56 protein-coding genes and 1 pseudogene (1 of these 57 only partly in view) are annotated in these 57,525 nt (G+C 64.4%); 28 read left to right on the forward strand and 29 right to left on the reverse strand.

Annotated features, from left to right (window positions below; translation table 11 throughout):
- Positions 1-63 precede the first annotated feature (63 nt).
- The gene (locus tag JZ792_RS14745) at positions 64-660 is read left to right on the forward strand and encodes a TetR/AcrR family transcriptional regulator (RefSeq protein WP_216911029.1); all 597 of its coding nucleotides are present in this window, start codon (positions 64-66) and stop codon (positions 658-660) included.
- 29 nt (positions 661-689) lie between these two features.
- On the opposite strand, the gene JZ792_RS14750 is transcribed toward JZ792_RS14745, so the two are convergent.
- The 17 genes and pseudogenes from JZ792_RS14750 to JZ792_RS14825 form a co-directional block, all read right to left on the reverse strand.
- Positions 690-1,583, reverse strand: a complete 894-nt coding sequence (locus JZ792_RS14750) for a LysR family transcriptional regulator (RefSeq protein ID WP_216911030.1) — start codon at positions 1,581-1,583, stop codon at positions 690-692.
- A gap of 144 nt (positions 1,584-1,727) precedes the next feature.
- Positions 1,728-2,147 (reverse strand): nuclear transport factor 2 family protein, encoded by a 420-nt coding sequence (locus tag JZ792_RS14755; RefSeq protein WP_216911031.1) that lies wholly within the window; start codon positions 2,145-2,147, stop codon positions 1,728-1,730.
- Positions 2,148-2,328: 181 nt separating this feature from the next.
- On the reverse strand, positions 2,329-3,681 hold the full coding sequence (locus JZ792_RS14760) for a cytochrome P450 (RefSeq protein ID WP_216911032.1): 1,353 nt from the start codon (positions 3,679-3,681) through the stop codon (positions 2,329-2,331).
- Between the two features lie 19 nt (positions 3,682-3,700).
- On the reverse strand, positions 3,701-3,970 hold the full coding sequence (locus JZ792_RS14765; protein WP_308165301.1) for a ferredoxin: 270 nt from the start codon (positions 3,968-3,970) through the stop codon (positions 3,701-3,703).
- The gene (locus tag JZ792_RS14770) at positions 3,930-4,799 is read right to left on the reverse strand and encodes a mycofactocin-coupled SDR family oxidoreductase (RefSeq protein WP_216911034.1); all 870 of its coding nucleotides are present in this window, start codon (positions 4,797-4,799) and stop codon (positions 3,930-3,932) included. The genes JZ792_RS14765 and JZ792_RS14770 overlap by 41 nt, the downstream gene beginning before the upstream one ends.
- Before the next feature lie 25 nt (positions 4,800-4,824).
- A complete protein-coding gene (locus JZ792_RS14775; protein WP_216911035.1) occupies positions 4,825-6,291 on the reverse strand; it encodes an aldehyde dehydrogenase family protein in 1,467 nt (488 codons plus the stop codon).
- A gap of 84 nt (positions 6,292-6,375) precedes the next feature.
- Positions 6,376-7,200, reverse strand: a complete 825-nt coding sequence (locus JZ792_RS14780) for an NAD(P)-dependent oxidoreductase (protein WP_216911036.1) — start codon at positions 7,198-7,200, stop codon at positions 6,376-6,378.
- A gap of 56 nt (positions 7,201-7,256) precedes the next feature.
- On the reverse strand, positions 7,257-8,390 hold the full coding sequence (locus JZ792_RS14785; RefSeq protein ID WP_308165302.1) for an amidohydrolase family protein: 1,134 nt from the start codon (positions 8,388-8,390) through the stop codon (positions 7,257-7,259).
- Between the two features lie 70 nt (positions 8,391-8,460).
- Entirely contained in the window at positions 8,461-9,675 is a 1,215-nt protein-coding gene (locus tag JZ792_RS14790; RefSeq protein ID WP_216911037.1) for a CaiB/BaiF CoA transferase family protein, read from the reverse strand.
- Between the two features lie 122 nt (positions 9,676-9,797).
- Positions 9,798-10,709: an NAD(P)-dependent oxidoreductase gene (locus tag JZ792_RS14795; RefSeq protein ID WP_216911038.1), complete on the reverse strand. Its 912-nt coding sequence runs from the start codon at positions 10,707-10,709 to the stop codon at positions 9,798-9,800.
- 276 nt (positions 10,710-10,985) lie between these two features.
- Positions 10,986-11,279: a hypothetical protein gene (locus JZ792_RS42020; protein ID WP_254189860.1), complete on the reverse strand. Its 294-nt coding sequence runs from the start codon at positions 11,277-11,279 to the stop codon at positions 10,986-10,988.
- Positions 11,280-11,492: 213 nt separating this feature from the next.
- Positions 11,493-11,756 (reverse strand): annotated as a pseudogene (locus JZ792_RS42950) (helix-turn-helix domain-containing protein); the annotation flags it as partial.
- Positions 11,757-11,942: 186 nt separating this feature from the next.
- The gene (locus JZ792_RS14805) at positions 11,943-13,613 is read right to left on the reverse strand and encodes a thiolase C-terminal domain-containing protein (RefSeq protein ID WP_216911040.1); all 1,671 of its coding nucleotides are present in this window, start codon (positions 13,611-13,613) and stop codon (positions 11,943-11,945) included.
- A gap of 31 nt (positions 13,614-13,644) precedes the next feature.
- Complete coding sequence (locus tag JZ792_RS14810; protein ID WP_308165303.1) at positions 13,645-15,114, reverse strand: class I adenylate-forming enzyme family protein; 1,470 nt, start codon at positions 15,112-15,114, stop codon at positions 13,645-13,647.
- A 47-nt stretch (positions 15,115-15,161) separates the two neighbouring features.
- Entirely contained in the window at positions 15,162-15,467 is a 306-nt protein-coding gene (locus tag JZ792_RS14815; RefSeq protein WP_216911041.1) for a hypothetical protein, read from the reverse strand.
- A gap of 342 nt (positions 15,468-15,809) precedes the next feature.
- Entirely contained in the window at positions 15,810-16,982 is a 1,173-nt protein-coding gene (locus JZ792_RS14820; RefSeq protein ID WP_216911042.1) for an acyl-CoA dehydrogenase family protein, read from the reverse strand.
- A 29-nt stretch (positions 16,983-17,011) separates the two neighbouring features.
- Positions 17,012-18,070: an acyl-CoA dehydrogenase family protein gene (locus JZ792_RS14825; RefSeq protein ID WP_216911043.1), complete on the reverse strand. Its 1,059-nt coding sequence runs from the start codon at positions 18,068-18,070 to the stop codon at positions 17,012-17,014.
- Between the two features lie 209 nt (positions 18,071-18,279).
- Here JZ792_RS14825 and JZ792_RS14830 point away from each other — a divergent pair, with 209 nt between their 5' ends.
- From JZ792_RS14830 to JZ792_RS14865, 8 genes are all read left to right on the forward strand, one after another.
- Positions 18,280-19,446 carry a thiolase family protein gene (locus JZ792_RS14830; RefSeq protein ID WP_216911044.1) on the forward strand — a complete coding sequence of 389 codons (1,167 nt, stop codon included), beginning with the start codon at positions 18,280-18,282 and terminating at the stop codon, positions 19,444-19,446.
- Between the two features lie 41 nt (positions 19,447-19,487).
- The gene (locus JZ792_RS14835) at positions 19,488-20,255 is read left to right on the forward strand and encodes an SDR family NAD(P)-dependent oxidoreductase (protein ID WP_216911045.1); all 768 of its coding nucleotides are present in this window, start codon (positions 19,488-19,490) and stop codon (positions 20,253-20,255) included.
- A gap of 31 nt (positions 20,256-20,286) precedes the next feature.
- Complete coding sequence (locus JZ792_RS14840) at positions 20,287-20,853, forward strand: DoxX family protein (protein WP_216911046.1); 567 nt, start codon at positions 20,287-20,289, stop codon at positions 20,851-20,853.
- On the forward strand, positions 20,846-21,136 hold the full coding sequence (locus JZ792_RS14845; RefSeq protein WP_216911047.1) for a hypothetical protein: 291 nt from the start codon (positions 20,846-20,848) through the stop codon (positions 21,134-21,136). The genes JZ792_RS14840 and JZ792_RS14845 overlap by 8 nt, the downstream gene beginning before the upstream one ends.
- Before the next feature lie 207 nt (positions 21,137-21,343).
- Positions 21,344-22,879, forward strand: coding sequence for an aldehyde dehydrogenase family protein (locus JZ792_RS14850; protein WP_216911048.1), 1,536 nt, complete (start codon positions 21,344-21,346; stop codon positions 22,877-22,879).
- Positions 22,880-22,962: 83 nt separating this feature from the next.
- Positions 22,963-23,961 (forward strand): MaoC family dehydratase, encoded by a 999-nt coding sequence (locus JZ792_RS14855; RefSeq protein ID WP_216911049.1) that lies wholly within the window; start codon positions 22,963-22,965, stop codon positions 23,959-23,961.
- Positions 23,958-25,217, forward strand: a complete 1,260-nt coding sequence (locus JZ792_RS14860) for a CoA transferase (protein ID WP_216911050.1) — start codon at positions 23,958-23,960, stop codon at positions 25,215-25,217. The genes JZ792_RS14855 and JZ792_RS14860 overlap by 4 nt, the downstream gene beginning before the upstream one ends.
- 105 nt (positions 25,218-25,322) lie before the next feature.
- Entirely contained in the window at positions 25,323-25,778 is a 456-nt protein-coding gene (locus JZ792_RS14865; protein WP_216911051.1) for a MaoC family dehydratase, read from the forward strand.
- A 95-nt stretch (positions 25,779-25,873) separates the two neighbouring features.
- Here the strand turns inward: JZ792_RS14865 and JZ792_RS14870 are convergent, their stop codons facing one another.
- The 5 genes from JZ792_RS14870 to JZ792_RS14890 all read right to left on the reverse strand — a co-directional run bounded on the left by JZ792_RS14870 (position 25,874) and on the right by JZ792_RS14890 (position 30,205).
- On the reverse strand, positions 25,874-26,683 hold the full coding sequence (locus JZ792_RS14870; protein WP_216911052.1) for a phytanoyl-CoA dioxygenase family protein: 810 nt from the start codon (positions 26,681-26,683) through the stop codon (positions 25,874-25,876).
- A gap of 403 nt (positions 26,684-27,086) precedes the next feature.
- Positions 27,087-27,506 (reverse strand): nuclear transport factor 2 family protein, encoded by a 420-nt coding sequence (locus tag JZ792_RS14875; protein ID WP_216911053.1) that lies wholly within the window; start codon positions 27,504-27,506, stop codon positions 27,087-27,089.
- Positions 27,507-27,555: 49 nt separating this feature from the next.
- The gene (locus tag JZ792_RS14880; protein ID WP_216911054.1) at positions 27,556-28,452 is read right to left on the reverse strand and encodes an SDR family NAD(P)-dependent oxidoreductase; all 897 of its coding nucleotides are present in this window, start codon (positions 28,450-28,452) and stop codon (positions 27,556-27,558) included.
- Positions 28,449-29,360: an LLM class F420-dependent oxidoreductase gene (locus JZ792_RS14885; RefSeq protein ID WP_216911055.1), complete on the reverse strand. Its 912-nt coding sequence runs from the start codon at positions 29,358-29,360 to the stop codon at positions 28,449-28,451. Before JZ792_RS14885 ends, JZ792_RS14880 begins: the two co-directional genes overlap by 4 nt.
- A gap of 41 nt (positions 29,361-29,401) precedes the next feature.
- A complete protein-coding gene (locus JZ792_RS14890) occupies positions 29,402-30,205 on the reverse strand; it encodes an enoyl-CoA hydratase (protein WP_216911056.1) in 804 nt (267 codons plus the stop codon).
- A gap of 336 nt (positions 30,206-30,541) precedes the next feature.
- Between JZ792_RS14890 and JZ792_RS14895 the strand changes: the two genes are divergently transcribed.
- The 7 genes from JZ792_RS14895 (at position 30,542) to JZ792_RS14925 (ending at position 39,618) form a co-directional block, all read left to right on the forward strand.
- The gene (locus JZ792_RS14895; RefSeq protein ID WP_216911057.1) at positions 30,542-30,718 is read left to right on the forward strand and encodes a hypothetical protein; all 177 of its coding nucleotides are present in this window, start codon (positions 30,542-30,544) and stop codon (positions 30,716-30,718) included.
- Between the two features lie 168 nt (positions 30,719-30,886).
- Positions 30,887-32,854 carry an MFS transporter gene (locus JZ792_RS14900; RefSeq protein WP_216911058.1) on the forward strand — a complete coding sequence of 656 codons (1,968 nt, stop codon included), beginning with the start codon at positions 30,887-30,889 and terminating at the stop codon, positions 32,852-32,854.
- Between the two features lie 332 nt (positions 32,855-33,186).
- A complete protein-coding gene (locus tag JZ792_RS14905; RefSeq protein WP_216911059.1) occupies positions 33,187-33,945 on the forward strand; it encodes a TetR/AcrR family transcriptional regulator in 759 nt (252 codons plus the stop codon).
- A gap of 619 nt (positions 33,946-34,564) precedes the next feature.
- Entirely contained in the window at positions 34,565-35,650 is a 1,086-nt protein-coding gene (locus tag JZ792_RS14910) for a phosphotransferase family protein (protein ID WP_216911060.1), read from the forward strand.
- A 356-nt stretch (positions 35,651-36,006) separates the two neighbouring features.
- A complete protein-coding gene (locus tag JZ792_RS14915; RefSeq protein ID WP_216911061.1) occupies positions 36,007-36,765 on the forward strand; it encodes an SDR family NAD(P)-dependent oxidoreductase in 759 nt (252 codons plus the stop codon).
- A gap of 489 nt (positions 36,766-37,254) precedes the next feature.
- Positions 37,255-37,872, forward strand: a complete 618-nt coding sequence (locus JZ792_RS14920) for a TetR/AcrR family transcriptional regulator (protein ID WP_216911062.1) — start codon at positions 37,255-37,257, stop codon at positions 37,870-37,872.
- A 438-nt stretch (positions 37,873-38,310) separates the two neighbouring features.
- On the forward strand, positions 38,311-39,618 hold the full coding sequence (locus JZ792_RS14925) for an amidohydrolase family protein (RefSeq protein WP_438804334.1): 1,308 nt from the start codon (positions 38,311-38,313) through the stop codon (positions 39,616-39,618).
- Between the two features lie 314 nt (positions 39,619-39,932).
- On the opposite strand, the gene JZ792_RS14930 is transcribed toward JZ792_RS14925, so the two are convergent.
- Entirely contained in the window at positions 39,933-40,334 is a 402-nt protein-coding gene (locus JZ792_RS14930; RefSeq protein WP_216911064.1) for a hypothetical protein, read from the reverse strand.
- Between the two features lie 260 nt (positions 40,335-40,594).
- On the opposite strand from JZ792_RS14930, the gene JZ792_RS14935 reads away from it, so the two are divergent.
- The 9 genes from JZ792_RS14935 to JZ792_RS14975 all read left to right on the forward strand — a co-directional run bounded on the left by JZ792_RS14935 (position 40,595) and on the right by JZ792_RS14975 (position 50,506).
- Positions 40,595-41,476 carry an acyl-CoA thioesterase gene (locus JZ792_RS14935; RefSeq protein WP_216911065.1) on the forward strand — a complete coding sequence of 294 codons (882 nt, stop codon included), beginning with the start codon at positions 40,595-40,597 and terminating at the stop codon, positions 41,474-41,476.
- An 82-nt stretch (positions 41,477-41,558) separates the two neighbouring features.
- Positions 41,559-42,281, forward strand: coding sequence for a DUF427 domain-containing protein (locus JZ792_RS14940; protein ID WP_216911066.1), 723 nt, complete (start codon positions 41,559-41,561; stop codon positions 42,279-42,281).
- 435 nt (positions 42,282-42,716) lie between these two features.
- A complete protein-coding gene (locus tag JZ792_RS14945; RefSeq protein ID WP_216911067.1) occupies positions 42,717-44,495 on the forward strand; it encodes an N-acyl-D-amino-acid deacylase family protein in 1,779 nt (592 codons plus the stop codon).
- A 257-nt stretch (positions 44,496-44,752) separates the two neighbouring features.
- Positions 44,753-46,000, forward strand: a complete 1,248-nt coding sequence (locus JZ792_RS14950) for a cytochrome P450 (RefSeq protein ID WP_216911068.1) — start codon at positions 44,753-44,755, stop codon at positions 45,998-46,000.
- Positions 45,997-46,791 carry a coniferyl-alcohol dehydrogenase gene (locus JZ792_RS14955; RefSeq protein WP_216911069.1) on the forward strand — a complete coding sequence of 265 codons (795 nt, stop codon included), beginning with the start codon at positions 45,997-45,999 and terminating at the stop codon, positions 46,789-46,791. The genes JZ792_RS14950 and JZ792_RS14955 overlap by 4 nt, the downstream gene beginning before the upstream one ends.
- Before the next feature lie 94 nt (positions 46,792-46,885).
- Positions 46,886-48,613 carry a thiamine pyrophosphate-binding protein gene (locus tag JZ792_RS14960; RefSeq protein ID WP_216911070.1) on the forward strand — a complete coding sequence of 576 codons (1,728 nt, stop codon included), beginning with the start codon at positions 46,886-46,888 and terminating at the stop codon, positions 48,611-48,613.
- Between the two features lie 211 nt (positions 48,614-48,824).
- Complete coding sequence (locus JZ792_RS14965) at positions 48,825-49,085, forward strand: hypothetical protein (protein WP_216911071.1); 261 nt, start codon at positions 48,825-48,827, stop codon at positions 49,083-49,085.
- Positions 49,086-49,222: 137 nt separating this feature from the next.
- A complete protein-coding gene (locus JZ792_RS14970; RefSeq protein WP_216911072.1) occupies positions 49,223-49,660 on the forward strand; it encodes a nuclear transport factor 2 family protein in 438 nt (145 codons plus the stop codon).
- 27 nt (positions 49,661-49,687) lie between these two features.
- The gene (locus JZ792_RS14975; RefSeq protein WP_216911073.1) at positions 49,688-50,506 is read left to right on the forward strand and encodes a phytanoyl-CoA dioxygenase family protein; all 819 of its coding nucleotides are present in this window, start codon (positions 49,688-49,690) and stop codon (positions 50,504-50,506) included.
- 247 nt (positions 50,507-50,753) lie between these two features.
- Here the strand turns inward: JZ792_RS14975 and JZ792_RS14980 are convergent, their stop codons facing one another.
- The 6 genes from JZ792_RS14980 to JZ792_RS15005 form a co-directional block, all read right to left on the reverse strand.
- Positions 50,754-51,485, reverse strand: a complete 732-nt coding sequence (locus JZ792_RS14980; RefSeq protein ID WP_216911074.1) for an SDR family NAD(P)-dependent oxidoreductase — start codon at positions 51,483-51,485, stop codon at positions 50,754-50,756.
- 689 nt (positions 51,486-52,174) lie between these two features.
- Entirely contained in the window at positions 52,175-52,339 is a 165-nt protein-coding gene (locus JZ792_RS14985) for a hypothetical protein (protein ID WP_216911075.1), read from the reverse strand.
- A 93-nt stretch (positions 52,340-52,432) separates the two neighbouring features.
- Entirely contained in the window at positions 52,433-53,326 is an 894-nt protein-coding gene (locus tag JZ792_RS14990) for an LLM class flavin-dependent oxidoreductase (protein WP_216911076.1), read from the reverse strand.
- Between the two features lie 164 nt (positions 53,327-53,490).
- Positions 53,491-54,291 carry an enoyl-CoA hydratase gene (locus tag JZ792_RS14995; RefSeq protein ID WP_216911106.1) on the reverse strand — a complete coding sequence of 267 codons (801 nt, stop codon included), beginning with the start codon at positions 54,289-54,291 and terminating at the stop codon, positions 53,491-53,493.
- A gap of 419 nt (positions 54,292-54,710) precedes the next feature.
- Positions 54,711-55,412, reverse strand: a complete 702-nt coding sequence (locus tag JZ792_RS15000) for an MFS transporter (protein WP_216911077.1) — start codon at positions 55,410-55,412, stop codon at positions 54,711-54,713.
- Between the two features lie 75 nt (positions 55,413-55,487).
- Positions 55,488-55,643 carry a hypothetical protein gene (locus tag JZ792_RS15005; RefSeq protein ID WP_216911113.1) on the reverse strand — a complete coding sequence of 52 codons (156 nt, stop codon included), beginning with the start codon at positions 55,641-55,643 and terminating at the stop codon, positions 55,488-55,490.
- A gap of 28 nt (positions 55,644-55,671) precedes the next feature.
- Between JZ792_RS15005 and JZ792_RS15010 the strand changes: the two genes are divergently transcribed.
- From JZ792_RS15010 to JZ792_RS15020, 3 genes are all read left to right on the forward strand, one after another.
- Positions 55,672-56,073: an Lrp/AsnC ligand binding domain-containing protein gene (locus JZ792_RS15010; RefSeq protein ID WP_254189852.1), complete on the forward strand. Its 402-nt coding sequence runs from the start codon at positions 55,672-55,674 to the stop codon at positions 56,071-56,073.
- A gap of 852 nt (positions 56,074-56,925) precedes the next feature.
- A complete protein-coding gene (locus tag JZ792_RS15015; protein WP_216911078.1) occupies positions 56,926-57,483 on the forward strand; it encodes a nuclear transport factor 2 family protein in 558 nt (185 codons plus the stop codon).
- Positions 57,480-57,525, forward strand: the start of a protein-coding gene (locus JZ792_RS15020; RefSeq protein WP_308165304.1) for an SDR family NAD(P)-dependent oxidoreductase. It continues 740 nt past the right edge of the window; the window shows 46 of its 786 coding nt (coding positions 1-46); its start codon is at positions 57,480-57,482; the stop codon falls past the right edge of the window. Before JZ792_RS15015 ends, JZ792_RS15020 begins: the two co-directional genes overlap by 4 nt.

The following is a 57,525-nucleotide window of genomic DNA, read 5'->3' on the forward strand; positions in this document are numbered from 1 at the left end:
GTGCGCGTCCCCCCCTCGACCGCGACACCGGTCAGGAGCCGAACGGTGAGGAACGAAGGCGAGATGTCTGTAGCCTCGACCACAACTCCCCCACAGCAACGTCGCCGTATCGTACGGCTGCATCCGGACGCGCGAAGGAAGCAGATCGTCCGCGAAGCCACGCGGCTGATCAGCGAAGCGGGGTTCAACGGGGTCTCGCTCGCGCATGTCGCACAGGCCTGCGGTATCCGCAAACCATCGGTTTTGTACTACTTTCCATCGATGCTCCACCTGCTGGAGGCAGTGCTCCAGCAACCCGAGGTCACCGACTTCATCGACGTGCGCGACACGACCTGTACTCCCGCCGACCCGACTACCGCTCGGGAGTACTTCACCCGACTACTCGACCATCACATGAGCCGACGCGAGATCACCGGGCTGTATGTGATGGTGGGTGCCGAGGCGATCTCGGCGCGCCATCCAGCACACGGCTATTTCACCGAACGCACCCGCAGGGTCAGAGATGAGCTGCGCCGCCTCCTTCTGTGGAAGCAGGACCCCGACGCTGCCGCGGTCGAGCTTCTCGCGTTCTGGCAAGGGCTCGAGATCGAGTCGCTCCGCACGCCCGAACTCGACGTCCTAGCCGTGCGGAACCAGTTCTGTGACCGGTTCTTCGCATGATCGCGAATGTTCGTTCAGCGCGAGCGGGCTCACGTCGCCGCGTTCGTCACCGCGAGCGAACTCCATGCGTTGACCGTCGCACGGACGAGATCCCGGATCTCGGGACGCGACTCGTCCTCCGCGCGCCAGACAACGCAGTACTCGGCGGGCGCGTCGCCTTCGAACGGGACGAAGGTGACTCCCGGATGGGGATACCAGCGGGCCACCGACTCGGTGAACGGACACACCCCGAGGCCACTGGCGACACCGACCAGTGTCTCATCGATAGTGGTGACGATCCGAGCCGGAGCGCGTGGCTTTTCCGGACCGGCGATGCTGAAGGTCGTGCCGGCGTTGGGAACCGTGAACGAGATCTCGCCGACCAGGTCCTGCGGATACAGGATTTCCCGCGACGCGAGCCGATGGCCTGTGGGCAAGGCGATCACGGTGGATTCCAGGCCGAGCCTGTGGAATTTCAGCCGCCGGAGCCGCTTTCCCAGCGGCAGCCAGATGAGACCGATATCGGACTCACCGCTCTCGACGCCGGCCCCCTTCTTCGACCAATCGGCACGACGCAATTCGAGATGGATCTCCGGATACAGCGTCGAGAACGATTCGATGATCTTTCTCAGCATCTCCTGCCCGGGGGCGAGCCAGAACCCCAATGTCAGGGTGCGCGCGGAGCTGGTCGCGCGCCGTACCGCGTGACGGGCTTCCTGATCGAGCTCGATGATCTGCTGGGCGAAGTCCACCAGTGCCTCACCCGCCGCGGTCAAGGCGACGCCGTCGCGGCGGCGGACGAAAAGCTGGGCGTCCAATTCGCGTTCCAGACTCGCTATCTGTTTACTGAGCGCGGGCTGGGTGATGAACAAGCTCTCCGCCGCACGGGTGAAGTGCAACTCGCGGGCCGCGACGACGAAATAGCGCAAATCCCTGGAGTTCACCGGGGGACCTCCTGGATCTGTTATGCGAGCAGAGCTCGACGTGGCACCGCCTGGAAAGTGGCTATCGAATGCCTCGAAGACTTCGGGCCCCAGGCGGATGCCTGCGGCCCGGAGCTACACACGATCGCTGGAATACGATTCTACTCAACCGTGGGGTGACGCTGCCTCTGGATCACCGGTCAGAAGCCTGGTCAGCGTCGATCCGCTGATCCGCCATTCGCCCGCTTCCTTCCGGTACCGCTCGTGATAGTGGCCGTACCCGTGGATATCGGATCCGCCGGACAGACGCAGGATGTCCGCCATGGCCCACACCCCCGTCGCGGTGGTCGCCGTTGTCAGGGTGATCTCCGGCGTATGACACTGGTGCACCGTCTGGATATCACCGACTTGGGCGAGGAGGAACTCCATGAACGCGTCCGCCCCCGTCACCACCGGCCCACCCGATCCGGTGGTGTCCACCACGACATCGTCGGTGAAGACCTGACGCATACCCGCCCAGTCTTTGGTATCCATGGTCCGGCAATACCGGGCTTTGAGCTGCTTGATCGCTTCGACGTCGTCCATCAGATGCCCATGCCGACGAGTTCGGTGTCGTGATCCATGCCTGCCTCCGTCACGGTGATTCCTGTCCGGCCGACAGAGCGGCCGCACAGTGCGATGATTTCGCCGGAGTCGGTCGTCGGACCGGAACGGGTACACCGGATACCCTGTCCCGGTCCGAGGACCGACATCGGACTCCGACGCTTCAGATCTGCGCTGCGGCCTTGTGCTTGGTGACCGGCTCGGCCAATCGCTGCTCGTCGACGATCTGCTGCATACGGGCGATGGTCGCGTCCAGACCTTCACCCGACCGCTGGCCCGGCGTGAAGGTCGCCGGCAGCTTCTGCATGCCGTTGATGATGCCCACCGACGGGTAGTGGATGGCGCCCTCTTCTCGGCAGACGAAGTCGGGCATGCGATCGAGCACTTGGATCAGCATCCGCTTGAACAGATTTCGTGCCACATTCGAACCGATGCACCGGTGCACACCGAGTCCGAAACTCGCGTGACGGTTGCCGCTCCGATTCAGATCGATCTCGTTCGGGTTGGGGAAGATGTCCGGATTCCGGTTCGCCATGGCCCAGGACAGCCAGAGCCGCTCACCTTCCTTCAACTCGACCCCGTCGATCTCGGCATCCTTCGCGACAGTCCGCCCGTTCCCCTGTGCGGGGGTATAGAAACGCAAGAACTCCTCGGTGGCCGAGTCCAGCATGGTGTCCAGATTCTCGTGCAGCCGCTTTCGTTCGTCGGGATGCTGTGACAGCCACTCCCAGGCATGCGCCGACAGGGCCGTCGTCGTATCGAATCCGCCGCCGATGAGCAACTGGCACGACCCGTAGACGTCGATATGCGGAACCGGCTCACCGTCTATCGACAGGGTATTGAGCGCGTGGATGAGTCCCGGTCGCGGTTCTTCGCGGATCTTCACGATCCATTCGGCCAGATGAGCGTCGGCCTCCTGCATCCGCCTGACCACATCCATCATCTCGGGGGAGGTCGGATCGGTATAGACAGACGCGTGCACCGGCTCGCAGAAGATCTTCCAGTCCGCCAACGGCATGCCGAGCAGGCCCATCGTCACCACCGCGGGCACGATGTTCGCCAGATCATCGACGAAGTCGATTCGACCCGTCTCGATCACCTCGTCGAGGCAGGCGCGGGTGAGCTCATCGATCACCGGCACCCATCGAGCGACTGCCGCCGGCGACAGGTAGGCGTTGATCTGTTTGCGGAAATCCTGTTGCTCAGGCGGATCCATCTCGATGAATCCGCTGCGGTTCCGCTGCATGCTGTAGTTGGGGATCAGGATGCCTTGATAACCCTTCCGCTCCGCCTTTCCGTCGAAATCACTCGACAGGAGTTCCGGATTGCGGGCGACGGCGAAGACCTGCGGCATATCGCTGGCCACCCAGTAACCCCCGTAGGAGTCCGACCACGCGATCGGGCACTTACCGTGCAACTCCTCTGTGCGTTCGACGAAAGAGTCACGAAAATCTGTGGTGTGACGCTCGAAATCGATAGGGCAGCCCTTGGTGCCCGGTGCGCTGTCTGTGGTCATACTTTGGTTCCTCAGCCGATCACAGTTCGGATATCGCGCGCTCGGGGCACGACCTGATCGCGTCGCGGACACGGTCGACCTCATCCGAGGGGATTTCCCCTTCGATCGCGGTGGCGTGGCCGTCGACCTCATCGAGGATGAAAACGTCGGGCGCGGTCATCCAGCACAGCGTGTGTCCCTGACACAGGTCGGGATCCACTCGAACCTTCATATTGTCCGTCTTTCTTGACTCGAACTGTGGGACTGGCTTACGGGTGGTAGGCGTGTGACTTGAGATACGAGCCACCATCGACACGTAACTGCAAACCGGTCACATAACGAGACTCGTCCGACGCCAGATACACCACGGCATTACTGATATCGACCGCATCCACCCACGGAATCGGCATCGCCTGCTGCACCGGGAAAGCCACCACCGCATCCTCCCGGGTCGGATTCTTCAGATCCGGACGGAACGAACGATACATCGCATCCGACTGCAACATCGCGGTATCCACATTGGTCGGATGCACCACATTGGCCCGAATCGACTTCGGCGACAACGCCCGCGCCAACTCGTGCATATACGCCGAAAGCCCCTGCTTGGCAACGATATAACCCGAACCACCCGGATCCGAACCAGGATTGGCGACCTGCTCGTTGGGCATGAACGCCGCCGCCGAACCCGTCGCGATCACCGACCCACCCTCCTTCAGATAAGGCAGAGCCGCATGCACCGCGTTCAGCACACCGATCAAATTCACATCCACCACATCGATCCACGCCTGAACATGCTCCGGCGAAAGCATCGGCGCGATACCCGCCTGCGCCACCACCACATCCAAACGACCCCCCAACTCGGCCACCCCCGACTTCAACGCCTCCTTCAACTCCGAACCCTGACGCACATCCGCCTGAAAAGTCACGATCCGCCGACCGGTCTTCTCCACCAAACGCGCCGTCTCCTCCAGATCCTCCGGACGCGACAACGCATACGTATTCGACTCGATATCACGACACAGATCGACCGCGATAATATCGGCGCCCTCCTCCGCCAACCGCACCGCATGACTACGACCCTGCCCACGAGCCGCACCCGTAATGAAGGCAACCTTGCCCTCAACTCTTCCCTGACCCATTCCGAAATCCTTCCGATCGATACTGTCAACCCACGACATGCGGGTAAGCGATGGTCTTCAACTCCAAGAACTCCTCGAGCCCTTCGGTCCCCCACTCACGGCCCAGCCCACTCTGCTTGTAGCCGCCGAACGGCGCGGAGACGTGGAACGACCGACCACCGTTCACATCGACGGTGCCGCTACGCAAACGCCGCGCGATCCTCATCGCACGCTCATGATCAGGACTGAATACCCCCGCGGCCAGCCCGTAGATCGTGGAGTCGGCGATTCGGACGGCGTCGTCCTCGTCCTTGTAGGACAAAATCGTGAGCAGTGGCCCGAATACTTCTTCCTGTGCCACCGGAGACATCGGGTCCACGTCGGTGACCAGGGTGGGCTCCACCCAGTAGCCCTTCTCGTACTTGTCCCCGGCCTTGCCGCCCAGCACCACGCGCCCGGTCTGCTTCGCGATGTCGTAATAGCGCAGGACCGATTCGTGCTGGCGCTTGTTGATCAGCGGCCCCATGATGTTGCCCGGATCGGTCGGATCGCCCCAGGGGATGTGCTTCATCGCCTCGGTCATGATGTCGACCAGTTCGGTGTGACGCGTCTCCGGCACGAGAAGCCGGGTGTAGGTAGTGCAGCCCTGCCCTGCATGGAATCCGATCATCATCGCGAAAAGCTGTGCGAGAGAACCGAAGTCCGCGTCATCGAGCAGGATCGCGGGAGCCTTGCCGCCCAGTTCCAGCGTCACGCGTTTCACCGTCGAGGCCGCTGCGGCCATCACCTTCTGGCCGGTGGCGGTGGAACCCGTCAGAGTGATCGCGTCCACCGCGGGATGGGAGGTGAGCAATCCGGCCACCTCGTTGTCGGAGGTCGACACGACATTCAAGACACCGGCCGGGATATCGGTGTGATTTGCCACGATCTCGCCCAGGACCAGCGCGCTGTACGGCGTGTCCGGCGCGGGCTTCAGCACGACCGTGCATCCGGCGGCCAGTGCCGCGGCGACTTTACAGATATTCAGGTAGAGCGGCACGTTCCACGGGGTGATGACACCGACGACACCCGCCGCCTCGCGGCGGACGATGCGCTGGGAGGGCGGCTGCTCGCCCGGGAAAAGCGGCACCTCGCGTTCCCACTCGAAGGTCTCGAGCAGGTCGATGTAATGACTGATGAATTCGACGCATTCGTTGAGCTGAATGCTGTAGGTCGTCAGAACGGGCGCGCCGACCTCCGCCACGATCATCGGCCGCAGTGATTCGGCCGACTTGCGCAGACCCTCCTGGAACTGGATCAGGCACTGACGACGGAAAGCGTGGTCTTGCGACCAGGATGTCGTGTCGAACGCGCGACGCGCGGCCAGGATGGCCTGCTCCATCTGGTCCGCGCCCGCGTCCGGCACGGTGCCGATGATCTCTTCGTTCGCGGGGTTGATGTTCTCGAATACCCGGTTGCCCGTGGCGGTCGTGAAATTCCCGTCGATGAACAAGAGATGTTTCGGTTCTGTCATTGATGTCCCTGATCTGTGAAGGTGCCGAGTGGGTCTGCCGACGCGGGTGTCGAAGGCGAAATACCGAGTGCCGCTACAGGTCTCTCATCGAACCCGAACGGCGTCCGCCGGTGGACGCGATCCGGAGGTGAGCAGCGGTCGAATCGCACCGAGGTCGGCGCCGACGGAGTCCGCGACCTCGCGGACCACCGCGGCGTCCTTGTCCAAGAACTCGCGGACGCTGTGCAGGAAACCTTCCGGCGATCCCGCGCGCGCGATCCCCTCGAGCGCGGCGCTGTGGGCGCTCCCCTGTCGCAGACAGGTCAGCATGGTCTCGATATCGAGACCGCCGACCGCGCCGAAACGTGTCGCCGAGACGATGACCTCGATGTTGGAGAGGAATATCGAGTTGTTGACGAGTTTCATCAGCTGACCACTGCCCAGCGGCCCCACGTGGATCAGTGGTTCGCCGTAGGCGCCGAGGAATCGACGAGCCGCGGACACCGCGGCGTCGTCCCCGCCGACGAAGATCGTGACCGCACCGCGGGCGATGTCATCGGGTCCGCCGCTGACCGGCGCGTCGACGACCCGGACCCCCCGGGGCTCGGCGACTCGCGCCAAATCCTTTGCCGTGTCGGGACTTCCGGTGGTGTGCACGATGAGCACGGAGCCATCGGGCATGCCGTCGACGAGCCCGGCGTCGAGGCATATCTCCCGCACTTCCGAATCCTTGTGCACGCAGACGATCACCGCCTCGACGCCGTCGACGGCCTCGGTCACCGTCGACACCGCGACCGCGCGGGCGATACCGCCCACCGCCTCTCGGGTCGAGTCGGACCTGGCGAGGACGCGCACCGACTCGCCCGCGGCACTGAGTCGGCGGACCATGGGCAAGCCCATCCGGCCTGCCCCGACGAATGCGACGGACACGGCGTGCTCCTCTCTGAGTGGGTGTCGGAACCGGGGTCTATCCGGGCGGTATCAGCTCAGCTGACGCGCGGGAAGTTGAAGATCCGGCGGGCGTTGCCCTCCACGATCAGCCGCGCCTCGTCGTCGGGGACCTCCGCGAGGGACTCCTCGAGCATCTTGCGGGTGTGCGGCCAGTTGCAGTCCGAATGCGGGTAATCGCTCTCGAAGAGGATCTGCTCGACACCGATGCGATCACGCGCTTCGAGACCGGTGTCGTCGGAGACGAAGCAGCCGAAGATGTGATCCTTGAAGAGCTCGGAGGGCACCTGTTCCTTGTCGACGTCGCACCAGAACTTGTGGCGTGACCACGAGTAGTCGGTGCGTTCGAGCAGGTACGGGATCCACCCGATGCCGCCCTCGGAGAGCACGAACTTCGCGTTCGGGAACTTGTAGAACACCTTGGACATGAGCAGATCGACGGTTGCCATCATCGAATTCAGGCCGAACAGCGCGATCTGGATGAACATGTCGCCGTCCGGCGCCAGGCCCAGCGGACTGCCACCGGATCCGAAATGCACCGAGAGCGGCATGTCCGCTTCCGACGCTGCCGCGATCACCGGATCCCAGTGATCGGTGTGGTACGAAGGCAGCCCGAGCTTGTGCGGCGCCTCGAGGAAGGTCACCGACCGCGCGCCCTTGGCTGCCGTGCGTTCGATCTCCTTGACCGATGCCGCGACATCCCAGAACGGGACCATCACCAACGGGATCTGGCGCTCGGGGTTGTAGGCGCACCATTCGTCCAGGATGAAGTCGTTGTAGGCGGTGATGGAGGCCGCGGCGAGGTCCTTGTCCTTGCCCTGCCAAAAGGTGCTGCCCGCGAAGCCGCCCATGTTCGGGAAGCACATCTGCGCCCAGACGCCTTCTTCGTCCATGTCCTTGATGCGTTCGGCGATGTCGTGGCAGCCGGGCCGCATGTCGTTGTAGCTGCGCGGATCCAGACCGAACTCACGCGGATGCTTGCCCGCCACGGCGTTGAGCGCGAAATTTCCCGCGGGTTCGCCCTCGTATATCCAGGTGTCGTTGCCATCGGGCATAGTTTCGATCCGCGGCGCGACATCCTTGTACTTGGCGGGCATCCGATCGAGCCACACTCGAGGATGCTCGATGACATGGTCGTCTACGGAGATGATTTGGGCGTCTTTCGGTAACACGGTGTTCGTCCTTCCCAGCGATCGGATCAGTCGGAGTTGGTTGTCGGCGGACGGTGGCGGTGTGAACGCGTCAGGTGACCGCGCCGGCGACTTTGAGGTCGATGATCTTCTCCTCGCCGAGACCGAGCTGCTTCAAGATCTCGTCGGTGTGCTCGGCGAACTGCGGGGCGCGTCCCGGTGTGGCGGGGGTCTCGTCGAACTGCACCGGCGAGGTCACCAGTTCACGGCTCTGCCCGTCTACGTCCAGAACCGTCGCCACGTACCCGTTGGCACGCAACATGACATCGTTACCGACCTCGAGCGCGTTCTGAACCGCCCCCCACTGGCCTTCCAGGGTCTCGAATCGCTTGGTCCAGAACGCGAGAGTCTGCTGCCCCAGTGCCTGCGCCACCGCCTTCGACGCGCTCTCCCAGTTGGTCATCAGCGCCTCCGCGTCCGCGAAACGCGGATCGGCGACCAGATCCTCACGATCGATATGCCTGCAGAAATCCGGCCAATACCGTCCGGGCTGCAACATGCACAGATTGACATGACGACCGTCGGAGGTCTCGTAGAGCCCGACCAGCGGATTACCCGGAATCGCGGGGCCGTTCACCGGATCCGCGCCCTCGGCGATGGGGCCGCCGTTGAGGGCGATGTCGACCGACAACGCGTTCGCCCACGCGCCACTGGCCAACAGCGAGACATCGACAATGGAGGGCTCACCGGTCTGGGCCCGCGCGAACAGCGCCGCGGCGATACCACCGGCGATATTCATGCCCCCCAGAGTGTCGCCCCACGCGGGCCCCGGCTGCGCGACGACGCCACCCAGACTCGCCGGGGTCGCGCCCACGGCACTACCGCCACGGGACCAGAAGGTCGGCGAGTCGTAACCGCCCTTGTCGGCCTCGGGACCACGCACACCCAGAGCAGTACCCCTGACGTAGATGATGTCGGGGTTGATCGCCCGAATGTCATCGACATCGATACCGAGTTTCTTACGCGCGTCAGCCAGGAAGTTGGTCACGAACACATCGCTCCTGCGAACGATCTCGTAGAGAACCTCACGCGCCTCGGGCTTCTCCAACGCCAAACCGATACCACGCTTGCTCCGGTTGGGGTGCTCCATGAGCGGTGCGAACCCACCGATCGCGTCCGTACCGCCGAGATTGCGCAGACCGCGCTGGGCGTCACCGTGTACGGCGTGCTCCACCTTGATCACATCGGCACCCCAGTCGGCCAGTACCGCCCCCGCCACGGGCACATAGGTGAACTGGGCGACCTCGACCACCCGTACCCCACTCATCGGCCTCGATGGCATCTTCGAACTCCCTCACTCACACGACTCTGTTCAGACACTGAGACCTGAATCACTTGTACGGTACCTATATTCGATTGATTACACAAGGAAATCAAGAAAATGAACTATCATTCACCTCTTGAGATGTCGGCTTTCGCCGCCGACCCGCCGCGCGGTGAGCCCATGCGGCGCAGCGCCTCGTCGGCCGCGTCCCATACGGCTCCACGGGAGACCGCAAGGCCGTCCACCAGTTCCGCCAAGATCCCGACGTCTTTGCGAAGCAGGGGCCCGGCCGCGGCCGCCATCTCGCCCCATTCCCCCCCGCGCGGCCCGAGCAGGGACATCGCGAAACTCGCCCCGGTGCCACGCGCGATGACTTCACCGAGCCGCCGCGGATCCACACCCATCGACACCGCGATATCGAGAATCCCCGCCGAGGCTTCCAATTGCGCGGCGAGCAACACGTTGTTGAGGAGTTTGGCGACCTCACCCGAGCCCACCTCACCCATATGCACGACGGGGTCACCATAGGCCCGGAACACCGGTTCACAGCGCTCGACGGCCAGCCGGTCGCCGCCGACCATCACCAGGAGAGTCCCGGCCTCGGCCGCCGGCGCGCCGCCGCTGACCGGAGCGTCGATCACGGCGATCCCGTTCTCGGCAGCGATTCGACTCATCTTCGTACAGGTATCCGGATGTACCGTGCTGTGGATGGCGACAACACCTCCCGGCGCCATTCCGGCGAACACTCCGTCCGTCCCGGTCAGCACCGACTCGACGCCCGCATCGTCCACGACACATACGCACACGAGGTCGCTCGCTCGCGCCAATTCCGCGGGGGTGGCCGCGAGGACGGCGGTCGTGTCCACGTAGGGCTCCAGACTCTGCTGCCGCCGGGCCCAGAGGGTGGTCGGATATCCGGCGTCGATGATTCGCCGGGCCATCGGGGCACCCTGACTGCCCAGGCCGATGAAGCCGACCCGAAGCGCCCGGACCTTTGCTGCGCCAGGCGCAAATTCGCCCGCTGAAGCCGCGGCCATGAATCTCCTCTCGCGGGCCGACCAGTCATCGTCGACCTGTGTCCCTGTTCACAATACATATGACTGAATCAGCAGACAAATAGATCTGACATACCTATATCAGATTGAATGACAGTTCAGCATCATGAATTTGCGTAGGCTGAGGAGTGAACTCTCGTGGCCGAGGACTTACCTCATTCGGACACGACAGGAACGGAAGAGGCGGAACCACAGCGTGGTTCCGCCTCTTCCGTTCGGTTCTACGAGGGCGACGCTGCGGCCTCGCCGAATCGAATATCAGCCTCCGTTGACGTGCCGCGGGCGCGCGCTGAAGGTGTCGAACACGAATTCGAGGAATTCCTCGGTATCCGTCGGCCAACCGTCCTCGTCGGTGGTGGTCTTGGCGACGGTGGTCACGAGAATGAAAGAGGTCACCACGGCGAAATACAAGCGACCCAACGCGATCGGCGATCCCGGCCGCAGCGTGCCGTCCGCCTGGCCCGTCTCGATCACTTCCGAGATGTATTCCAGAACTCGCTGCTGGTAGTGATTCCACGCCGCCGGAATGTCGGTGCCACGCGATCGGGCCATCCGTGAGATCTCCGCTGACAACGCTCCCCACGCAGGATGGTTCAGCGCGTGCTCAATCTGGATCTGAGCGAGGCCGACAAGTCGCTCATCGGCGGGAGCATCCTCGGGAACCAGCTTCTGGATCGACTCGATCGCAATACTTCTGCGCATCAGAACCTGCTCGTACAGGTCGTCTTTGCTGTCGAAGAACGTGTAGATCGACCCCACCGAGAATTCGCACTGGGAGGCGACGTCTTTCAGACCGGTGTTGTGGTAACCATGCTCGGCGAAGAGTTCCTCCGCCGTGTCGAGGATCTGCTCGCGCGACATCTCGATGCGCTGTTGCCGACGTATCTCGCGCGGGCTCGCGGCGGTCGACGGCGACCGGCCATTGCTGTTTCGCTCACCTTCGATCCGATTGTCCGCTCTGGACGCGACCTCATCGTGTTCGGTGATCGTCTGGTGCTCGCCGGTGTCGGCTTTCGCCTTCGCCATCATCGTTCCAGCCTCCTCTCTACCGCCAAAGCATCTGCTCGCTCAATCGGGCGAATCACTGCAAACTGATCTGAACGGCCGCTGAACATGATGAACACAGCATACGTTCTACCAACCTTCTCATAGCCATACCAGCTGACGCCTCGTATCGCACGCCGACACCGGCGCTCCCGCGGCGGACGTCGCCGGTCATCGGTCGGCCCTCAGGAGCATCACACCGCTCGGGGTGAGTCCACCGCTGCTGACAACGCCAACCCGGGCGTCGCTGACCTGACGGTCTCCCGCCTCGCCCCGCAACTGGGCGACCGCCTCGTGGATCAGGCCCATGCCGTGTGTGCGCCCGTGTGAGAGCTGTCCACCATGGGTGTTGAGTGGGAGAAGGCCGTCACGGGCGATATTGTGGCCGCCGTCGAGGAAATCCTTTGCCTCGCCGATTCCGCAGAACCCTAGCGCTTCGATCCAGGACACACAGTTGAAGGTGAACCCGTCGTACAACTGCGCGATGTCGACGTCGGAAGGGCGCAGGTCCGTGCGGGTCCACAGATGCGCGGCGGGCCCGAGCACCTGTGGTTCGTGAGTGGATGTGCTCTGGTCCCAGTCGATCTTCTCCAGCAGCTGCGTACCCACCGCCTCGACTCGAACCGGAGGCTTCGCCAGGTCCCCCGCGGTGTCCGCCGCCGAAACCACCACCGCGATCGAGGCGTCGCACGGAACGTCACAGTCGTAGAGGCCGAACGGCGTCGTAATGGTGCGAGCCGAGAGGTAGTCCTCCATCGTCATCGGCTTGCGGTACACGGCGGTGGGATTGAGTGCCGCGTTGGCGCGCTGATTGAGCGCGATCCAGCCGAGCGTCTCACGAGTGGTGCCGTATTTGTGGAAGTGACGATGCGCGGTCTGGGCCAGCGTATGCGCCGCTGACACCGCGCCGAACGGCAGCGACCATCCCATGAGTCCAGCGACCCGGCCGCCGCTCGGGACCGGCAACCGTCCCTGGCGCTGAAGTTCCTCGTGTGTCGACTGCCATACCGTGCGGAAGCAGAGGACGTGCCGGGCCAATCCGGTCGCGACCGCCATCATCGCCGCGATCACCGAACCACCGGGGCCGAAGGTCTCGCCTCCGCCGTTGTACCAGGTGGGGCGGATTCGCAATGCCGACTCGAGTGCGGTGACACCGCCCTCGCTGTGACCGGTCTCCACACCGCCGGCGGGGTAGGTCGACAGCCCGTCGATGTCGTCGAAGGTCAGACCGGCGTCCGCGACCGCGCGCTCACAGGCCTCGATGGTGAGCGCGAGCGGATCGCGCATCAACCGGCGACCGATCTCCGAGGCACCGATACCGCTGATGACCGCCTTGTCCTCGAATTTGTCCGTGGTGACCATCGGACGGACATGCCTGGCGTATTCGGCGGGAGCGATCTCGTCGTCGGGCAGATCACGCCGTTCGGTATCGGACTCACTCGGCCGGAACAGCGGCAGCCAGACGTCCTCGTGTCGCTCGAAGAGCACTTCGACCGGCATTCCGAGTTCGATAGCCCCACGGTCACAGTCGACCAGCAGCGTGGTGAGCCGCACCCGCGGATCCTCGTCCAGCGCGACCTCGGCGACGACGTAGGGAGGACGCAGCCCGGGAAGTTCGAACCGCTCGTTCACGGTGTACCCGAACAGGATTCCCTTGCCCGAGACGACGCGCCGATCGGTCCGCACAGAACGACATGCCGGACAAATGGGTTTCGGCGGGTGGATCAGCGAGTCGCAGGACAAGCACGACTGGACACGCAGATGACCGTCTTCGCCCGATGTCCAATAGAACTCGGTCTCGGGTAGCACCAAGGGCAGCACCCGGCCAGGAGTCTCTGTCATCGCCCGCTCCTCCCCCCGTCGTTTCCGGCGGTCACAGTAGCCTCCGTACCAGTTTTCCGGTATCGGTCCGTGGCAGTTCGGCGCTGAAGACGACTTCGTCGGGCGTCTTCGATGACCGCAGCCGTGACCGCACCCAGTCGGTGACCTCGTGATCGTTCAGCTGTTCCCCCGGACGCAGCACGACATGAGCGACGATGCGCTGCCCCCACTCGTCGTCCGGCGCGCCGACGACACCCGCGTCCAGCACCGCGGGATGCGCGACGATGGCTTCCTCGATCTCCGCGGGCGCGATGTTCTCACCACCCCGGATGATCGTGTCGTCCATGCGGCCTTCGATGAAGACATACCCACCGTCATCGATGTACGCCTGGTCCCGCGTGTGGAACCACCCGTCACCGGAGGAGATGTCGGCCTTGCCGTAGTACTCACCCGAGACCTGCGGCCCCTTGACGCACAGTTCCCCACGCACATTGGGTGGGCACTCGTTTCCCGCCTCGTCGAGGACCGCGATGCTCACGCCGGGAAGCGGCCTGCCCACCGATCCGAGCCGGGCACGGATCTCGGGGAGATCGGATTCGATGGCTGCCCGGTGGTCGTCCGGTCCGAGCAGCGCGATGGTCGACGCTGTTTCGGTAAGACCGTAGGCGTTGACGAATCCGGTGTCGGGGAATGCTTCCAGCGCCCGGGTCATCACGCTCATCGGCATGCGGGCACCGCCGTAGGAGATGGACAGCAGCGGCGGCGCTTTCTGGTCGCGCTCGCGTAAGTAGTCGCAGATGCGCGCCAGCATGGTCGGCACGACCATCGCGTGGGTGACTTCTTCCGCATCGGCCATATCCAGCCACGCCTCGGCGTCGAACCGGTCGATATAGACCAGTCGACGCCCGGCGTACAGATTCGACAGCAGATTCGCGACGGCGGCGATGTGGTAGGGGGGAACGCTGACGAGGCCGGCCTGTTCCACGCCACCCGAACCGAATTCGACCGTCTCGAGGATGTAGGAAACCAGGTGGCGATGGCGCAGCACCGCGGCCTTGGGTTCGGAGGTGGTGCCGCTGGTGTACAGCAGGACGGCGATCCGCTCGGGATCGACCGGGTTCTCCTCGAGCGGAGTGACGTCGGCCGCGATGTCCAGCCATTCGCCCGCGCTGAGCACTCGCCCCCGCGTGTGGATACGCTCGGGAGTGTCGGTGACCACCAGGGGGTTGTCGAAGCGAGCGATCAACGCGCCCAGTTTGTCGTCGGACAATCGGTAGTTCAGCGGGACGAAGGGAATGCCCGCCCGCGCCGCGGCGAAGAGCGCGACCGGAAACGCGACACCGTTCACTCCGACGAAGAGGATCGCGTCACTGCCCGCGTCGACGGCCACCTGCGCGCCGCCCGCCGACATCGTCGCGATTTCCTGATAGGTGGCACGACGGATCCGAGTGGAGCTTTCCACGATCGCGGTCTCGTCAGGCCACGTCGACGCGGCCATGGCCAACAGCATTTCGAGATTCACTTCGACGACCTTCGTGATTTCGGTAGGGGGCGAGCCGGTAGCGGCGGTCAGTCCGACGCCGGTAGCGGCTTGGGGTTCTTGAGCTGCAGCGACGCGCCGTTCACCGCGAGCGGGCCGTCACCGGCGCTGACGCACAGGACCTCCACCGACGCCGCCTCGTCCTCGTAGCGCTTGCCCATCACCACCGGCGATCCGCTCACAGGGGAGTCGATCTCCGGGAGAGTCTCGCCTTCCCGCGCCATCGGCTCCCCGCCGCAGGTGATCTCGACATCGACGTCGCTCACCCGGATGACGAGAACATGCACACCGGATACGCGACTGCGTAGCCGTTCTCCGACCTTGTATTCGGCCATTCGACTTACACCACTCTTTCGTCCTGCGCGGCACGTCCTCGTGTCGGCATGCGTTCTTCGATGAACCACGTGTCGGGTAGGCGCGGTACCCCGAGAGCGCTACCGCACGGCGTCGCGGACCTCCGCGTCCGCTTACCGCACGGTTCCGACCGACGAGGAGAGGCATTTCGCGTTCACTCCCCGGACAGACGGTTCAACCTGGCATTACAATGATATGAGCGCCTGTTCAATTTTTTAAACTCTAACACGACACCGCTTGAGCTCGGCGACGAACCGGAGATCGGATCGGTGACACCCACCGCTGAAGCGCCCACGAGGAGCTGGTCCGATACCGGGCGGGGCTCAGCCGACTTTGGGTGGACGCGGCAACTTCAGGTTCTGTTGCGCGACGATGTTGCGGGCGATGTCGGTGGTTCCGCCGTAGATCGCGGTGCCCTGCGCGTAGCGGTGCCCCCACTCGAAGATCCCGTCTTCGACGCAGCCCCGCGCGCCGCGGGGCAGAACGGCTTCGAGGCCGATCACATCGAGCAACTCGGCGCTACGCTGGATGAGCCGCTCGGAGGCGATGATCCGGCCCATCGATCCGGGTGCGCCGCGCATGAGTTCGAGATCGATCGCTATCTCCGAGAGCAGGGCGCGGACGAGAGGATCGTCGAACGGCCGGTTTCCGTCCGGCCCGGATGTCTCGGCCCACTTCGTGGCATGCCAGAGCAGGGTCCGCAACGTCTTTGCGTACACCATCCCATTGCTCAATTCGCCGAGCCCGTCGACCTCGTCGTCCCCGTGCTCGGTCTGCAATGCCGATGCGATGACCTGCCAGCCCTTGTTCTCCGGACCGAGTCGGTAGTCGTCGTCGACGAACACATCGTCGTAGAAGACCGCATTGGTTCGTTCACCGCCCACGGTATGGATCGCCCGAATCTCCACGCCGGGCCGGTCGAGGGGCACGAGGAAGACGGTGATGCCGCGGTGCTTGGGGGCGTCGGGATCGGTCCTGGTCACCAGGATGGTGTACTGACAGTTGTGGGCGCCGGTCGTGAACATCTTGGCGCCGTTGATGATCCAACCGGATTCCGAGCGCGTGGCGCGGGTGCGGACACCGGCCAGGTCCGAGCCGCCGTCGGGCTCGGTGTAACCCAAGCACATGCGGATGTCGCCCGAGGCGACCCCGGGTAGCACTTTGCTCTTCAACGATTCCGATCCGGCCGCCTCCACGACGGCGAGCACGAGGTGCGTGGTGCCGAGAGTGATATCAGGGACGCCTCGCCGGTCCATCTCGAGTTGCAGGATTCGATTCGATACGACGTCCAGTCCCGCACCGCCGCGTTCACGGCTCCACGTGGGCATTATCCACCCGCGCTCGCCGAGGGCCTTGTGCAAGGTGTCGCTGTACCCCGATCCGGTCCGGCGCTCTTCCTCGTAGACCGCCTCGGTGGCGTGGGAGTCGAAGAACTCATCGAGCGAGTCCCAGAATGCGAGTTGTTCGCGCGTGAGATCCAGCTTGCCGAAATCCATCGTCCTTCTTCCTGAGTTCCTGAAGTTCCCTACAGCGCCCGCGCGAGGGGAAGCGCGTCGCCGACCGCGCGCACATCGTCGGCGAGACGCCCCGCGACCAGCGGCCAGCCCTTGGCACGGCGGAAATGCAGTGTCATATCGGATTCGGTGGTGAAGCCGAATCCGCCCTGAACGTGGATGCCGACCGTCGACGCCTCGACCGCGGCGCGCACAGAGGACACGTACGCGGCGGGGAGCAACTCCGGCGCGGCCTCGGGCTCGTACTCGGCGAACCACGCGGCCTTGCGATTGATATTCCGGCTCGACTCGATGAGGATCGCCGCGTCGACGAGCGAATGCGAGATCGCCTGGAAGGTTCCGATCAACTGCCCGAAAGCTTTGCGCGAGTTCGCGAAGTCCACCGCGAGACGGATAGCCGCATCACCCGAGCCGACCAGCGCGGCGCCGGTGAGAAGTTTCCACAGTCCGACCGCCCTGCGGTACGCGAGCACCGCTCCGTGGCCGGAGGCGAGCACCTGCCGATCCGACCGCGCTGCCAGATCCCACCACGCGAGCGGGGACTCGCCGATATTCGGCTCGGGATGCACGTGTTCCGGCGCGGGTATCAGGACCAACTCGTCATCCTCCAGCACCAGCGCGATATCCGCGACAGCACCGGCAGGCACGAGCTGGCGCCCGGCCTCGTGAGCGGGCCGAAGTGCGATCGTCGCGATTCGAGTGCCGTCGATGATCGACCGCAGCGGATTGTCCGGCCCGTCCGCGACCGACTCGGCGATCAACCGCGCGGCGGCGATCGATTCGACGAGAGGAATCGGGGCCAGGTGCGCGCCGTACTGTTCGGCCACCAGGACCAGATCGATCGCCGTGGCGCCGTCACCACCCTGGGACTCGGCAACGGCCATCGAGACCACTCCGATTTCCAATGCCCGGTTCCATACCACGCGGTCGAATCCAACCTCGGCGGCCCGAACGACCTCACTGGGCGACACCGCGCCGAAGAAGTCGGCGAACGCCTCACTCACAGCCCTCTGCCCGTCGTCCAACGTGTAGTCGTTGCGACGTAGCGCGTGTTCGAGGCCGTCCGCCATGACGAGTCACCCATTTCAGCATCGTTACGAAATAATGAACCATCATTCAAGCAGATGGTTTTGCGATTTAAAAGATGAACGTGAAACTTCCTGCAGATGCAGGGCGCGGATCGACATCACGCTCAGTCTCTCATTGTATTGTTCATCATACTGAACTATCGTTCACTCATACCTGATGGGCAAGGACGCACTCAGCGAATCGAGGAACTATGAACGAGGCAGTCATCGTCAGCGCAGTCCGCACTCCCATCGCGACAGCGCGAAAAGGAACGCTGAAGGACACCCCCGCCGAGGTACTCGCGACTCACATCCTGTCCGAGGCGATCCGCCGCGCCGGCATCCCCGGGGAAGCCGTAGACGACGTCATATTCGCTGAATCACTGTATGGCGGAGGCGATCTGGCCCGATACGCGGCAGTCTCGCTCGGTCTCACACGGGTACCGGGCCAGGCCGTGAACCGCCATTGCGCGGGCAGCTTGACCGCGGTCGCCAACGCCGCGGGCTCCCTCCGATCCGGTATGGATCGCGTTGTCGTCGCCGGAGGCGTCCACTCCTTCTCGACCAGCCCCGCGCTGACGTGGCGCGTTCCCGGCACCGACGAGACCGAGAAGCGTATACCGCCGACTTTCCCGTACACGGCCGACGCGACCGACGACACCAGTCTCTCGGTCGGTTGGAATCTCGCGGTCAAGTACGGGCTGACTCGCGAGCAGCTGGACGAGTGGGCGGTTCGCTCGCACGCCCGGGCGATCTCTGCGATCGACGCCGGTGTCTTCGATGACGAGATCGCCCCGTTGAAGGTCGCCCGACCCGACGGCACCGTCGTCGAATTCGCCGTCGACGAACACCCCCGTCGCGACACCACCCTCGAGAGGGTCGCCGGTCTGAAGCCCGTCCACCCCGAGATCGAGGGCTTCTCGATCACCGCGGCCAACGCGAGCGGCATGAACGACGCGTCCGCCGCTCTCACGCTGACCTCCTCGGACTATGCCCGCGACAACGACCTCACCGTCCTCGGCACCATCCGCTCCTGGGCCTCGATCGGCGTCGATCCGAAGTACACCGGCGACGGTGGTCTCGCGGCCATCGCCCCGGCACTGGACCGCGCTGGTCTCTCGCTCGCGGATGTCACTCTGTGGGAGATCAACGAGGCGTTCGCTTCGGTTCCCGTCGCGGCGTGCCAGGAGCTCGGGATCGATGAGCAGATCGTCAACATCTACGGCAGCGGGTGCAGTCTCGGACACCCGATCGCGGCCAGCGGCGCACGCATGCTGACCACGCTGGCGCACGAATTGCGCCGCCGCGGCGGCGGCATCGGAGTGGCGACGATGTGCGCGGGCGGCGGACAAGGCGGCGCGGTCGTCATCGAGGTCTGATCCGACGCGCCCGACGACCACCGACTATCGAAAGAGTACTGATGGAACTGAAGAACACCTCCGCCCTCGTCTGCGGCGGAGCGGGCGGCTTCGGCGAGGCGACGGTTCGCCGGCTCGTCGCGGCCGGCGCGCATGTCGTCATCGCCGACCTCGCGGAGGAGAAGGGCAAAGCGCTCGAGTCCGAATTGGGCAGTCGCGCACGCTTTCTGGCTACCGACGTGACCAGTGAGAGCAGTGTCCAGGCCGCGGTGGACGCCGCGGTCGAGACCGCGCCGCTGCGATCCTGCGTCATCGTGCACGGCGGCCCGGCGGCCGCCAAGCGAATCGTCAACCGCCAGGGCGAGCCGTACTCGCTGGAGACCTTCCGTCGCACCGTCGATGTGTTCCTCTCCGGAACGTTCAATGTGCTCAGCAAGGCCGCGGCGGCGATGAGCACGAGCGAACCCACGAACGACGACCAGCGAGGCGTCATCGTCTCGACGGCCAGCATCGCGGGCTTCGAGGGTCAGGTCGGTCAAAGTGATTACTCGGCCGCGAAGGGCGGTGTCATCGGCCTGACCCTGACCGCCGCGCGCGATCTGGCCCCGGTCGGGGTCCGCGTGATGTGCATCGCTCCGGGTACCTTCTACACCCCGGCGTACCAGATGGACGAGGAAGAAGCTCAGAAGCGCTGGGGTCCGACGGTTCCCAATCCGAAGCGAATGGGGCACGCCGACGAGTACGCCGCGCTCGCTCAGCACGTCATCGAGAACGACTATCTGAACGGCACGGTCATCCGTATCGACGGCGCGCTGCGCTTCAACATCTGATCCACACACCACAGGAACGAGCTCCGCACTCATGGGTCTGCCCACCACACGAACCGACCGGCGATACGGCACGGTAGGTGCCCTCATTCTGCGCTCGGGCATCGGCGCGACGATGATCGCACACGGCGTCAAGCACGGCCGCAGCATCGACGGCACCGCCGGATGGTTCGGGTCGATCGGTTTCCGGCATCCACGAGTACAGGCGCAGGCGAGTGCCGTGGTCGAGGTCGGAGCCGGTGCGGCGCTGATCCTCGGAGCCGGTACATCGCTGGCCGCCGCCGCCGTCGTCGCGACGATGGCGGTCGCGGCGCGTTCGGTCCACCTGGCGAACGGATTCTTCATCACCGCAGAGGGTTACGAGTACGTCGGGAATCTGGCCGCCGCCGCCACTGTCCTGGCCGAACTCGGTCCGGGCCGGTGGAGCATCGACCACAAGCTCGGAATCGACCGTGCCCTGGCGGGCAGAACCGGCGTCGCCATCGCGGTCGGCGTGGGTCTTGCCGCCGCTACGGCGCAGCTGGCCGCCTTCTACCGCCCCGGCATTCCCGACGAAACGCCGCTCGTCGCGGTGAACGGAGTCGGCGACGACCGTGGGTGACACACTCCGCGATCGACTGCTCACCGAATTGGAGGGATTGCAAAGGGGTTCCAATCCCTTTGTTCCGCAGCGTCTTTCAGGCGGCGCGAAATTCCGGTCCACCCAGGAGCGAGGCGCGAGTTACCGCAGGTACGGGCAACTGTTCGCACGGGTGCAACAGGCCGACCCGGACGACCCGCTCATCGAGGAGATCGCGGACGAGGTGCTACCGGGGTGGCGCCGAGCCGAACAGTCGGCGAGCGATGATCCGGGCGGCAGGCCGCAGGATCTATCGACCGAATGAGGCAGGCTGTTGCGCGCCCGAGCGATAGAACGACACTTACCGCGATCACTCGGGTGCGCACCAGTCCGTCCCGACCTCTCCGATGATGCGGTCACGGCACGTGTGGATTCGGCGATCGACGTCGGCATCACGGGGGCAGCCCCGACCGCACAGGCGCGGAGCTCAGCTGCGCGCACGGGACAAATGAATCAAAATGTAGACAATTGAATGATCGTTCGGATACGTTCATGTTTGCTATCCGGCGGCAGATCCAGACCTGCCGCCCGCGTGGAACAACGGAGTCGAAACCTTCTGAACTCACGTCGGACCGTGCGGAATCACCAACGAATCAGGAGTCGAACCATGACCGCGGCGGCCTCATCTACCCAACGACCTGTTTCGGTGGCCGACGAGGTGCGGGCCGCGCGGCGGGTTTTCGATTCGGGAAAGACCCGCGCTCTGTCCTGGCGCGTCGAACAACTGCGCGCTCTGGAAACAATGCTCACCGAGCGTTCGGGAGAACTCGAACAGGCGCTGCTCCATGATCTCGGCCGTAAACCCATCGATGGCTACATAGCCGATATCTACTCGGTCCGGACCGAATCCGCGTACGTCCGAAAGAACCTCGGGAAATGGACCCGGGATCGCCGGGTACGGACGCCGTTGTCGATGGGCCCCGGGCGCGCTCGGGTACATCGCCAGCCACTCGGGACAGTGTTGATCATCGCGCCCTGGAACTATCCTCTGCACCTGGCCCTCATGCCGTTGATCGGCGCCCTCGCGGCGGGAAACACGGTGGTGTTGAAACCCAGCGAATTGACACCTCGATGCTCCGCGGCGCTGGCGGACCTGCTGCCCCGCTATCTCGACGCCGACGCCGTGCGAGTCGTGGAGGGCGGTGTCGAGGAGACGACCGCGTTGCTGAACGAGAAATTCGACCACATCTTCTTCACGGGCAACGAGACCGTCGGCAAGATCGTCATGGCGGCCGCGGCGAAGACGCTCACTCCGGTCACCTTGGAACTGGGCGGCAAGTCACCGGTGTGGGTCGACGACACCTTCCCCATCGAGAAGGCCGCCGACTGGATCGCCTGGGGAAAGTGCACGAACAACGGCCAGACCTGTGTCGCACCGGACTACGTCCTCACCACACCCGACGTCGCGCCCCGGCTGGTCGACGCGTTGCGCGACTCGATCCGTCGCCTCTACGGCGACGACCCGAAATCGAATCCCGACTACAGCAGAATCGTCAACGAACGCCACACCGCGCGCCTGATCGGACTTCTCGAATCGGGGACCGTGGCGCTGGGCGGCGCGCATGATCTCGGTGACAAATACATCGAGCCGACCGTCCTCGTGGATGTCGCCGCCGACTCACCGGTCATGCGCGAGGAGATCTTCGGACCGATACTCCCGATCGTCACGGTCGAGAACCTCGACGAAGCAGTGGCGACCATCCGCGCCGGTAGCCATCCCTTGGCGGCCTACGCGTTCACCACCTCGGAGGCGGTGCAGGCCACACTGGTCCGAGAGACGTCGTCCGGTTCGCTGACGATCAACGCGCTCATGCTCCAACTGGGCATACCCGACCTCCCCTTCGGCGGGGTCGGTGCCAGCGGAATGGGCTCCTATCACGGCGAACACAGCGTTCGCGTATTCAGTCACGAGCGTTCGATCTTTCGACGCGGCAACTTCTCCGACTTCCTGCTGCGCATCGCGCGACCGCCTTTCACCGAACGCAGCGAGAAGCAGCTGCGGCGTTAGGACGCGAAGCGGTCTCCAGTCGGCGAAGCACGAGACGAACGGCGAGCCACACCCGGTCGCCCTCGCTCCGGAAGGCATGTGAAATGAATGAAATCTTCGTGGGCGGACCCTATTTCGATGATCTCGAGCACGGCGCGGTCTTCGATTCGGCACCGGCGGTAACCCTCACCAGCGGCCTGGCCGCGATACACCAGGCGATTGTCGGCGACCGTCTGCGTCTGCCCCTGGACGCACCGACCTCCGAGAAGGTCACCGGCGTGTCCACCTCGGTCGCGCACCCCGGCCTGGTGTGGGATATCGCGATCGGCCAGTCGACGGCGGCGACCCACCACGTGAAGGCGAACCTCTTCTATCGTGGCCTGCGATTTCACCGATTTCCCGTGCTCGGGGACACGCTGAGTACGCGGACCGAGGTGGTAGGGCTGCGGGACAACAGTCGACGGCCCGGGCGTGCGCCGACCGGTCTCGCCGCGCTGCGCGTCACCTCCGTCGACCAGCACGATCGCACCGTCCTGGACTTCCACCGATGCGCCATGCTGCCGGTGAACCCCGAGGCGGCACTGGACCGACCGGTGCACTCCGACGATCTGTCCACGATCGGGACGACCGCGACCGCACCACCGATGCCGACAGCCGACTGGAAACTCGACGCGTTCCGTACGCGGCTGCCCGGCCCGCACTTCACACCGGGGTTGGTCGGCTCGATCTTCCACAGCAGCGGCGACGTCGTCTCCAACGCACCGGAACTCGCACGGCTCACACTCAATCTCGCCGCCGTACACCACGACGAACGCGTAGGCGCCGAGGGCAGATTGGTCTACGGTGGCCACACCATCGGCATCGCACTGGGCCAGGCGACACGCGCACTGCCGAATCTGGTGACGGTGCTGAGCTGGGAATCCTGTGACCACACGGGCCCTGTCCACGAGGGCGACACTCTGACCAGCGCAGTCGAGGTGGAAGGCGCCGAGCCGCACGGATCGGGCACCGCGCTGCGGTTGCGTTCGATCGTGCGAGCCCACAACGCGACCGCGGCGGACCGCCCGGTTCTGGACTGGCGATTCACAGGATTGATGGCATGACACACGACAAGTCGAACCGCCCCCTGGCCGGTCTGAGAATCATCGAGGTATCGAGTTTCGTCGCCTCGCCGCTGTGCGGGCTCACGCTGTCGCAACTCGGCGCCGACGTCATTCGCGTCGATCCGATCGGTGGCGGCGCGGACAAGAACCGATGGCCGGTGACCGACTCCGGGGACAGTATCTACTGGACCGGTCTCAATCGCGGCAAACGTTCGATCACCTGCGATATGCGACGCCCCGAAGGGCAGAAGCTGGTACAACGGCTGATCACCGAATCCGGTACGGGCGGGGGCATTCTCGTGACCAATATGGGTGGTCGCGACTGGCTGAGCCACCCGGTGCTGAGCGAACTGCGCTCCGATGTCATCACCCTCGAGATCACCGGCACCCGCGACGGACGAGCAGCGGTGGACTACACGGTCAACGCCGCGACCGGGTTCCCCTCGATCACCGGTCCGGTCCGGAATACCGACCCCGTCAACCATGTCCTGCCCGCATGGGATGTGTCCTGCGGCTTGTACGCCGCGCTGGCGATCGTCGCCGCGGTCCGGCACCGTGACACGACCGGGCTCGGAACCGAGATCACGCTACCGTTGGCCGATGTGGCGCTGGCGATCTCGGGGTCTCTCGGGTATCTCACCGAGGTCCAGGTCAACGGATCAGGACGCGAATCCACCGGCAACGCCGTGTATGGAACCTATGGCTGCGATTTCGTCACCGAGGACTCGCAACGGTTCATGGTCGTCGCGCTGACCCCCCGCCATATGCGTGATCTGGTGCGACTGACCGGACAGGGTGCGGTGGTGGACGCACTCGAAGCCGGTCTGGGTGCCGACTTCTCGAAAGACGCGGACCGCTATCGCCACCGCGCCATCCTGAACGCGGTATTCGGCAGCTGGTTCGCCGAACGCACCGGCGCCGAAGTCGCCGCCGCGTTGGAGAACAGTTCGGTGCTGTTCGAACGGTATCGGACCTTCGAAGAAGTCGTCGGCAGCGGAGAACTCGAGGCCAACCCACTGTTCGCTCCCCTCGAACAGCCCGGCATCGGCACGTACCGTGCCGCCGGACTTCCCGCCAGGTTCGACGGAAGCCATCTGTCTGCCGACGCGGCGCCCGCGCTGGGAGGCGACGGGGCGGAAGTCGTCCGGAGCCTGCTCGGGTACTCACAGCACGATATCGATGAGCTGATCGAAAGCGGTTGTCTGGGAACGTCGGAGGACGAGCGGCTGTCCCGCTCCCCCGCGGGCCATCCGTAGCCGGTTCACATCGGACCCGTTCATCCACGCACACCGAACAGGAGTAACGATGCCTTCCGCACTCGTCATCGACGAACTCGTCGCATTCTTCGCAGAGGCGGTCTCGTGACCGGCGTTTTCGGCTCGCTCGACGAGCTTCGCGCCGCGCTCGGTACGAAAATCGGCCCCAGCCCGTGGCTTTCGGTGAGCCAGCGACGCATCAACGAATTCGCCGATGTGACCGAAGACCACCAGTGGCCGCATGTCGACATCGAACGCGCGGCCGCGAGCCATTTCGGCGGCACCATCGCGCACGGATTCCTCACCTTGTCGCTGATCCCACGATTCAACGCACAGCTGTGCCGCACCGATTTCGGAAGCGCACGCGTCAACTACGGACTGAACAAGGTGCGTTTCCCCACCACGGTTCCAGCCGAGGGCAGACTCCGCGCGTACGCCGAATTCCTCTCGCTGGAGCCGAGCTCCACGGGGCACCTGCTCACAACCCGCTTCTCGGTCGAATTGGAGAACGCGTCGAAGCCCGCGTGTGTCGCCGAGATGCTCACCCTGCTGGTGCCGTGATTCCCCGCTGACCGAAAAGACAGTAGAACGATTCGGCGATGCGGTCGGTGATATGCCGACCGCATCGCCGATATGCTACGACTGTGCCCGGGGGCTCACTGTCCGTTCAATCGCGTCAATTCCGCGCCGATTCGCGTGTTGCCGCTGGCGCCGATTCCGAACAGCGTCCTGGTCTCGCTCGACATCGCTTCGATGGTCTTGGGCGGCAGGGTCATCGACCAATTCATCTGCTGTCGCAGAAAGTCCACCGAGTAGTAGGCGAACAGCATCGCGCGCTGCTCGTCGGCGGTGACATTCGACCCGGAGGTATGCCACACCCGGCCGTCCATCGCGATCATCGAACCGGCGGGCGCCGAGTATGCCTGCATCCTGTCCGCCGCGTCGGCGGGCAGGTCGGCCATTCGACTGAAGTGATGACTGCCGGGCAGAAAGCGAGTGGCGCCGTTCGCTTCGTGTACGTCGTCGAGGCACCAGATGATGTTGATCGCCCAGGGCTGCACCCACGGCTCGGGGACCACCAGAGCCTGATCGGAATGTATGCGCATCGCGCCGGATCCGGGCAGGGCGATGTTCGCCGTGAAGTTGGATACCAGCTCGGGGGTATCGAGGACACTTCGAACAAGCGCCAGGGCCGCCGGGTGTTCGAGGAGATCGATGAAGTACCGATCGACAGCGGGCAGGTTATACACCCGAACATTTCGATCATTGGGGTCGAGATGCGAGGCCGACACACCCGCCGCGGCCTGCGCCTCGGCCGCCTTCCAGAGCAAGTCCTTGCCCAGAGCGACCTGATCGGCCGTCAGCACATCGGGCACCACACACCAACCGTGTTCCCGCAGTGATGTCTCGGCTTCGGCCAGCGCGTCGGCTGCCTGTGTCTGCGGGCCGACTGTCGTCTCTCCCATGAAATTGTTCTCCCTCTGAAGTGATTGCTACGGGGACGGTGTACGTGCCGAAAGTCAGCCGCCCGGCTCGGAATTCCACCCGACCGGGGACCTGGATGCGGCGACACCGCACCTCGGCGAAGTCACGCACGTGAGAGCAGTGACGTTCACACCCGTTCCCTCCGCCGTTCGAATGCCGCGGGCGTCGGGCACGAAAGGACACCCCTTCATTCTGTGTCGGAAGCCACATCGGCTCCAATACCCTTTGTCATCCCGATCGGTTATGTACGCGAAGGCGACCGCGACACCCGCACGACACCCGCCCTGGTTCGGCACGTCCGCGCAACTCGACCGAGCGCCGGGTTGCGCCCCGGGCGGACTCCCTCAGAGACGACCGGGCACCTTCGTCGGTGCAGACCGACCCTCATACACCGAGACCCGCCGCGTCCCCCGGAACGTCGGATTCCGACCGCACCGGCAAGAACACGATGCTGCGACGAACGAAAAGCATGTCACCACCTGATTCCGCCGGCGGCAGGATCTCGTCGTGGTAGAAGCCCGTACGAATTTCCTGCTGCCCCCGGGCGACGAAAATCCACGACGAGGATGCCAGCACCCGATCCGCCCCACGGCTCAGATCCGGGATACCGGTGAGGTGCGTCCCCTCCGGCGAGTTCGCGGCGAATTCGGTCAGCGCGGCGCGACCCTCGACGAGGTCCCGCTCCGGGATCTCGAGACAGCCGTCCGCGACGAACAGTTCGCTCCACTCCTCGGCGCGGCGCTGGTCGATCAAACGCCCGTAGCGTGCCAGCAATCCGTGCACAGCGACCGAGTCGATCTCCATGCGATCCTCCCTCCGACCCAGCCCGCGATGAGGCAGGCCCGATCAATAGTCATCCTGTAGGTTCATTTCCCGGTGACGTCGCTGCCTTGTCGGCGGCACCGTGCAGCAGGTCTAGTGGCGCGTGGTTGGCCCAGCCGTAGTCGGGCCAGTTGAACCAGCCGGCCGATGCTTTGGTGCCGCCGTCGGGATGCAGCGTCGACCCGGTGATGTAGGACGAGAGCGCCGAAGCCAGGAACACCACGCTGTTCGAGATATCGGTGACGTCGCCGACCCTGCCCATCGGGACCGCGACGCGCACCCCGACGGGGTCTTCGAACGCGTTGTCGGGGTGGCCGATGCGTGCCAGGTTGGGCGTGGGCACGTAGTCGGGTGCGATGTTGTTGACCCGGATCCGGTCGGGAGCGAGTTCCACCGCCATGGTGCGGGCGAATTGCTCCACCGCGGCCTTGGCCGCGGTGTACACCGCGAAACCGGGCGCGGCCCGGTGCGCTTCGATGGTGGTGAGGTTGATGATGCTGCCGCCGCGTCCGCCCGCGCGCATGCGCGGTATCGCCAGTGAACAGGTGTGCAGCACATGGGTGAGGTTGGTGCGTATCACCGCGTCCCAGCCCTTGGCGTTGGTCTCGCTGAAGGGCGCGCGGAAGGTGCCGCCGACCACGTTGACCACGATGTCCAGGCGTCCCCATCGAGTGTCGGTGGCGTCGAAGAGCGCGGCGAGGACATCAGGATTCCTCGCGTCACCGACTCGTGTGAGGATGTCGAGGCCGCGTTCGGTCGCGACCCGGGCCAGCGCCTCGGTGGCGTCGGGGTCGGTGTCGAGTACCGCGACTCGCACACCGTTGGCGGCGAGGTCGGTGACAATCGCCCGACCGAGCCCGCCCGCGCCACCGGTCACGACAGCGACCGTGCCGTCCAGTCCCGCGCGCTGTTCGAACCAGCCTTTCACGTGACCGACGCGAGATAGGTGGTGCCGAAGCCCTCGATGAAATCCAATGTCTCCCGGTACTCGCGGGTCCGGTTCGAGATCACGATCCAGTCCACTCCGGCTTCGCCCAGTTCGGCCAATGCCGCGGTATGGCGCTCCACGTCGACCGTCGGTTCGGTGATGGACTCGTCGCCGTAGGAATAGACCACATCGATATGGTCGGTCCGCCCGGCCTCTTGCGCCCGGGCTCTGATCTCGGTGATCTTGCGCGCCAACTCCGGCACCGACCCCAGCGACGGTGTGCGCGCGGTGGTGGCCAACTCGGCGCCACCGCTCATCGGGATCCAGCCCTGTGCCCGCTCGGCCACCCGGCGACGACTCAGCGCGGAATTGCCGCCGATCCACAACGGAATCGGCTGCTGGGGTGGTCGCGGTCGCGCGATGACGTCGCGCGCGCTGAAGTGACGGCCGGTATAGCTGAACGGCTCACCGCTCCAATGCCGCGGCAGCACATCCAGGGCCTCGTCGAACAAGATGTTGCGTTCCTCGAAATCGACGCCGAGGGCATGGAACTCGCTCTTCTGATAACCCGTACCCAACCCGACGGTTACCCGCCCACCTGACAGGATATCCAGCGAGGCAGCGGTTTTCGCCAGCAGCATCGGATTGCGATACGGCGCCACCGTCAGATACGTGATCAACCGCAACCGCTCGGTCGCCGCCGCTACGAACGCCAACCCGATGAACGGATCCAGCGTCTGATGACCCCCCGCGGCCAGCCAGCGGGCGCCCGGCGCCGGATGCTCACTCAACGAGAAGCCGTCGAACCCGTTCCGCTCGGTCGCCGCGGCGATCTCCGGCAACGGACCCGCGTCGAGCAGATCGCCTTCGTACCCGGCCGTCTCCGGATAGTGATATATGAATCGCATCGACTCCCTAACGTCCCGTCCGGCTCACCGCGATGCGCTGATCACTGTGCCGCAATCGACTTCTTCATGCCTTCGAGACCTACCAGAACCGGGAATCCGGCTTCTGTGATGGCGTGGCCGTGGCCCAATGAATGGATATCGAAGACGGACTGCACCGCCGTCGTGAACCCCTGGACGTCGAGCGTCTGATTCACCGCCCGTTTCGCCATTCTCAACGCGAACGGATGTTTGCTCGCGATCTCGCTCGCAAGCTGCCGCGTCGCCGCGTCCAACTCCGCGAGCGGAACAACCCGATTGACCATGCCGACCCGCAATGCTTCCTCCGCGGTGACCGGTCGGCCGGTGAACAGGATCTCTTTGGCCAGTCGGGCGCCGAGTTCCCAGGTATGTCCGTGGTATTCGACGCCGCCGATACCCATGGCGACGACCGGGTCCGAGAACTTGGCGTTGTCCGCGGCGACGATCAGATCACACGGCCATGCCAGCAGCAGACCGCCCGCGATACAGGCTCCCTGCACCGCCGCGATCGAGGGTTTCGGAATGTTGCGCCACTTCAGGGAGTAACCGACGTATCGGCGGGCCTCGAACTCATAGACTTCGGCGACGGTCCACTTGTCCGACCGAGCGCGCCCGGAAGAGGCGGCGAGGTCGTGACCGGAGGAGAAGTGCTTGCCATTGGCCCGCAACACGATCACCCGCACGTCCGGATCGTCGGCCGCCGCGGACCAGAGACTGTCGAGCCGATCCAACAACTCGGGGTTCTGGGCGTTGGCGACGTCCGGACGATCGAGGCTGATCGTGGCGATTCCCTCTGACACCTCATAGGTGACCAGTTCGTCGGACATCGTTCTCCAATCTATCGAGAAGACGCGGATTCGAACGTCTTCAGGGAAAGTGCCGGACCCGGCACCGTCGGGCGAGCCCACGTCAGCCGCCTCCGGCCCGGGTCATCGCTCTCGTTCATTCCGTGGGCCATCACGATCTGCTCCGGACTCAGTGGTCCTCCGACTCGACCCCGCGGCGGGTTCGCGCGGCTTACTCGATCGATTTTTCGCGCTCGCGCCTATGGACTTGCGCGAAAATAGCTGTACCTTAGTACGGTACCGACAACAGTATCAGCTCTCATTTCTGATCCGATAGCTTGTCCCCATATATTGAACATCTCATCCCAGGAGGTAGCCATGCCCTCGCGCGAGCTTTCCTTCCCGGTGTTCGCTGCCGACAGTCACTTCCGCGAGCTCGGGGAAGCGTTGACCGAGTCTCCGTCCGTTCACCGCGAGGGCGTCGCCGGTTACGGCCGAGTCGGCAACCGCACCGAGATCGCGATTCGGAATGAATCGATACTCGAAGCGGCTTGATTCAATCCGCGGGCTCATCACGGATTCCGCACCGCACGGACAGTCGGCACGGCCGACCAGCGACCGCTCCACGAACACGTTCACCTGAGCGGCTCTCGCGACAAAAGACCTACCCAGCGCTGTTGCAACGCTTTTCGCGACGACAGCCACCCCATGAGGAAAGCGACGATGACGTCCACCACCACATCCCCGACCATCCCCTCGCCAGCGCCCGAACCGGCGGCGGCCCCGTGGTACACCCGGCTCTGGGCGCGCCGACTCGACCGATATCCGGACAACCGGGAACGACGGACGTATCTGGGGATCGTCCTGCTCATCACCATCATGCTGTATTACCTGACCTACGTGCAGGGCACCGTCGCGGCTCAGATCATGCGCGAGTTCGGATTGACTTTCACCCAGTACGTCTATGTGGGAGTGGTCGGCTCACTGGTCGGCGCGGTCGCCGCGTTCGGAACGGGGCTCGCCGATCGGTGGGGACGGTCGAACGTCGTCCTGGGTTCGATGCTGATCACCGTTCTCCTGATCGCCTTCGGCCTGCCGAACGCGGGCAGCAAGACCGGCTACTACGTCATATTCGCGCTGGTGAGCGTGGCCGAAGGCGTCGCGCTCGTGGCGAGCCCGGCACTGGTCCGCGACTTCTCGCCACAACTCGGGCGTGCGAAGGCCATGGGTTTCTGGGTTTTGGGACCCGTACTGGGCAGCATCGCCGCGACACAGGTATCCAGCCGCACCCTGGGTAGCCACCCGGAATGGCGCTGGCAGTTCTACGTCGCGGGCGCCGCGGGCCTCGTCGTGTGGGCGGTGGCGGTGATCGGACTTCGTGAACTGTCCCCGAGGCTGCGTGACCAGCTCATGGTGACCGTGAAGGACCGTACGCTCATCGAAGCCAAGGCCGCGGGGATCGACCCCGAGGAAGCGGTGCACGGGCATTGGCGTCAGATGCTGCGCCCGGACATCGTCTTGTCTTCGGTCGCAGTCGGCCTGTACCTGCTGTTCTATGCCGTGGCCGCCGGATTCCTCGTGGTGTACCTGGTTACCGTGTTCGGGCAGACAGAAGCCCAGGCGAACGCGGTGGTGAACTGGTACTGGATCCCGATGGCCATCGCGCTCATCGTCTCGGGGGTCCTGTCGGACCGGATCCGGGTACGCAAACCCTTCATCGTCTTCGGCACGCTCGTGAGTGTGGTCGGCCTGTTCTTCTTCGCGCAGGCCGCCACAGATCCCGAAGCAACGATCGGTTCGATAAAGCTGTATCTGGCGATCGCCGGCCTCGGTCAGGGTCTGATGAACGCGACCTGGATGGCGGGGTTCACCGAAACCGTTGAAAAGCGCAATCCCGCTGCCACCGCGACCGGTCTGGCGGTCTGGGGATCCACGACCCGCCTGATCTTCACTGCCGCTCTGGCCATCTTCCCGTTCGCCGTGTCCGCCACCACGACTCTGGTCGAGGACGGACCGCGAATGCAGGAGATCTCGACGACGTACGCCGGCCAGCTCGCGGTGCTTCAGACCGTGGATCCCGCGACATTGGCGGCAATGGGCGCCAATCCGAACGATGTCGGAGCGCAGGCGAAGGCACTCGCCGCTCTGAGCGGTAAATCGGAGGCCGACATCACCAAGGTGATCACCCTCAACGCCACCTACTCCGAGCAGCTCATCACCGCCTCGGCCATCGACCAGGCCGTTCTCACCAAGATGTTCATCGATCCCACGAACTCGCAGGCGGCTGCCGAAGCCGTCCAGCAGCTCGCCGGCAAACTCGGCATCACGCCAGACCAAGCCGGGGCGCGACTGCAGGCGTTGGCCTCTGTGCCCGTGCCCGACCTCGTCTTCCTCCAGGCCAACGGCCCGGTCGTCCAGCAGGCCGGAGCGCGTCTCCAGTCGATATCGCAGATCCCCGCGGCCGACCTGGCCTTCATGACCGACCGCGGCGCCGCGGTACAACAAGCCAGCGTCGACAACCCGAAACAGTGGCGGAACTGGTGGTGGACCTGCCTCATCGGGCAACTCCTGTTCTTGCCGAGTCTGTTTCTGCTGACAGGGCGCTGGAGCCCGAAGCGAGCTCGTGAGGACCAGCTCGAACACGACCGCTTGGTGCAGTCGGAACTCTCGCGACTGCGTGCTCGCGCGTAGCAACCACTCGACATCGCGAAGGCCGAAGGGGCGGGATCAGTGGGATCGCTCCCGCTGATCCCGGCGGTGTCGGCCATCACATGTCGTCTCCGCAGCCACAGCGCGGGAACTTGCGAACCCATCCCCCGAACCGACCGGGGTCGAACACGAACTGCCCCTTGGCCTCGCGAAGACGTGGGCACGTAAGGCCAACTACAGTATTATTTACGGCCGAACAACGAGATCCGAGTTGGAGGGATGCGATTTGGCGGATCGACTCGCGCAGTAGGGTGCGCGAGCAGCCACAGCCCCGGGCCGACGAACGTTCCGATCACCCGGTCGAATATCCACCAATGCCAACCGAAGGGATTTCAGTGGCTAGCGACAGTGTCGCAACCGACACACCGAAGCGTCCGCGTCGCCGACGAGGGTCGATCAATGCGGACGACATACTCGATGCGGCATTCTCGCTGGCGGCCGAAACTTCGCTGGACAGCCTGACGATGCCATCGCTGGCGGCGCACCTGAAAGTCGGAGTGACCAGTATCTACTGGTACTTCCGCAGCAAGGAATATCTGCTGGACGCGATGACCGATCGCGCCCTGGAACGGTACAGCATCGGAATCCCCTTCATCTCCGCTGCGAGCTGGGACCGGTCGCTGCGCGAGCATGCACGCACGATGAGGCGGCTCTTTCGCGAAGATCCCGTGTTGTGCGACTTGGTCATCATGCGCACCACCACCTACGGTGCGAGTAGCAACCAGGTGGTGATGGAGCGATTCGAAGCGGTCCTGACGACACTGATCGAAGTCGGATTTCGGCCGAAGGACGCGCTCGACATCTACTTCTCACTCGCTATGCATACCCGCGGACTCGCGATGCTGGAACGTCGACAGGACATGGACCGGGAAGCCGGTATCCAGGCTCCCGAGATGGTCGACAGGGACAAACTACCGACACTGACCAAGCTTATGAAACAGGGTCATACGATTGGCTTCGTCGAAGAGGATACCTTCGAATACGGCTTGGACTGCTTCATCGAACATGCGCAGAAGACTCTGCAAAAAACGCAGCAGGCAGCGATCACGCGCCGCGAACGGCGAAAAAAATAGCTTTCGCGTCCACGGGAATCCATGCTGCGTCGAGCAATTGATGATCGGCGTTACCGTAGCGGCGGCCGAGGTCTCGACTGGGCCGAGCTGAGCGGAGCCGCGTCTCGCACTCGGTTTGCGTTGTCCGGCAAGGGCTTCCGATCCGAGCGTAGAGTCCGCTCGGCTGTCGCGCTCACGACCGGCGATACGACAGCATATGCCAGGTATTTGCCGAAATGCCGCGAGGAGCCTGGGTGGCGGCCGAGTTCGATCACAGCTTCGTGATGGCCGAGTCCACGCCGAGCACCTTCCCGCCTCGCAATCGCGGAATCCCGCTTCACTGCAATAGAAGTGGGGCTCTACGCCACATCGGCGCCTCGGCCGACACGGAGATCGTCGCTCCTGGTCAAGAAGATACTGTAACTATTATCGTATCATGATCTACAATAGCTGAGCTTCGGTACCCCGTACTGCACGGTTCGAGATACCCGACCGCAGCGCTACCGGGCAACCGGGCGCCGACCTCGCACCGACAAGCGCGCCCGGATGAGCGATCCTCGCTCGATGACCGATACGACGAATCGTCCTCGAAGAAGAATTCCTCTGCGCTACAGAGGAATTGACCGATTAGAAGGCATACATGAGCAGCAATCCGCCGATCCCCACGAAGCCCGACCACGTGACCGCGAGTTGGTTGTCAGCTGTCCTCACCGACACCGCAGCCGACGTGATCGTCGACGAGGTTCAGGTCACCGCGGTCGGCACCGGTCAGACGGGCGCCACATATCGCGTGCAGGCACGCTATGGGAACCAGCAGCCGGGATTGCCTGACAGCTTCATCATCAAATTGCCCCACCAGGATCCGTCCGTCCGCGAGAGGGTGTCACCGAGCTACAGATCCGAGCATTCGTTCTACACCGATGTCGCCGACACGGTACGCGCGCCGGTACCGCAGTGCTACCACTGTGAGATCGACGAGACCGGCGCGGACTTCGTCCTCCTGCTCGAAGATCTCGCCCCCGCGGTGCAAGGTGACCAACTGGCGGGCTGCGACCTCGCGCAGGCCGATTTGGCGGTCGAGGCGCTCGCCGGACTCCATGGTCCGCGCTGGTGCGATCCGACATGGCTACAGTTTTCCGGCGCCACCATGCCGAAGCCGGATGCGGCATTCGCCAAAGGTATGGGCGACATCGCGAAAATGGCCGCGGACACGACTCTGGAAAAACTAGGTTCCGCGATGACCGTCGACGCCAGGGAGACGCTTCGCGAGACCAGCACTCTGGTGGCCGACTGGCTGATGCTCGAACCGGACCGGTACTGCCTTCTGCACGGTGACTATCGACTCGACAATCTGTTGTTCGATCCCGAGAACACCAGGGTCACCGTCGTCGACTGGCAAACCCTCACGGTAGGCCTACCGGCCCGCGACCTGGCCTATTTCATCGCCACCGGGCTTCACCCACAAACCCGGGCCGAAACGGAACAAGACCTCGTCCGTCGCTACCATCGCACGCTGGTCACCTATGGCATCGATGACTACAGCGAATCCGACTGTTGGCGCGACTATCGGCTCGGCCTTCCGCAAATTCCCTTGATCGCCAGTTTCGGCACCGCATTCTCCGCGTCGACCGACCGAGGCGACGGGATGATGGTCGCCATGCTCGAACGAGGCTGCCAGGCGATTCGCGAGTTGGGAACCTTGGAGCTGATACGAGAGCTCTCGTGACAGACGAACTCTCCCGCGACTGACAACCCATGTCGTGGACGGGTCTACCTGACAGACTTCCCATCAGCTCATCGGTGTGATCACTGCGGCGTTGTCTTGAACTATCAGATACTTCATTGAAGAGATAGTCGGAATATTGAACGTTCGCTCACGTAGTCGCCGGACGACCGGTACCGTGAGCCGCGAACCGCCGATAACGGCACAACTCGCGGTTCACGAACCCAGGCTCACATCCGCTGTACGGCACACCCCGAACTCGCATCCCCACGCGGACGTGGCCCTATCGATACGGGTGGGGCCTCCCACAGGTAGTCAGTCAGTGACAGAACATCGATTGTTTGGAAGTGGTTTCAAATATGAGTGAACACGTCGCGGTGGTTGTCGGAGGAGCATCCGGGCTGGGCCGAGCCACCGCTCGGGCGATGCATGCGCAGGGTTACCGCGTGACGGTGGCCGACCGCGATATCGAGGGCGCGACTGCTGTGGCAGCGGAATTCGGCGGAACCGCCACGGCAGTCGACGTGACCGACGAAGCACAGGTCGAAACCTTGTTCGCCGACGTTCTGGCGCGCCACGGCGCCCTGCACGCGGTGGTCAATACAGCGGGCACGAGCGGACTGTCTCCGATCGTCGAGCACGACGTCGCCTACTGGCGCAAGATCGTCGATATCAACCTGGTCGGTGCTTTCATCGTGCTGAAACACGCCGGACGAGCGCTCGCCGACGGGGGCGTCCTGGTATCGATCACCTCGCTGAATGCCAGACAGGCGGGTGCCGGACTGTCCGCGTACTGCTCCGCCAAGGCAGGGCTGTCGATGCTCACGCAGGTCGCCGCCCTCGAGCTGGCTCCGAGGCGAATCCGGGTGAACGCGATAGCCCCGGGTCTGGTCATCACCCCGCTGAACGAAGCCATCGGGAAGATTCCGGGAATCACCGAGGACTACGTGGAGAATACGCCGCTCGGCCGTCCGGGTACGCCAGAGGAGATTGCCGCGGCAGCGATGTATCTGTGTTCCGAGCAGGCCGCCTGGATTACCGGCGAAGTTCTCGACATCAACGGTGGCGCGCACCTGCAGCGCCACCCGAACCTGCAGAAGCATCTGTCAGCGCGCTGATGCGGGGCCGCGACTATCCGCGAAAGCCGTGAGAGCCGAATCGACGGCACCGAATGCCGCTGCTCTACCGGCGTCGCGCCCGAAAACCTGCCGCCGACACGCCGGACCTACGGCTGAACCGACTCCGACGACAGCGCCTGCGACGCGCCGAGGTCGCGACGATCTGGGCCGAGGCGCTCGAAATCTTCGACCGACGCGATCGCTCGCAACCTGACATGCGCGCCGATCCAGAATACTTTACAATGTTCAAATACATCGCGAGATGCGTCGCGCAGTGGTACCGGATGCGAAATCCACAGCTGCGCGACGTGGTCGGCGCGGAAGGCGCATTCGAACGAGGCGGCGCGGCCGTCCTGAGCCGATCGTCACGGATGCGTTCGACGCCGGACCCGCGGATGTGCGGCGGCGAGCACGCTATAGCCTTACCGAGTTCATTGTCCGGGGCCTGCCACGCGGCCACGAGACCCGACTGCTGGAGGCTGCTGACGGATGGGACGTCCGAAGGTTCCCCTGGTAGATCGCGATGAAGTGATCACCACGGCGTTGGGCATCATCGACGACGAGGGACTCGCAGCGCTCAGTCTTCGCAGGCTGGGCACCGAACTGGGAGTAACCGGCGCGGCGTTGTACCACCATTTCGCCGACAAGGAGGAGATCCTGCGCGGCGTGGCCGAACTCGTGCTGTCGCGAGAGGTCATCCCGAAGATCAGCGGTGCCACCTGGGAGGAGTACGTACTCCAATCGGTGACGCGCTACCGCACAGCTCTGCTCGCCCACCCCAATGCGGCACCGCTCATGCAACCGCACGGGCAACAGGCGTTCGACAACCTCCCCCGCGAATACATCGTGACCCTGATGCTCGAAGCCGGGGTGCCCAGGCAGTTGTGCTATCCGATCATCGACAGCATGGAGATGATGGCCTTCGGCTCGGCGATGATGAACCCACGTCGCATGCCGCTACGCGAACGTCTCGCATTGCACGGCCGAAGCGAGCAACCCAACCTGCTGAAAGTCGTCAGGGCCACTCCGAAGGCGGCCGAGCGGCTGTTCCAACTCGAACTCGAGGCGCTCATGCTCGGATGGAAGACCCTGATCGCGAACAGTTGACGATCAGAGTCCAGCGACTCCACGACCGGCTTCCCGCACCGGGGGCACTTCCGCCGCCACCCGAAACCAGCCGTCGACCGGCATCGTCGACGTAGCCGCCGGACGGGGTCTTCGACGACCACGGACTCCGACCGATCGATATCGGTAGCCGAACTCCGCCCTCCCTGCGTGCCCGCTTACCGCCCGTCCTGGTCCTCAGCCCGCACGCACCACACCTCCTAGGTCAGATCGACGGTTCGGCGGTGCCCGTGGCACGAGTCGTCGGCTCGATACCACCGAGCACTGTCCCGCTCCCGGCACCCAGAAGTCCCCGGTACCGCACCGGGCAGAGCGACTACACCGTCATCTCGACCATGATCATCACCAAAACATAAGGCCGACAACAGATCCTGAGGCTATACCCGCATAAACTAGACAACGTTTAATTTAGTCCCTATCGTGGGTCGTACTAACCATTTCGAGTTTCCGGAGGTACCGTTCATGTCGAGGAAGTTGGACTTCCCGGTCTTCGATGCCGACAATCACATGTACGAGACGACCGACGCGTTCACCAAGTACCTGCCGGACAGCCATGCCGGACTGGTGAAGTACGTCCAGGTCGCGGGCCGCACGAAGATCGCCCTGCGCAACACCATCAGCGAGTACATCCCCAACCCGACCTTCAACAAGGTCGCTCCGCCCGGCGCGCAGGAGGTCGAATTCAAGCTCAAGAATCCGTCCTCGCGCACCAAGGCGCCGAAAGAGGGCGACAAGGTACTCACCGATCCGCCGCGTTACATCGACGCGCCGCCCGCCTTCTTCAATCCGCTGGACCGGCTCGAGTTGATGAACGAACTCAGCATCGACCGCGCGATCATGTGGCCGACATTGGCGAGCCTGCTCGAAGAACGTCTGGCCGATGACCCCGAGGCGACACACGTCGTCGTCACCGCGCTCAACGAGTGGATGCACGAGCACTGGTCCTACAACGTCGATGACCGGATCTTCGCCACTCCGGTGATCACCCTGCCGATCGTCGATGAGGCGATCCGCGAACTCGATCGCGTCGTGGAACGCGGCGCGCGGGTCATTCTCATCCGTCCCGCGCCGGTACCGGATCTCAAAGGCGGGCGTCGATCCTTCGCGCTGCCGGAATACGACCCGTTCTGGAAGCGGGTCGAGGAATCCGGCGTCCTCGTCGGAATGCACGCCTCCGACGACGGTTTCCAGCGGTACATGAACGAGTGGGAAGGCAACAAGGGCGAATACCTGCCCTTCGGCGGCCACAACTCCGGTTTCTACGAAACCCTGCATGCCGAGTCCCGCACCATCAAGGATGTCGTGGCCTCGATCGTGGGTCACGGTCTGGCGACGCGGTTCCCGAAGCTGCGTTTCGTGCCGGTGGAGAACGGTAGCTCGTGGGTTCGCCCGCTGGTCGAGACCCTGGAGAAGGTCTACGACCGGGCGCCGCAATCCTTCGACGAGGACCCCGTCGTCGCGCTCAAGCGGTCGATCTTCATCCACCCGTTCCACGAGGAAGACCCGGTCGGCCTCGTCGACATCGTCGGTGCCGACAATGTCGTCTTCGGCTCGGACTACCCGCACCCCGAGGGCATGTTCGACCCGGTGACCTGGGTCGACGAACTCGAGGATCTGGATCTCGAGGACCGCAAGAAGATCATGGGCGGCACGCTGTCCAAGCTGATCGGCATCGATCCGAACGCAGGCGCCCTGCCGGACACGAGTGGAGTCGCCGCCCGCGGTTGATCCGCGGCGACCTCTGCCACGTCCTGCCATCGGCCGTGCGTTCTGCCCGATTTCGGGCCGAACGCACGGCCGAGCGCTTTCAGTGACTACTCCGCATTCCTGGACCGCACGCATTCCTTTCGCGAAACCGGCGACACGCGGGATGCAGGTCTGAAGGCCGCGGGATTCATCGGCGGGCGTGCCGGTAACATCGAATCAACGCGTTGGTGGAACCGTCTTGCGCCAGGCCGACTTCCGAAGGGTGTTGCTCGGCCGGTTGCCCGGAAGGCTCCGATGGGCCCGCAACTCCAGATGACGGGTGCGGTGGCTTGCTCCTACGGACCCGGTCGAATCCGACCCGCCCGACCAGCGTGGGGATATTCCATACAGACGGACGAGCGCGCCAGAATCCCCCGGCGTGACAGCACCACGGGTAGTCCGTGACGCCGAGCTATCGTGTCGGCCGTCGCGCGGGCGGCCACCGGGGCGTAGTGCCACCTCCATCCGCAGCGGTAGTCGGCCAGCGCCGCCGCCGCCTGCAGGAAATCCGGCTGTTCCAATTGCCTGACATCGTAGGTAATGCCGTGCATCGCAAGCGAACTCGCGATGTGGGAGTAGCGACTCGCGTCGCAGACGACGTGGACCAGCCCCTGCGGGCCGACATAGCGGCCCGCCCATTCCAAAATGGAACGACGCTCCGTCGCTACTCCGCGCACGAGTGCGACCAGTTCCGCCATCGCAGTTGATCCAATCCGCCGAAACGCCGACATCGCTTGCCGCCATCCGGGACAGCACGAGCCGAGTTGCCGATCGGTGCCGCTCGTCGACCGACATCCACGACTTCGAGGTCCACCGGCTGTCCGACACCATCCGGAAGGGCCGGATGTACCCCGACCGCACGGGTTCGTGATCGAACCACTCCGGGACTAAGATACCGTATCAACAACGGTATCTGCCACCATAAAAGTGGCGCGAAACGAGCAGGAGATGACCGAGGATGACAACCGAATCCGACACGATGCAGTGGTCCGTGGCCGAGATGCTGACACTGTTCGACGTCTCCCGGACCGATGGGCACGGATTCGTCGGGGCGACCGGCCTCGTGGGTGACGACGACCGCCAAGTGGTCGAGGGAACCCAGGTGCTGGCGCAGGCGATCGTGGCCGCCGCCAAGCGGTTCGAGGGCAAATCCGTGCGTTCGGCGCACGCGGTGTTCGTCCGCGCGGTGATGGTCGGCGCACCCGTCGAATTCGACCTCGATGTCGTACACGAAGGCCGATCGACGGCCACCGTGATAGTCACCGCGAAGCAGAGTGGCAAACGCTGCGTGACAGTGACCATCCTCGCCGATGTCCCCTCCGACGACGTGATCCGCCACCACGCGCCACGCCCCGACGTGGGCTCGCCCGCCGACGCGAACGTCGCATCGATGCCGCTGACCGGACGTGAGCTACGACTGGTCGGCGTGCGGGATGTCGACAGTCCCGACGAGGTCGGACCGCCGGAGCTGCATGCCTGGCTGCATTACGACCCGATTCCCACCCGTGACGATCTCGCCAAGGCGCTTCTGGCTCATTTCACCGGGCACCTGGCGATTTCGACGACCATGCGCGCCCACGCGGGCATCGGCACCTCACAGGCCCATCACACGGTTTCCACCGCGCCGATGACGGTGACCGTGAGCTTCCACGAGCCCGTCACCTGGGATGGTTGGCTGCTCTACACGCACGAGAGCACCCAGGTCGGCGCGGGCATGTCCTATGTCCGCGGCACCGTACACACCGAAAGAGGCGAACTCATCGCGTCGTTCACCCAGGAAGGGCTCATTCGCCCGCTGCGCCGAATCGACGCCACCATCGAAGTTCGTTCGCGCTTGTAGTCTCGGCAATGAAGCGCTCACGAAAGGCGTGCCGGATGACCACCTTCCGCGATAGGTCGGCGGATTCCTCACGGACTTCGCGATGACCCTGTTCGCCGCGCGTGGACCGCTCGGCCCGGATCCAGCGGGCCGACTCTCCGTCGATATACCCGACGATGTCGTGTTGATCGAGCCCCATCCTCGTCGAGTTCAGGCGATCCACCGAGGGCGCAAGGTAATCGACACCGAGCGGGTGTTGCTGGTGCATCGCAGGAACCGGCCGCTCACCTACGCGTTTCCCGCCGACGAGGTAGTCGGCATCGCCGGTGAGCCGCTTCCCGAAGCACCGGATCATCTGGTCGTGCCGTGGGACGCGGTGGACACGTGGCTGGAGGAAGGTCGCCGACTAGTCCACTACCCGCCCAACCCCTATCACCGCGTCGACTGCCGGCCGACGACGCGACACCTGCGCGTCGAGATCGCGGGCAGCCGACTCGTAGATGCCAGAGAGACGATCATCCTCTTCGAGACGGCTCTCGAACCCCGCCTCTACGTCGCACCGCACCTTGTCCGGACCGACCTGTTGCGCCGGACAGAGACGACGAGCTATTGCAATTACAAGGGCATGGCCACCTACTGGGCGGCGATCATCGATGACACCACGGTGGAGGACGTGGCCTGGAGCTATGACGATCCACCACCGGAGAGTTCCCCGATCGAGGGGTACTTCAGCTTCGACCCGTCCAGGGTCGATATGCACGCCGAACTGTCTTCCTCTACCGGTGATCAGAGTACTCGCCACCGAGTACCGCCGTCGAGTTCATGAAATAGACGTCCGCGAAGATCTCCCGTACCTTGCGGCGCTGCAATTTACCGGTATCGGTGCGAGGGAAATCGGGCAGGAATCCGAACGGTCCGGCCGTTTTGTCGCAGCGAGGACATCGTCGCAGTACTCGTGCAACTCCTTCTCCAGAGCGCTCGTCGGGTACCGGCAACGGCCTCGACCGCGTCTCGGACGAGGCCGTCACGGATGGACGCTTCGGCGGTATATGGACTCCTACCGTTCGAAGAATCCCCTGACCGGGGTACGACGCTGCGTGCGCACGCGATCCGCCACCCGGATACCGACACCGCGATACCGTATCAGATACGGTATCGACAAATAGTAGCCGTGGCGAGGAGCACCGCTCGTCCGGATGCCATTCGATCCGCCCACCCGACGGTGCCGATGAGCGGGCCGCACGACCAGGAGACCGATCCTATGACTGTCGACGTACTGATCAAGGGCGGAACGATCATCGATGGTTCCGGCACGAATCCCGGCTACACCGGCGATGTCGCTGTCTCGGAAGGGCGAATCATCGAGATCGGCGGGCGGATCAGCTCCGCCGCGACGCACGTCGTCGACGCCGACGGCGCTCTCGTGGTCCCGGGTTTCATAGATTTCCACACCCATTACGACGGCCAGTTCATCTGGGATGACCAGCTCGATCCGTCTTTCTCCCACGGCGTCACAACGGTGGTCGCGGGAAACTGCGGAGTCGGGTTCGCCCCCGCGGACGAAAAGTACCGCGGCCGCCTGATCGAACTGATGGAGGGCGTCGAGGACATTCCCGGCATCGTGCTCGACGAGGGTTTGGATTGGAGTTGGCGAAGCTTTCCCGAGTACCTGGATCGCATCGATGGCAAGGCATTCACAATGGACGTGGGAGTCCAACTCGCGCACGCGCCTCTGCGAGTGTTCGTCATGGGTGAGCGCGGATTGCAGCACGAAAACGCGACGGCCGAGGATATCTCGGAGATGGCAAGCCTGGTCGAGCAAGCGATGCTCGCCGGAGCTCTCGGCGTATCGGCCGGGCGAGTGCTCGAGCACAAATCGGTGGCCGGGGCCCACGTTCCCGGAACGTTCGCCGAGCAGGAAGAACTCGTCGCCATCGCCGCGGCCATGGGACGCCACGGCACCGGAACCTTCCAGATCATTCCGCTCGGCGCTGTCGGTTCGGCACAGGATCGCGGGGCGTCGGTGCGGTCACGTCGTGAGGAGCACCGGCGGATAGAAGACCTGGCTCGCGCCTCGGAACGGCCGGTCACCTACCTGCTCCAACAGTTTCCCAGTGACCCGACCGACTGGAAAGCCATGCTGTCCTACACGGCCGAATCGACCGCGGCCGGGTTGCGGATCCGGCCGCAGACCTCTGCTCGCGGAATTGGAATGCTGTCGATGCTCGACGGCCACCATATCTTCCGATTCCGGCCCTCCTATCTGGAAATCGCTCATCTGCCGCGTGCACAGCGCGCTGCCGCGATGCGTGAGACCGACCGCAGGGCCGCCATCCTCGCCGAGGAGGACAGTGCGGCGGCGATGGCGAAGGACCCGACAGGAAGCGAACTCGTCCGCACCACGCGCGGTCGGGTCGGCTCCACTTTCAGGCTCGATATGCCGCTGGACTACGAGCCAGGACCGGACAAGCGTCTGGACGCGATCGCTCGCGCCCAGGGCGTCACGCCGCAAGAAGTTCTCTACGACCATCTCTCGGCCGCGCAGGGCGAGGGCATCACGGCCAGCTTTTTTCTCAACTACGGCGACAACAGCCTGGACGCGGTCTACGAGATGATGCGAAACCCGCTGGTCGCCAACGGCCTCGGCGACGGTGGAGCACATATGCGAATGATGTGCGACGCATCGATGCCCACCTTCACGTTGTCGTTCTGGGGTCGTGACCGCAGCCGTGGACCGCGAATCCCCTTGGAGTCGCTCGTGCACAAACTCACTCGCGACGGCGCACGACTCTACGGACTCACCGACCGCGGCCTGGTCGCCGAGGGAATGCGCGCGGACCTGAATGTGATCGACTTCCAGAGGCTCGGCTTGGAGACCCCCGTGATGACGCACGACCTGCCGAGCGGCGGTGGTCGGATTCTGCAGGGCGCGCGAGGCTATCTCGCTACCCTCGTCGATGGTGTCGTCACCCGCCGTCACGACGCCGCGACCGGCGCGAAGCCCGGTCGCTTGATTCGCGCGACAGCGGCGCGCGGATGACACCGGTGATCGAATACGTTTCCCGGTAGTTCCGCGGGTCCCGGATTCGGGTCATAACCATCGGTTGTCACAGTGGTTGTTGGACTAACCGTGGCAGGGGTCACACAGTGAAGTGACCGGCTCGCTGCCGGGGCCGGTCGACGTGGGCCGGACGTGAGGTGCGAGCCGCAGTCTCCCTCACCGAACGCGGGGCCGACGCGCGAGGCGGCTGTCCCAACAAGTCGGGCTCAACTTTGCGCAGGAGAGGAACAACCACCGTGAACTTGGCGGTCGACGATTTCGTCTATGACCCGTTCGGCAAGGAGGAGATGCGTAATCCCTTGCCGTTCTACGAGATCCTGCGCGAGCACCACCCCGTCTACTACATCGAGGCCTACGACACGTTCGTGCTTTCGCGGTTTCAGGACGTGTGGGACTTTCTGACCGTCGGCGACAACGCCTTCGTCACGAACGAAGGCAGCGTCATCAACCGCGCCGATCTCCTGAAGCACAACGACGGCGCGACTTCCGACCCTCCCACCGCTCCGTTCCTGGGCACGCACCTGGCGTTCGGCGCCCCCGTGTACGAGCAGGTCCGGCAGGCGCACACCAGGCAATTACGGCCCGGATCTGTGCGCAAACTCGAGCCGTTCGTCCGCAGCCTGGTGCGCGGGCGGCTGGACCAGCTTCTGCCCAAGGGCAGATTCGACCTGGTCCACGAATTCGGCGGCATCATCTCCGTATCGACCATTTGTCACTTGTTCCACATCCCCGCCGACCAGGCAGGTGAGCTCCTCGACACCATCAACGCGGTCACCGCGACCGACGAGGAAGGTCATGGCTTCGCCAGGGACCCCCGGTTACAGAAAAAGATGCTGGAGTTCATCCGTCCTCTCGTCGCCGCGCGTCGAGAGGACGGGCCCGACGGAAGCTGGAATCTGGTCGACGGCATGATCGATCTTCGCGTCGAGGGCCGTGAACTGTCCGATCTCGAGATCGCCGCAAACCTGACCTGTGTGCTCGTCGGAGGCACGGAGACCTTGCCCAAGGTGATCGGCCACGGACTGTGGGAACTCGCGCGCGACCCCGAGCAGCTCGCGGAAGTTCGTGACAACCTCGAGGTCAACGCGGCCGCTGCGGTGGAGGAGATGCTGCGCTACTGCGGCCCGGCCCAGTGGTTCGGGCGCACCGCCCGGGTCGAGGTCGAAGTCGCGGGCCGAGTGGTCGAGCCGGGACAGCGCGTGATCTATCTGGCGCAGGCGGCGAACCGGGATCCCCGCGAGTTCCACGATGCCGATCGGTTCATCTGGAATCGCGAGATCCCGCGGACCCTCGCATTCGGTCGCGGCCAGCACTTCTGTGTCGGTGTGCACCTGGCACGCCTGGAAGCGCGGGTAATCGTCGAGGAGTTCCTGTCCGCGGTCGCCGAGTACGAAATCGACGCCACCGAGGCCGTCCGTAGTCCGTCCAGTTTTCAGTGGGGCTACAGCCATCTACCCGTCGTGATCACTGGAGTCGCAGAGTGACCGCACAGTTCGATTACACGGGTAAGCGTGTCGTGGTCACCGGCAGTTCGTCGGGCATCGGCGCCGCGACAGCCCGAGCGCTGGCAGCGGCCGGAGCGGAAGTGCACGGCGCTTCGCGAACCGGCGACGCGACGGGCCTGGCCTCGTTCACCACACTCGATCTCGCCGACCCCGCGTCGATCGAGGCGGCAGCCTCGGCGATCGGCGACCCGGTGCACGCGTTGTTCAACTGCGCCGGTGCGACACCGATGGTCGCCCCGCTGGACATCTTGAAGGTCAACTTCCTCGGCACCCGGCTGTTCACCGAACACATTCTCGCGCAGATGCCGCACGGCGGCGCAGTCGTCAACGTGTCCTCCGATGGCGGATACGCCTGGCGCAAGCGACAAAGCATCATCGTCGAGTTTCTCGCGGCGCGCACCTTCGACGCCGGCCTCGCGTGGTACGAGGCGCACAAGGACGAGTCGGGACACCCCTACGGCTTCGCCAAGGAGGCATTGAACGTGTGGACGATGCAGCAGTCGGCCACCCTGATCGGTCGAGGCATCCGGATCAATGGGTGCAGTCCGGGAGCCGTTCAGACGCCGATGCTCGAAGCCATCGAGGCCGTCTTCCCCTCCGAGATGATCGACGCCGTCACCGTACCGATCGGGCGGCGGTCCACCCCGGAAGAGCAGGCCGGTCCCCTGCTGTTCCTGAACAGTCCGGCGGCCTCGTACGTCAACGGAATCGACCTGCAAGTCGACGGCGGCTTCTGGGCCGGCCAGACCTTGGCGGGCGCGTTCCATTGACGCCCAGCTGGGCCGCACCTCACGGCGCGATCCCCTCGGCCGGAACAAGAACACCCGCGCTCACCCAACCGGTAGGTACAAAGGAGTCGAAAGTATGAAGACCAACGGCGGCGTCATTCTCGCCCGGTCATTGCACGCGCTGGGAGTCTCCGAGGCGTTCGTCCTGCACGGAGGCCACCTGGACTCGTTCCTGATCGCGTGCAAAGACGTGTCGATCCGTCTGACCGACACCCGGCACGAAGCCACCGCCGGCCATGCCGCGGCCGCCTACGCTCGGGCGACCGGTCAGCTGGGCGTATGCGCTATCACCGCTGGCCCGGGGTTCACCAACGCCCTCACCGCGATGGCCGACGCCCATCTCGACGCCATCCCGACCTTGTTCATCGCCAGCTCCACGCCGCTGCGCGAGGTGGAGACCAACGCGTTGCAGGGTGGCCTCGATCAGGTCGCGATGGCACAGACCACGACGAAGTGGGCCCACCGGGTCACCCACGTGGAACGGATCCCCGATCTCGTGGACAAGGCCGTCCGCACCGCTCTGAGCGGTCGTCCGGGACCGGTTTACCTGGAAGTACCCATCGACGTGATGTTCGCGCCGTGGGAGGACGAGATCGCGCTCCCGACCAAGCCCGTGGCGACCACCCGACCCGCGCCGACGCCTGAAGCCGTCGACCGTATCCTGGAGATCCTCTCCACCGCACAACGTCCCGTGATCGTGGTCGGCGGCGGCGCACTGTTCTCCCCGCGCGCCTCCGACGAACTGAAATCGTTCGCTGAACAGACCGGTATCCCGGTCATCTACACCGCGAAGGCCAACGGCGTCCTTCCCGCCGACCACCCCTACAACCTCGGCCATGTCGGCACCCTCGCCGCGGCGGCGGCCGGAGCGAAACAGCCGCCGGACGTCGTCGTCCAGATCGGTTCACGCGCCGGAATGTCACTGGGCGGGCGCAGCGGTTCGATGATTCCCCACGATTCCATCCTCATCCAGATCGATGTCGACGGAGTCGAATTGGGACGGTTGAAGACTCCGGAGATCGCCGTTGTCGCCGATACCGGCGAAGCGATCGCCGCGCTCAGCCGCGGGCTCACCTCGTGGCCGGTCAAAGCGCCGACGAGCTGGGTGGAACTGCTGCGCAAGCTCCGTGCCGGAATGGGTCGCATGTTCCACGACGTACCCGCGATCACCGAAGGCGGTTTCATTCACCCGCATGCCGCCGCCGCCGCGGTGGTGGAGGCGCTTTCACCGGACACGGCGATCGCCTACGACGGCGGTGAGACCCCCGCCTGGTTCGTCCCCCTGGGCCATTCGCCGGGCCCCGGCCTGTTCGCGGGCAACGGATATCTCGGCACTCTCGGAATCGGGCCGGGCTACGCCATCGGCATGTCCATCGCTCGCCCCGGCAAACCCGTCGCCGTCATCACAGGTGATGGCGCGGCAGGTTTCAACTTGGCGGAGTTCGACACCATGGCGCGTCATCGCCTGCCGATCACCACGATCATCTTCAACAACGCGTCGTGGGGAATCTCTCGGCACGGACAGGAATTGGTCTTCGGCAAGGGCAACACCGCGGTTGTGGACCTGGAGCGCACCGCATACCACGTCGCGGCTCAGGGGCTGGGTTGCCGAGGCGTCGAGGTGACACGACCCGAGCAGATCGGCCCGGCGATTCGTGAGGCCCAGGAGAGCGGAGAGCCGACCTGTATCAACATCATGATCGACGGCGATGTCATTCATCCGGCCATCGTGAGGATGGTCGGATACAGCGAGGACACCAACGAGATTCCGATCCCCTACTACGAGAACATTCCGATTCGTTGAGATAGGAAGACGACGCCGGTTTACTTCGTCAGCGCGCCCGCAGGTTCGCTACCCGCCGCACAGAACCGCCACGGGTGGCATTCGATCGACGGCCGATGAACCGGAGTTCCGGGACATCGACCACGAGCGGTCCGGGAGTCACCGGCCTGCGATCGCGCACCTACGACTCCCTGTTGCGGTTCACGGGCGGTCGCCGTCGAGGAGCAATTCCATGAGAACACCTACTCGTACCCGTGTCGAAGACGTCGTCGACTTCTTCGCCAAATGCCCGCGATGCGGCTATCCGGCTACCGCTACCCGCACTGTGCGCGAATTCGATTCGGGCACTACCGAATTCGAACTGCTGGCCAGTTGCGGACTGCCGTGTGGATGGCAGCAGAAACTGGAGAAGCCGTCGGCGCGTCCACCTACCGACACCCCCTCGACGGGAAGACCCGGCCGCCCAGCCGACTGGAATCCGCGCCCGAGATGATTCCGATGCGGCGGTAGTACATCTCTCGAAGTAGAGAGTCACCCACACTCCGACAGCTCCGCGGCCTCGGATGTTTTGGGCACGAGAATTTATAGAACGTCATACTGTAATCGAAACTATATACAATGGAGGCGACGATGCCCGAAGAACACACGGACGGCACAGTGATCGACGAACTCTTCACGGCTCTGGAGAAGGGCGACGTGGACGCGGCGATCGCATGCCTCACCGAGGACGCCACGGTGTGGCACGCGTTCGATCGGGTCGCGCATGACACCCACAGCATCCGCGAGGACTGGGGTCAACTGATCGCCGGATCCTCCACGCGCCGGGTCACCGACGTACGTCGCTCAGCCACCACAGAGGGTTTCGTCCAGCAACACCTGATGACCATCCACACCCGAACCGGTGCGCAATTGGCCTGGCCCGTCTGCATCGTCGTACAAGTACGGGACGGCCGAGTCGCCCGCCTCGACGAATATATCGACCGCGCGGGGCATTTCACCCCGACGGAGGACAACGCGACCACCCCCGGCCTGAAGCCGATCGAAACTTCCCGAGCATCCGAACAGTGATGGCTCGACCGCCCCGGAGGTAGGCCGATGTCCACCAGTCATATCGATTCCCATGGCCCGGTTGCGACCCGTGATCTCGATGCCGCGGACCGAGATCTCGCCGAATACGGCGTGTGCGTCGTGCTCGACGCCCTGGAAGCGGACTTCCTCGACGAGGTCCGGACCGCTCTGTACCGCGCCGCCGAGAGCGACGATCGCCGAGGCCGCCGATTGGAATACGCCTACGGCCGAGACGACCACATCAACCAGCGAGTCTGGAACCTGCCCAGTCGCGATCCGGTCTTCTGCGATCTGGCCGAACACCCGCTCGCGCTGCGGTTCGTCGAGGCCTCATTGGGCTGGCCTGCACTGCTGTCGAGCATGTCGGCCAATATCACGGCGGCACAGGGTGCCAGCATGCAACTGCACGCCGACCAGGGCTACATCCCGGGACCGTGGACACGGCCGCACGGCATCAACATCGCCTGGTGCGTCGACCATTTCACCCGTACCAACGGCGCCACCGTCTACATCCCGAGCAGCCATCTGAAGAATCGCAACCAGCGGCGGGACGACGAGATAGGCGAGTTGGCACCCGTCGAAGCCCCGGCCGGGTCGATGATCGCCATGGACGGCAGGCTATGGCACACCAACGGCGTCAATACCGACGGCGTTCGCCGCGCGGGCATCTTCACCTGGTACACGCTGCCGATCTATATGCCCCAGGAGAACTGGTTCCTGTCGGCGAGTCCGTCCATTCGCCAATTCGGCTCGGAGACATTGCAAACGTTGCTCGGCTTCCGCCCCCAGGTCCTCGGTCGGATCAACGGACAGGATCGTCTCGAGAAGACCCCCGGAACCGAATGATGCGATCTGCTGTGTCAGCGGGTAGGAACAGCCACCGTGGGAACTCGGCCACACCGCGCCGGTAATCGGCCGGATACGCGACCGGCCGCGAAAATCTTCTCGGAATACGGCCCGGATGTGGACCACGCACTGGTGACACCGATGCGCCGTCCACATTCGGGTTCGTTCGGTCGCGGCGAGCTACCGCCTCCGCGCCGACAACGAGTCGGGGCGCGATCGCGGTAGATCGAGCACCCGCGCTCCCACGTCAGCCGATCTGCAGCGCTTGGCCACCATCGACGGTGATCTCGGCACCTGTCATGAAGGATGCCTGCGCGGATACCAGGAATGCCACCGCATCGGCGATCTCCGACGGCTGCGCCAGCCGTTGCCACGGCGACGACGCCGCGAGGCGCTGCTGCACCTGCTCGGTGAGCATCGGGGTCGCCACCGGGCCGGGGAATATCGCGTTCACCCGGATTCGATCAGGCGCGAGTTCGGCGGCTGCGACCTGCGTCAAGCCGCGCAATGCCCACTTGGACGCGCCGTAGGCCGCGTGGTTCGGAAAAGGTCGAAGCGCACCCGTACTGCAAGTGTTGACGATGACCGGGTCGGAAGCAGCCCTCAGATGCGGCAATGCCGTACGCATGCCCTGGAAGGCGCCGAGGCAGTTGATACGCCACAGGCGTTCGAAATCTTCGGTGGTCTCGGTCCCGAGAGGACAACGGTGCAGTACACCGGCGTTGTTGACCAACACGTCGAGACCACCGAATCGGTCGACCACGGCAGCTACCGTCTCTGCCCACTGCGATTCCGAAGTCACGTCCAACGAGAACGGGGCGACATCGGGGTCCCCGGACTCCGCGACGGCCGCCTCGAGCACATCGACCCGTAGGTCGCACGCCGCCACCGCGAATCCGTCGGCCCTCAGCCGCTCGACGATCGCCCAACCCTGTCCTCCTGCCGCACCCGAGACAAGGGCCACGCGTCGGGCCGTCATCGTGCTCCGCCCGTCACACCGGTAGCCGGATGTTCACGAACCTCAACCTGTTGCTTCTGAATTGAACTGATCAAAACCATTACCTCCTGACATTGGGATACACCCACCTCGGACTACTTCACGACACGAACGCGGAGCGCCGCGTTGTCCACTTCACACCGGCCTGGACCGATACCGTATGCAGTACGATACTGCGTACCGTACGCAGCTGGGATTCGACGGAGGAGCGTGAGCAGCCGATGGTAGGAACCGACGGCCCCGGTGCAACCGCACAAGTGGCACGTACGCCTCCGGCCCGTCGACATCGCGGGCACCCGACGCGCGTATCGCTCGCATCACGACCCCCTGTAGTTCGAATCACGTCCAGCACAGAGCGTTCTCGGATCCCCTGCTCGCCGTAACCAAAGGACCATAGACATATGCCACGCACCCGCGAAACACCTCCTCGCGCGATCCGGAAACGTATCCTCGCGGCGCTGCTCGGCAAGCGGGCAATCTTGATCGCCGCCATCCGCACCGGGGGGCGGTGAACCTTCCGCCGAATCCCGTGCGGGTCGCCCCATCATGTCCGAGTAGCGTTCCGCCCGCTGGTGGCGGGCAATGGCAGCGATGTTTTCGTCGTACGAGCAGGGGCACTCTCCGGTCCTTATCTGCGGCCTCGTCGCGTAAGTCGGCTCCGACCGCTGAGTTCAGACGGATTCGACCCAGCATCCAAGACCCTGGAGCACGATCTCCACGTAGCAGTCGACGAGGTCCTGCTTGGTGAGATCCGGCCGTGACAGCCACCAATGGCCGAGGCGCTCGCCCACCCCGGAGATCGCGTGCCCCGACGCCTCGAGCAACTTCTCGGGCACCGCTGGGCGCCGCCGCCTAGTTCGATTATAGGTACCCGTCGTAATCCAGCTGGAGCACTGCACCCTGGTCGATTCGAGCGCTGCGCGAGATACTCACTGCCACTTGTTGAATCGGTATTCCTCCGACAGCTCGGCAAGCAATTCCCAGGTCTGCCGACGATCGGTCTCATCGGCCCCGACGATGTGCGCGGCGAAATCGGTCACCCCGAGCTCGGCGAATCCGGCAAGCCGGTCGCGCACCCTGGCGGCGGAACCGACCACCGACAGCTCGGCCACACCACGCACACCTTCACGATCGAGCACCCGACTGTAGGACGGATGCTTGTCGTTGCCGCCCAAGCGCGCCTGGATGACTTCCCTGGCGCCGTCGGGATCGTCGGTCACCGTCACCGGCAGCGCGGCGACGACCCGGAAGGCGCCCTCCCTGCCCGCAGCCCGAATCGCGCCTCGCACCAAGCCACCGATTGTGGCCTCCGCCACCGACCAGGTCACAAGGCCGTCCGCGAGTTCCGTCGCGAGTCCGATCATGGCCGGATTCACCGCGCCTAGCAAAATCTCGGTCGGCTGGGTCACCGGACCCGCCGAACGACGTGCCTCGGCGGCGGACAGAATTGCCCGCAATTGCTCCAGATATGTTCGCGCGGTCTTCAGCGGGGGCCGCCAAATCTCCCCGAACAGGTCACGAGTGATGCTCTCGTGCGAAGTCCCGAGTCCGAGCACGAAACGACCGCCCACCGCCTCCTGAACGGTGCGTATCTGTTGGGCCAGGGCAAACGGCGAGCGCAACGGCATCGGCACGACAGCGGTGCCCAACTCGATCCCTCCGACCGCTTGACCGGCGATGGCCAGCGCGGTCAAGGTGTCCTGGCCGCCGAGCATCGGCGCCCAGTACCCATCGATCCCAGCGTCAGCGGCTCGACGCACCTCCGCGACCACAGCTTCCACCGATCCGACATTCGTCGTCGCGGAATGAATGGCGATTCGCATATGAATCCCGGCTCCTTTCGGTCCGATGCTCCTCCGGCGATTCGTGACGGGGGCAGCAAGTGTCAGTTGCGGCGCTGCTCGAGCGACACACCGCCCATCGATCACGACTCGTCAGCAGCGCGTATCCGGCAGACCCACCGGAGTAGTCCCGGCCGAACTCGCCATCAGTGCTGTGCCGCAATCGATTTCTTCATCGCCTCCAGATCGACCACCACCGGATACCCACATTCGGTGAGGGCATTGCCGTGCCCGAGCGAGTGGATATCGAACACGGACTGCACCGCGGTGGTGAATCCCTGGACGTCGAGGGTCTGATTGACAGCTCGTTTGGCCATCCGCAACGCGAACGGATGCTTGTCCGCGATCTGGCTCGCGAGCTCCCGGGTAGCCGAGTCCAGATCCGCGAGCGGAACGACTCGATTGACCATTCCGACATGCAACGCTTCCGCCGCGGTGATCGCACGACCGGTGAACAGAATCTCCTTGGCAAGCCGCGCGCCGAGTTCCCAGGTGTGGCCGTGGTATTCGACGCCACCGATACCCAATGTCGCGACCGGGTCCGAGAACTTGGCGTTGTCCGCAGCCACGATCAGATCACAGGGCCATGCCAACAGGAGACCACCCGCGATACAGACACCCTGCACCGCCGCGATCGACGGTTTCGGAATGTTGCGCCATTTCAAGGAATAGCCGACGAATGCCCGGGCCTCCCTCTCGTAGAGTGTGGCTACCGTCCACTTCGCCGACCGACCTTCGGCGGATTTCATCTCATGGCCGGATGAGAAGTGTTTTCCGTTGGCTCGCAATACGATAACCCGCACATCCGGGTCGTCGGCGGCGGCGGTCCACAGCGCATCGAGCCGGTCCAGAAGTTCGAAGTTCTGCGCATTGGCGACCTCGGGACGGTCGAGGCTGATAGTCGCGATCCCGCCGGACACCTCGTAGGTGACAAGTTCGTCGGACATCATTCTCCAATCTGTTGTTAGACGCGTATCGACGTCTGCGGGGCGCACAGGTGCGGAGGGGTGTTCAGGCCCCGGATCACATCGAGGATCACCGCGGGCGCGCCTGTGGGCCTGCCGCATATCCCGAAGTCGTGGGACGACCGCGCCGCGCGTGGTGCGGCCGACCGTACGTGCGACGAACTCGGCGCCGTCACCGCGCCCTCGACGACCCACGCTCTTCCCGCCGGTGGCACACGGCATGCTCATCCGACTCCCGGCGGTCGATGCCGTCAGCCATGACGAGCCACCCATGTCCCTGCTGTTACGAAATTATGAACTATAATTCAAGCAGATTTACTGTCGATTGAACAGATGAACGGCCGATAATTCGAGCCACCGGTCACCCTCACCCGGGCCGACGCAGCCAAAACACGCCACACCTACGACGGACTACTCACTGCCACCCGCGCAACCGGCGTACTTCGGATGGCCTGCCCGATGCCGAACAGCACACCACCTGCGCGGCCGTCCCGTGGATCAACGGCTTCCAAGACTGCTTCGGCGGGTTCGCCGAGTGCCGGACCGGGCGCGGCGTTCACGAGCGAGGCGGGTTCGTCACCGTCGACAACCTGTGTCGCCAGGTCGGCGAGTTGATTCTCGGGCACCCGGGGCAGGGCTTCGCGCAAGCTGCCAGCGACGCCGGTCACCAGTAGCGATCCCATGACAGCGATATTGATCGCCAGAAAAGTCAGGCGCGCGGTCATGTCGATACCCGAGGCCGCACCCGAACGCGACTCGGGTACCGACGCGGTGGTCGTGTTCGTGACAGGTGTGTTGGTCAGTCCCAGTCCGGCCCCCGCGACGAGCGAACCGGGAAAGGTACTCACCCAGTTCGGGTCACTCGCCGAGCAGCCGAAGTAGAGCAGCAGCCCCAGGCTGATGATCCCCAATCCGATCGGAACCATGGTGGGCGCACCGAAACGCAGTGCGAGCCGCTCCGCGATCGGCGGCAGGACAAAGGTGGGCAAGGTGTAACCCAGCAGCACGGTCGAGGCAACGGCGGCGACGTGCATCCCCACGCCCGTGGCGAGACCGCACAACAGCGACGTGATACCGAAACCGGCTACGGCTGCGATGAACACGCGCCCGACGACCGCAGCGGTCGGCGAGCACACCGGCCGCCACCAAGACGACGACGCTGGCGATCGTGTAGGCGTTCATAATCCACTGCGGGTCGGTGAACTACCGCCAAGAAGGTCTCCGACGAGCGGGAGAAGCACGGGGACGCTGGATATCTCCAGCCCGAACATCAAGGCCGACAGGAAGATCGCGATGATCGCGACATCACCGCGACGCGCGGCATCGTTCGTCATGAACCAATCGTCGTCTCGCGAACCGATGATGCGAACCGGCAATCAACGGCAACTCAGCCACTTTTGGTCCCTCACGCGTTCATCCGCGTTCGTCTCACCATCGGCACGGGAAAACTCTTTCACGAGCTTCTGGACAACACCCCCGCAGATCCTCGAAGCACACCACCTCACCGGCGAGGACTGCTTTCTGCTCGAGGTCGTGGCGCGATCCATGCCCGACCTCGAGTCACTGGCCGAAAACTGGTCACCTTCGGACACGTCACGACAAACCTCGTATTCAGCAGCCCTGCCGACAGGCACGCGTTACCATCCAGCGCCTGAAGAATCGGTGCCACCACTCGAGCCACGCGCCGGGCGACCGCAGCCTGAGCCCCGGCACGACCGGTCGGCCGTGAACAACGCTTCGCGATACCCCGACCCGCGCCGATGAACAACACACCACCGAGCATGAACCACGGATTCCACAGCACCCGATTCCACCGAGTTCGGTGCGGCCCGACCTCGCGACGGACGCCGCCCGCATCCGCGGCCAGCGCGACCTAAACGCCAGCCGGCAAGCCCGATCATCCACGCCATGACCCGGCGCGGCATACCTCACCTGCCACACCGACGAAAACGGCACCGGCCAGAAGCGCGACAGCCCCACACACAAACCAGCGGCAACGAACATCGGCGGACGACGAGCCGCCAGATCCGAGCCCGCTGACGACGCCAGCCCCACCCGAAGCCCTGAACAAGTGCACCGTCGCGAACACGCAGCTCCACACGACCGTGGCTACTACCCTCAATCCCTCTGAACCAACCTCATCCTACGTAGCTCAGGTTCCGGAGTTCCCAACTCCTTGACGAAACCGTAGGGAACTCCCGGGGAGCGGCAGAGCGCCAGGGGCCGGGTCGCAGGTGACGAGGTGGCCGACAGCCGAGGCGCTCGGATGGTATTCCATGCGGTTCCTCTTGTTCCAATACCCTTTGCCATGCCGAATTGCTATGACAAAAAGGGGAGACTCCCGGTGGACCAATACTGCCGACCCGATAGAATGAACATCAATGTGGACATTTGAATTGCAGTTCGGATAGGTTCATGTTGCGGTTCCGGGGTCAGGCCCAGCCGGACCGCGCGAAGCAGCGGACCATGAAATCCGTTGGGTGGCTACGTCATGCCGCTCGCCCGCGATGCCGCCGTCGACCTGGCGCGGGCCAGCGAAGGCCGATCGGCGCGAACTGCGCACGGACGGCGCCCGGCAGCGACCATCACGAACATGGGCACAGAAGGAAGCGAAATATGACCGCGAACAGCGAACTCTCCGAATCACGCAGAGGTGATGAAGCCGACTCCGAGTACAGCACCACACTCGACGAGCTTCTCGCGCGAGTGCGTCGCCTCGAGGACGAGGCCGCGATCAATCGACTGATCATGACCTACGGCCCCGCCGCGGACGCCGGTCTGACCTCTTTCGCGGGTGGGCTGTGGCTCGAGGACGGCCTCTACGACTGGGATGCCGACGGGCAGCCGTACCAGGGCAGCGCCGAGGTCGACGCCATGCTGCAGGCCGACCTGCACCAGAGCCTGATCGCCGCGGGTGTCGCGCATTTCGCCGGACCACTGCTCATCGACCTCCAGGGCGATGAGGCGACCGTACTCAACTACTCGCTCATCATGCGACGCGAGGAGGACCGCTCCTTCCTGTGGCGGGTCAGCGCGGTCCGCTGGGAGGTCGCCCGAGCCGATAGCGGATGGCGGGTACGCAGGCGCACCAATCGACTTCTCGACGCGACCGGGGGCGGACTCCGCTTGTTCCGGGACTCGCTGACCGAACTGTTCGAGGACGTCACACAGTGAGCACCGGGAGACTGGCAGGCAAGGTCGCGATCATCACCGGCG

It is taken from the genome of Nocardia noduli, assembly GCF_019038455.1.
GTDB classification, from domain to species: domain Bacteria; phylum Actinomycetota; class Actinomycetes; order Mycobacteriales; family Mycobacteriaceae; genus Nocardia; species Nocardia noduli.

What these genes read in the sequence shown, in the direction of transcription:
- JZ792_RS14930 (WP_216911064.1), bottom strand. Translation starts at nt 40,334, where the DNA reads ATGGCGGAACTGGTCGCACTCGTGCGCGGAGTAGCGACGGAGCGTCGT.
- JZ792_RS14775 (WP_216911035.1), bottom strand. Translation starts at nt 6,291, where the DNA reads ATGACAGAACCGAAACATCTCTTGTTCATCGACGGGAATTTCACGACC.
- JZ792_RS14900 (WP_216911058.1), top strand. Translation starts at nt 30,887, where the DNA reads ATGACGTCCACCACCACATCCCCGACCATCCCCTCGCCAGCGCCCGAA.
- JZ792_RS14790 (WP_216911037.1), bottom strand. Translation starts at nt 9,675, where the DNA reads ATGAGTGGGGTACGGGTGGTCGAGGTCGCCCAGTTCACCTATGTGCCC.
- JZ792_RS14795 (WP_216911038.1), bottom strand. Translation starts at nt 10,709, where the DNA reads ATGGCCGCGGCTTCAGCGGGCGAATTTGCGCCTGGCGCAGCAAAGGTC.
- JZ792_RS14895 (WP_216911057.1), top strand. Translation starts at nt 30,542, where the DNA reads ATGCCCTCGCGCGAGCTTTCCTTCCCGGTGTTCGCTGCCGACAGTCAC.
- JZ792_RS14970 (WP_216911072.1), top strand. Translation starts at nt 49,223, where the DNA reads ATGCCCGAAGAACACACGGACGGCACAGTGATCGACGAACTCTTCACG.
- JZ792_RS14915 (WP_216911061.1), top strand. Translation starts at nt 36,007, where the DNA reads ATGAGTGAACACGTCGCGGTGGTTGTCGGAGGAGCATCCGGGCTGGGC.
- JZ792_RS14890 (WP_216911056.1), bottom strand. Translation starts at nt 30,205, where the DNA reads ATGTCCGACGAACTGGTCACCTATGAGGTGTCAGAGGGAATCGCCACG.
- JZ792_RS42020 (WP_254189860.1), bottom strand. Translation starts at nt 11,279, where the DNA reads ATGGCCCGATCGCGTGGCACCGACATTCCGGCGGCGTGGAATCACTAC.
- JZ792_RS15010 (WP_254189852.1), top strand. Translation starts at nt 55,672, where the DNA reads ATGCGAACCGGCAATCAACGGCAACTCAGCCACTTTTGGTCCCTCACG.
- JZ792_RS14945 (WP_216911067.1), top strand. Translation starts at nt 42,717, where the DNA reads ATGACTGTCGACGTACTGATCAAGGGCGGAACGATCATCGATGGTTCC.
- JZ792_RS15015 (WP_216911078.1), top strand. Translation starts at nt 56,926, where the DNA reads ATGACCGCGAACAGCGAACTCTCCGAATCACGCAGAGGTGATGAAGCC.
- JZ792_RS14940 (WP_216911066.1), top strand. Translation starts at nt 41,559, where the DNA reads ATGACCCTGTTCGCCGCGCGTGGACCGCTCGGCCCGGATCCAGCGGGC.
- JZ792_RS14965 (WP_216911071.1), top strand. Translation starts at nt 48,825, where the DNA reads ATGAGAACACCTACTCGTACCCGTGTCGAAGACGTCGTCGACTTCTTC.
- JZ792_RS14765 (WP_308165301.1), bottom strand. Translation starts at nt 3,970, where the DNA reads ATGGTGGCTCGTATCTCAAGTCACACGCCTACCACCCGTAAGCCAGTC.
- JZ792_RS14835 (WP_216911045.1), top strand. Translation starts at nt 19,488, where the DNA reads ATGGAACTGAAGAACACCTCCGCCCTCGTCTGCGGCGGAGCGGGCGGC.
- JZ792_RS14860 (WP_216911050.1), top strand. Translation starts at nt 23,958, where the DNA reads ATGACACACGACAAGTCGAACCGCCCCCTGGCCGGTCTGAGAATCATC.
- JZ792_RS14920 (WP_216911062.1), top strand. Translation starts at nt 37,255, where the DNA reads ATGGGACGTCCGAAGGTTCCCCTGGTAGATCGCGATGAAGTGATCACC.
- JZ792_RS14875 (WP_216911053.1), bottom strand. Translation starts at nt 27,506, where the DNA reads ATGGAGATCGACTCGGTCGCTGTGCACGGATTGCTGGCACGCTACGGG.
- JZ792_RS14820 (WP_216911042.1), bottom strand. Translation starts at nt 16,982, where the DNA reads ATGGATTTCGGCAAGCTGGATCTCACGCGCGAACAACTCGCATTCTGG.
- JZ792_RS15005 (WP_216911113.1), bottom strand. Translation starts at nt 55,643, where the DNA reads ATGACGAACGATGCCGCGCGTCGCGGTGATGTCGCGATCATCGCGATC.
- JZ792_RS14830 (WP_216911044.1), top strand. Translation starts at nt 18,280, where the DNA reads ATGAACGAGGCAGTCATCGTCAGCGCAGTCCGCACTCCCATCGCGACA.
- JZ792_RS14815 (WP_216911041.1), bottom strand. Translation starts at nt 15,467, where the DNA reads ATGGCCGAATACAAGGTCGGAGAACGGCTACGCAGTCGCGTATCCGGT.
- JZ792_RS14770 (WP_216911034.1), bottom strand. Translation starts at nt 4,799, where the DNA reads ATGGGTCAGGGAAGAGTTGAGGGCAAGGTTGCCTTCATTACGGGTGCG.
- JZ792_RS14990 (WP_216911076.1), bottom strand. Translation starts at nt 53,326, where the DNA reads ATGCGAATCGCCATTCATTCCGCGACGACGAATGTCGGATCGGTGGAA.
- JZ792_RS14905 (WP_216911059.1), top strand. Translation starts at nt 33,187, where the DNA reads ATGCCAACCGAAGGGATTTCAGTGGCTAGCGACAGTGTCGCAACCGAC.
- JZ792_RS14805 (WP_216911040.1), bottom strand. Translation starts at nt 13,613, where the DNA reads ATGACAGAGACTCCTGGCCGGGTGCTGCCCTTGGTGCTACCCGAGACC.
- JZ792_RS14855 (WP_216911049.1), top strand. Translation starts at nt 22,963, where the DNA reads ATGAATGAAATCTTCGTGGGCGGACCCTATTTCGATGATCTCGAGCAC.
- JZ792_RS14980 (WP_216911074.1), bottom strand. Translation starts at nt 51,485, where the DNA reads ATGACGGCCCGACGCGTGGCCCTTGTCTCGGGTGCGGCAGGAGGACAG.
- JZ792_RS14760 (WP_216911032.1), bottom strand. Translation starts at nt 3,681, where the DNA reads ATGACCACAGACAGCGCACCGGGCACCAAGGGCTGCCCTATCGATTTC.
- JZ792_RS14840 (WP_216911046.1), top strand. Translation starts at nt 20,287, where the DNA reads ATGGGTCTGCCCACCACACGAACCGACCGGCGATACGGCACGGTAGGT.
- JZ792_RS14850 (WP_216911048.1), top strand. Translation starts at nt 21,344, where the DNA reads ATGATCGTTCGGATACGTTCATGTTTGCTATCCGGCGGCAGATCCAGA.
- JZ792_RS14885 (WP_216911055.1), bottom strand. Translation starts at nt 29,360, where the DNA reads ATGCGATTCATATATCACTATCCGGAGACGGCCGGGTACGAAGGCGAT.
- JZ792_RS14975 (WP_216911073.1), top strand. Translation starts at nt 49,688, where the DNA reads ATGTCCACCAGTCATATCGATTCCCATGGCCCGGTTGCGACCCGTGAT.
- JZ792_RS14825 (WP_216911043.1), bottom strand. Translation starts at nt 18,070, where the DNA reads ATGGCGGACGGCCTCGAACACGCGCTACGTCGCAACGACTACACGTTG.
- JZ792_RS14995 (WP_216911106.1), bottom strand. Translation starts at nt 54,291, where the DNA reads ATGTCCGACGAACTTGTCACCTACGAGGTGTCCGGCGGGATCGCGACT.
- JZ792_RS14935 (WP_216911065.1), top strand. Translation starts at nt 40,595, where the DNA reads ATGACAACCGAATCCGACACGATGCAGTGGTCCGTGGCCGAGATGCTG.
- JZ792_RS14910 (WP_216911060.1), top strand. Translation starts at nt 34,565, where the DNA reads ATGAGCAGCAATCCGCCGATCCCCACGAAGCCCGACCACGTGACCGCG.
- JZ792_RS14745 (WP_216911029.1), top strand. Translation starts at nt 64, where the DNA reads ATGTCTGTAGCCTCGACCACAACTCCCCCACAGCAACGTCGCCGTATC.
- JZ792_RS14870 (WP_216911052.1), bottom strand. Translation starts at nt 26,683, where the DNA reads ATGGGAGAGACGACAGTCGGCCCGCAGACACAGGCAGCCGACGCGCTG.
- JZ792_RS14755 (WP_216911031.1), bottom strand. Translation starts at nt 2,147, where the DNA reads ATGGACGACGTCGAAGCGATCAAGCAGCTCAAAGCCCGGTATTGCCGG.
- JZ792_RS14960 (WP_216911070.1), top strand. Translation starts at nt 46,886, where the DNA reads ATGAAGACCAACGGCGGCGTCATTCTCGCCCGGTCATTGCACGCGCTG.